The organism is Ruegeria sp. BHSA162, assembly GCF_059613385.1.
Window position 1 is genome coordinate 1 of record NZ_JBXWSK010000016.1, and the last position, 53,817, is coordinate 53,817.

The 53,817-nt window shown below is 63.3% G+C and carries 47 protein-coding genes and 1 tRNA gene; 15 read left to right on the forward strand and 33 right to left on the reverse strand.

Annotation, left to right across the window (positions count from 1 at the left end):
• On the reverse strand, positions 1–1,102 hold a 1,102-nt coding region (locus AC2FM5_RS07145; protein ID WP_496734707.1), incomplete at its 3' end, for a peroxidase family protein.
• A 304-nt stretch (positions 1,103–1,406) separates the two neighbouring features.
• Between AC2FM5_RS07145 and AC2FM5_RS07150 the strand changes: the two genes are divergently transcribed.
• Positions 1,407–3,026, forward strand: coding sequence for a GMC family oxidoreductase (locus AC2FM5_RS07150; RefSeq protein ID WP_496734709.1), 1,620 nt, complete (start codon positions 1,407–1,409; stop codon positions 3,024–3,026).
• Here AC2FM5_RS07150 and AC2FM5_RS07155 read toward each other — a convergent pair whose 3' ends face one another.
• On the reverse strand, positions 3,027–3,887 hold the full coding sequence (locus AC2FM5_RS07155) for an SDR family oxidoreductase (RefSeq protein WP_170364247.1): 861 nt from the start codon (positions 3,885–3,887) through the stop codon (positions 3,027–3,029).
• Positions 3,888–3,974: 87 nt separating this feature from the next.
• Between AC2FM5_RS07155 and AC2FM5_RS07160 the strand changes: the two genes are divergently transcribed.
• A complete protein-coding gene (locus tag AC2FM5_RS07160) occupies positions 3,975–4,610 on the forward strand; it encodes a class I SAM-dependent DNA methyltransferase (RefSeq protein ID WP_496734712.1) in 636 nt (211 codons plus the stop codon).
• A 6-nt stretch (positions 4,611–4,616) separates the two neighbouring features.
• Here the strand turns inward: AC2FM5_RS07160 and AC2FM5_RS07165 are convergent, their stop codons facing one another.
• The 3 genes from AC2FM5_RS07165 to AC2FM5_RS07175 are packed head-to-tail and all read right to left on the reverse strand — an operon-like array spanning position 4,617 to position 8,619.
• Positions 4,617–5,396, reverse strand: a complete 780-nt coding sequence (locus AC2FM5_RS07165) for a carnitinyl-CoA dehydratase (protein ID WP_496734714.1) — start codon at positions 5,394–5,396, stop codon at positions 4,617–4,619.
• Positions 5,397–5,398: 2 nt separating this feature from the next.
• Positions 5,399–7,456, reverse strand: coding sequence for an acetate--CoA ligase family protein (locus AC2FM5_RS07170; protein ID WP_496734716.1), 2,058 nt, complete (start codon positions 7,454–7,456; stop codon positions 5,399–5,401).
• 2 nt (positions 7,457–7,458) lie between these two features.
• Complete coding sequence (locus AC2FM5_RS07175; RefSeq protein ID WP_170360981.1) at positions 7,459–8,619, reverse strand: acyl-CoA dehydrogenase family protein; 1,161 nt, start codon at positions 8,617–8,619, stop codon at positions 7,459–7,461.
• A gap of 78 nt (positions 8,620–8,697) precedes the next feature.
• On the opposite strand from AC2FM5_RS07175, the gene AC2FM5_RS07180 reads away from it, so the two are divergent.
• Positions 8,698–9,645 carry a GlxA family transcriptional regulator gene (locus AC2FM5_RS07180; RefSeq protein WP_480633881.1) on the forward strand — a complete coding sequence of 316 codons (948 nt, stop codon included), beginning with the start codon at positions 8,698–8,700 and terminating at the stop codon, positions 9,643–9,645.
• Here AC2FM5_RS07180 and AC2FM5_RS07185 read toward each other — a convergent pair.
• Together AC2FM5_RS07185 and AC2FM5_RS07190 are read right to left on the reverse strand one after the other, a co-directional pair.
• A complete protein-coding gene (locus AC2FM5_RS07185) occupies positions 9,642–10,631 on the reverse strand; it encodes a sterol desaturase family protein (RefSeq protein ID WP_496734720.1) in 990 nt (329 codons plus the stop codon). The genes AC2FM5_RS07180 and AC2FM5_RS07185 overlap by 4 nt on opposite strands.
• A gap of 11 nt (positions 10,632–10,642) precedes the next feature.
• Positions 10,643–11,398 carry a class II aldolase and adducin N-terminal domain-containing protein gene (locus tag AC2FM5_RS07190; protein WP_496734722.1) on the reverse strand — a complete coding sequence of 252 codons (756 nt, stop codon included), beginning with the start codon at positions 11,396–11,398 and terminating at the stop codon, positions 10,643–10,645.
• 114 nt (positions 11,399–11,512) lie between these two features.
• Here AC2FM5_RS07190 and AC2FM5_RS07195 point away from each other — a divergent pair, with 114 nt between their 5' ends.
• The gene (locus tag AC2FM5_RS07195) at positions 11,513–12,397 is read left to right on the forward strand and encodes a LysR substrate-binding domain-containing protein (protein WP_170342477.1); all 885 of its coding nucleotides are present in this window, start codon (positions 11,513–11,515) and stop codon (positions 12,395–12,397) included.
• 3 nt (positions 12,398–12,400) lie between these two features.
• Here AC2FM5_RS07195 and AC2FM5_RS07200 read toward each other — a convergent pair whose 3' ends face one another.
• A complete protein-coding gene (locus AC2FM5_RS07200; RefSeq protein WP_496734726.1) occupies positions 12,401–12,826 on the reverse strand; it encodes a VOC family protein in 426 nt (141 codons plus the stop codon).
• Between the two features lie 127 nt (positions 12,827–12,953).
• Here AC2FM5_RS07200 and ade point away from each other — a divergent pair, with 127 nt between their 5' ends.
• The 3 genes from ade to AC2FM5_RS07215 all read left to right on the forward strand — a co-directional run bounded on the left by ade (position 12,954) and on the right by AC2FM5_RS07215 (position 16,634).
• Positions 12,954–14,756, forward strand: coding sequence for an adenine deaminase (ade, locus tag AC2FM5_RS07205; protein WP_496734729.1), 1,803 nt, complete (start codon positions 12,954–12,956; stop codon positions 14,754–14,756).
• On the forward strand, positions 14,753–16,216 hold the full coding sequence (locus tag AC2FM5_RS07210) for an AMP nucleosidase (protein WP_496734733.1): 1,464 nt from the start codon (positions 14,753–14,755) through the stop codon (positions 16,214–16,216). Before ade ends, AC2FM5_RS07210 begins: the two co-directional genes overlap by 4 nt.
• 130 nt (positions 16,217–16,346) lie before the next feature.
• A complete protein-coding gene (locus AC2FM5_RS07215; RefSeq protein ID WP_170340577.1) occupies positions 16,347–16,634 on the forward strand; it encodes an HU family DNA-binding protein in 288 nt (95 codons plus the stop codon).
• A gap of 86 nt (positions 16,635–16,720) precedes the next feature.
• Here the strand turns inward: AC2FM5_RS07215 and AC2FM5_RS07220 are convergent, their stop codons facing one another.
• Positions 16,721–17,917: a BCCT family transporter gene (locus tag AC2FM5_RS07220; protein ID WP_496734777.1), complete on the reverse strand. Its 1,197-nt coding sequence runs from the start codon at positions 17,915–17,917 to the stop codon at positions 16,721–16,723.
• Positions 17,918–18,101: 184 nt separating this feature from the next.
• Here AC2FM5_RS07220 and AC2FM5_RS07225 point away from each other — a divergent pair, with 184 nt between their 5' ends.
• On the forward strand, positions 18,102–18,989 hold the full coding sequence (locus AC2FM5_RS07225) for a DMT family transporter (RefSeq protein ID WP_496734742.1): 888 nt from the start codon (positions 18,102–18,104) through the stop codon (positions 18,987–18,989).
• Here AC2FM5_RS07225 and AC2FM5_RS07230 read toward each other — a convergent pair.
• Positions 18,965–19,486 (reverse strand): glutathione peroxidase, encoded by a 522-nt coding sequence (locus AC2FM5_RS07230; RefSeq protein WP_170363901.1) that lies wholly within the window; start codon positions 19,484–19,486, stop codon positions 18,965–18,967. The genes AC2FM5_RS07225 and AC2FM5_RS07230 overlap by 25 nt on opposite strands.
• 145 nt (positions 19,487–19,631) lie before the next feature.
• Between AC2FM5_RS07230 and msrB the strand changes: the two genes are divergently transcribed.
• Both msrB and msrA read left to right on the forward strand, forming a co-directional pair.
• Entirely contained in the window at positions 19,632–20,081 is a 450-nt protein-coding gene (gene msrB / locus AC2FM5_RS07235) for a peptide-methionine (R)-S-oxide reductase MsrB (RefSeq protein WP_170360999.1), read from the forward strand.
• The gene (gene msrA / locus AC2FM5_RS07240; protein ID WP_170391424.1) at positions 20,078–20,590 is read left to right on the forward strand and encodes a peptide-methionine (S)-S-oxide reductase MsrA; all 513 of its coding nucleotides are present in this window, start codon (positions 20,078–20,080) and stop codon (positions 20,588–20,590) included. Before msrB ends, msrA begins: the two co-directional genes overlap by 4 nt.
• Positions 20,591–20,593: 3 nt before the next feature.
• Here the strand turns inward: msrA and AC2FM5_RS07245 are convergent, their stop codons facing one another.
• The 8 genes from AC2FM5_RS07245 to AC2FM5_RS07280 form a co-directional block, all read right to left on the reverse strand.
• Positions 20,594–22,597, reverse strand: a complete 2,004-nt coding sequence (locus tag AC2FM5_RS07245; RefSeq protein ID WP_496734779.1) for a hydantoinase/oxoprolinase N-terminal domain-containing protein — start codon at positions 22,595–22,597, stop codon at positions 20,594–20,596.
• A 71-nt stretch (positions 22,598–22,668) separates the two neighbouring features.
• On the reverse strand, positions 22,669–23,706 hold the full coding sequence (queG, locus tag AC2FM5_RS07250; protein ID WP_496734745.1) for a tRNA epoxyqueuosine(34) reductase QueG: 1,038 nt from the start codon (positions 23,704–23,706) through the stop codon (positions 22,669–22,671).
• Between the two features lie 75 nt (positions 23,707–23,781).
• The gene (gene fzlA / locus AC2FM5_RS07255) at positions 23,782–24,447 is read right to left on the reverse strand and encodes an FtsZ-binding protein FzlA (RefSeq protein ID WP_170364267.1); all 666 of its coding nucleotides are present in this window, start codon (positions 24,445–24,447) and stop codon (positions 23,782–23,784) included.
• 59 nt (positions 24,448–24,506) lie between these two features.
• Positions 24,507–25,247 carry a monofunctional biosynthetic peptidoglycan transglycosylase gene (gene mtgA / locus AC2FM5_RS07260; protein ID WP_496734747.1) on the reverse strand — a complete coding sequence of 247 codons (741 nt, stop codon included), beginning with the start codon at positions 25,245–25,247 and terminating at the stop codon, positions 24,507–24,509.
• 40 nt (positions 25,248–25,287) lie between these two features.
• A complete protein-coding gene (locus AC2FM5_RS07265) occupies positions 25,288–26,205 on the reverse strand; it encodes a Hint domain-containing protein (RefSeq protein ID WP_496734749.1) in 918 nt (305 codons plus the stop codon).
• 176 nt (positions 26,206–26,381) lie between these two features.
• Positions 26,382–30,914, reverse strand: a complete 4,533-nt coding sequence (gltB, locus tag AC2FM5_RS07270) for a glutamate synthase large subunit (protein WP_496734751.1) — start codon at positions 30,912–30,914, stop codon at positions 26,382–26,384.
• On the reverse strand, positions 30,911–31,348 hold the full coding sequence (locus AC2FM5_RS07275) for a GFA family protein (protein ID WP_496734753.1): 438 nt from the start codon (positions 31,346–31,348) through the stop codon (positions 30,911–30,913). The genes gltB and AC2FM5_RS07275 overlap by 4 nt, the downstream gene beginning before the upstream one ends.
• Positions 31,349–31,376: 28 nt before the next feature.
• Positions 31,377–32,810 carry an NAD(P)-dependent oxidoreductase gene (locus AC2FM5_RS07280; RefSeq protein WP_496734755.1) on the reverse strand — a complete coding sequence of 478 codons (1,434 nt, stop codon included), beginning with the start codon at positions 32,808–32,810 and terminating at the stop codon, positions 31,377–31,379.
• A gap of 228 nt (positions 32,811–33,038) precedes the next feature.
• Between AC2FM5_RS07280 and AC2FM5_RS07285 the strand changes: the two genes are divergently transcribed.
• Positions 33,039–33,842, forward strand: coding sequence for an undecaprenyl-diphosphate phosphatase (locus AC2FM5_RS07285; RefSeq protein ID WP_496734757.1), 804 nt, complete (start codon positions 33,039–33,041; stop codon positions 33,840–33,842).
• On the opposite strand, the gene AC2FM5_RS07290 is transcribed toward AC2FM5_RS07285, so the two are convergent.
• Complete coding sequence (locus AC2FM5_RS07290) at positions 33,843–34,826, reverse strand: complex I NDUFA9 subunit family protein (protein ID WP_496734759.1); 984 nt, start codon at positions 34,824–34,826, stop codon at positions 33,843–33,845.
• Positions 34,827–35,037: 211 nt separating this feature from the next.
• Between AC2FM5_RS07290 and AC2FM5_RS07295 the strand changes: the two genes are divergently transcribed.
• Positions 35,038–35,124, forward strand: a tRNA-Leu gene (locus AC2FM5_RS07295).
• A 56-nt stretch (positions 35,125–35,180) separates the two neighbouring features.
• Here the strand turns inward: AC2FM5_RS07295 and AC2FM5_RS07300 are convergent.
• From AC2FM5_RS07300 to AC2FM5_RS07355, 12 genes are all read right to left on the reverse strand, one after another.
• Positions 35,181–36,179 (reverse strand): hypothetical protein, encoded by a 999-nt coding sequence (locus tag AC2FM5_RS07300; protein ID WP_496734761.1) that lies wholly within the window; start codon positions 36,177–36,179, stop codon positions 35,181–35,183.
• 73 nt (positions 36,180–36,252) lie between these two features.
• Complete coding sequence (locus AC2FM5_RS07305) at positions 36,253–36,705, reverse strand: SRPBCC family protein (protein WP_496734763.1); 453 nt, start codon at positions 36,703–36,705, stop codon at positions 36,253–36,255.
• Positions 36,706–36,811: 106 nt separating this feature from the next.
• Entirely contained in the window at positions 36,812–37,624 is an 813-nt protein-coding gene (locus tag AC2FM5_RS07310; protein WP_496734765.1) for an XdhC family protein, read from the reverse strand.
• 12 nt (positions 37,625–37,636) lie between these two features.
• A complete protein-coding gene (locus tag AC2FM5_RS07315; RefSeq protein WP_170365945.1) occupies positions 37,637–38,827 on the reverse strand; it encodes a vWA domain-containing protein in 1,191 nt (396 codons plus the stop codon).
• On the reverse strand, positions 38,827–39,627 hold the full coding sequence (locus tag AC2FM5_RS07320; protein ID WP_254434022.1) for an AAA family ATPase: 801 nt from the start codon (positions 39,625–39,627) through the stop codon (positions 38,827–38,829). The genes AC2FM5_RS07315 and AC2FM5_RS07320 overlap by 1 nt, the downstream gene beginning before the upstream one ends.
• 168 nt (positions 39,628–39,795) lie before the next feature.
• Positions 39,796–42,213: an aerobic carbon-monoxide dehydrogenase large subunit gene (locus AC2FM5_RS07325; protein ID WP_170438855.1), complete on the reverse strand. Its 2,418-nt coding sequence runs from the start codon at positions 42,211–42,213 to the stop codon at positions 39,796–39,798.
• A complete protein-coding gene (locus tag AC2FM5_RS07330) occupies positions 42,210–42,704 on the reverse strand; it encodes a (2Fe-2S)-binding protein (protein ID WP_170361029.1) in 495 nt (164 codons plus the stop codon). The genes AC2FM5_RS07325 and AC2FM5_RS07330 overlap by 4 nt, the downstream gene beginning before the upstream one ends.
• Positions 42,705–42,718: 14 nt before the next feature.
• Entirely contained in the window at positions 42,719–43,552 is an 834-nt protein-coding gene (locus AC2FM5_RS07335) for an FAD binding domain-containing protein (protein ID WP_496734767.1), read from the reverse strand.
• Positions 43,553–43,685: 133 nt separating this feature from the next.
• Positions 43,686–44,762, reverse strand: a complete 1,077-nt coding sequence (locus AC2FM5_RS07340) for an MHYT domain-containing protein (protein ID WP_496734782.1) — start codon at positions 44,760–44,762, stop codon at positions 43,686–43,688.
• Between the two features lie 141 nt (positions 44,763–44,903).
• A complete protein-coding gene (locus tag AC2FM5_RS07345; RefSeq protein WP_170361033.1) occupies positions 44,904–46,442 on the reverse strand; it encodes a tripartite tricarboxylate transporter permease in 1,539 nt (512 codons plus the stop codon).
• A 9-nt stretch (positions 46,443–46,451) separates the two neighbouring features.
• A complete protein-coding gene (locus AC2FM5_RS07350; RefSeq protein ID WP_170340610.1) occupies positions 46,452–46,883 on the reverse strand; it encodes a tripartite tricarboxylate transporter TctB family protein in 432 nt (143 codons plus the stop codon).
• A 78-nt stretch (positions 46,884–46,961) separates the two neighbouring features.
• Positions 46,962–47,930: a Bug family tripartite tricarboxylate transporter substrate binding protein gene (locus AC2FM5_RS07355; protein WP_496734769.1), complete on the reverse strand. Its 969-nt coding sequence runs from the start codon at positions 47,928–47,930 to the stop codon at positions 46,962–46,964.
• A 157-nt stretch (positions 47,931–48,087) separates the two neighbouring features.
• On the opposite strand from AC2FM5_RS07355, the gene AC2FM5_RS07360 reads away from it, so the two are divergent.
• The 3 genes from AC2FM5_RS07360 to AC2FM5_RS07370 are packed head-to-tail and all read left to right on the forward strand — an operon-like array spanning position 48,088 to position 51,186.
• The gene (locus AC2FM5_RS07360) at positions 48,088–48,759 is read left to right on the forward strand and encodes a response regulator transcription factor (RefSeq protein WP_170340612.1); all 672 of its coding nucleotides are present in this window, start codon (positions 48,088–48,090) and stop codon (positions 48,757–48,759) included.
• Entirely contained in the window at positions 48,752–50,149 is a 1,398-nt protein-coding gene (locus AC2FM5_RS07365) for a sensor histidine kinase (protein ID WP_496734770.1), read from the forward strand. The genes AC2FM5_RS07360 and AC2FM5_RS07365 overlap by 8 nt, the downstream gene beginning before the upstream one ends.
• The gene (locus tag AC2FM5_RS07370; RefSeq protein ID WP_170405501.1) at positions 50,146–51,186 is read left to right on the forward strand and encodes an ABC transporter substrate-binding protein; all 1,041 of its coding nucleotides are present in this window, start codon (positions 50,146–50,148) and stop codon (positions 51,184–51,186) included. The genes AC2FM5_RS07365 and AC2FM5_RS07370 overlap by 4 nt, the downstream gene beginning before the upstream one ends.
• On the opposite strand, the gene AC2FM5_RS07375 is transcribed toward AC2FM5_RS07370, so the two are convergent.
• Positions 51,183–52,691 (reverse strand): heme biosynthesis protein HemY, encoded by a 1,509-nt coding sequence (locus AC2FM5_RS07375; RefSeq protein WP_496734773.1) that lies wholly within the window; start codon positions 52,689–52,691, stop codon positions 51,183–51,185. The genes AC2FM5_RS07370 and AC2FM5_RS07375 overlap by 4 nt on opposite strands.
• 10 nt (positions 52,692–52,701) lie before the next feature.
• A partial coding sequence (locus AC2FM5_RS07380) for a COG4223 family protein (RefSeq protein ID WP_496734775.1) occupies positions 52,702–53,817 on the reverse strand: 1,116 nt, incomplete at its 5' end.

The window sequence follows — 53,817 nt, forward strand, 5'->3', positions numbered from 1 at the left end:
CCTTTTTCGACGGATCATGCGCAGCTGGTGCCATGTCCTCTTCCTTGACGCCGACCGGCTCCCAGATCCACGCTCCGGCGGGGCTTTTGGTCAGGTTCCAGTCATAACCGAACAGAAGGTCGAAATAGCCATTGTCCCACTTGATCGGGTTCGCGGTCCAGGCGCCCTCGATTCCGCTGGTCGTGGTGTCGTCACCCTTGCCTGTGCCGAATTTGTTGATCCAGCCAAAGCCCATCTCTTCGATCGGCGCGGCCTCGGGTTCGGGGCCGACCAGCGCCGGGTCCCCGGCACCATGCGCCTTGCCGAATGTGTGGCCACCGGCAACCAGTGCGACGGTCTCTTCATCGTTCATTGCCATCCGGGCAAAGGTGTCGCGAATGTCACGGCCCGAGGCCAGCACGTCCGGCACTCCGTCCGGGCCTTCGGGGTTCACATAGATCAGGCCCATCTGCACGGCGGCCAGCGGATCTTCCAGATCGCGCTCGCCCGAGTAGCGGCTGTGCGGGTTTTCGGTCGGGGCCAGCCATTCGGTCTCGGCACCCCAATAGATGTCCTCCTCGGGCGCCCAGATATCTTCCCGGCCGCCGGCAAAGCCGAAGGTCTTGCCGCCCATCGATTCAATGGCGCAGTTGCCGGCCAGAATCATCAGGTCGGCCCACGAAATCTGGTTGCCGTATTTCTGCTTGATCGGCCACAGCAGACGACGGGCCTTGTCGAGGTTGCCGTTGTCCGGCCAGCTGTTGAGCGGCGCGAACCGCTGGTTCCCGGTCGAGGCGCCGCCCCGCCCGTCAGCCGTCCGGTAGGTGCCGGCGCTGTGCCAGGCCATGCGGATGAACAGACCGCCATAATGGCCGTAATCCGCCGGCCACCAATCCTGCGAATCCGTCATCAGGTCATACAAGTCCTGTTTCAACGCGTCATAGTCGATCTTCTTGAACGCGTCGGCATAGTTGAAATCGGCCCCCAGCGGATTCCCGGCCGGCTGATGCTGGTGCAGGATCGCCAGGTTCAGCTGGTTGGGCCACCAGTCCCGGTTCGATCGGGTTCCGGCGCCGTGCATGATGGGGCATTTGCCCGTGTTGGGGTTGTCGCTTCCGTCCATCTCAATCTCCGATCCTGGCTGGTGTCTGTCTGTTTGCGAGGCAACCGTGCGTATGGCACGTGAAAAAGGGGCGGACCGCAGTCCGCTTGAATACACCGAGTCATAGCAAATCACAGTCATGAGAAAAAATTTTGTTTTCGGATTGATTTGATAGCTATTGATTATGGCTCTGCCATGATCTTTCAAACCGATCCCCATTCACATGACGCGGCGTTCCCCTCCGCCCCGATTGCGTTTTGCCGCCGGTGCTTCAAACTGCGGGCCGTGACGCGCGACACCGCGCGGGCCACAGGGGAGGATCGCCATGCAATTCGACTACGTCATCGTCGGCGGAGGGTCCGCGGGATGCGTGCTGGCCAACCGTCTGAGCGCCAATCCGGGCACGCGGGTCTGCCTGCTCGAGGCGGGCGGGGGCGGGAACAGCATTCTGGTGCGGATGCCTGCCGCTGTGGTTGCCATGCTGCCGGGGCGACCCAAGATCAACAACTGGGCCTTTGAAACGGTGCCGCAACCGGGGTTGAACGGGCGAACGGGCTATCAGCCGCGTGGCCGGGCCTTGGGCGGGTCCAGCGCGATCAACGCAATGCTCTATGTACGCGGGCAGCGGCAGGATTATGACGGCTGGGCCGATCTGGGCTGCGAGGGCTGGGACTGGGACAGCGTTCTGCCCTATTTCAAACGGTCCGAGAACAACGAACGCGACGCGGATGACCTGCATGGCGCCGACGGCCCGCTTCAGGTGTCAGACCAGAAAGAAGAACGCCCGATCACGCGCGCTTTCGTCGAGGCCGCCGCCCAGTTGCAGCACAAGGTGACCGACGATTTCAATCGCGGCGACAACGAAGGCGCGGGGCTGTACCAGGTCACCCAGTTCCACGACCCCGCCAAAAACGGCGAGCGGTGCTCGGCCGCCGCGGCCTATCTGTTTCCAGTCATGGACCGGCCCAACCTGACGGTCATCACCGGGGCGCAGGCGAGCGAGATCACCTTTGACGGCCACCGCGCCACGGGCGTGATCTATCGCCAGGGCGGCAAGGGCGCCGATCTCACCGTCACCGCCGCGCGCGAGGTTCTGGTCTGCTCGGGCGCGCTGAAATCGCCGCAACTGCTGCAACTTTCGGGCATCGGCGACCCCGAGGACCTGAGCCCGCATGGCATCGCCGTCCGCCACGCGCTGCCGGGCGTGGGCAAGAACCTGCAGGATCACCTGGATTTCATCCTGGCCTACAAGACAAAGGACACAGACAATTTCGGCATCGGCGCCGCCGGTACGGTGGGGCTGGTCAAACACCTTTTGCGGTGGCGCAAGACCGGTGTGTCGATGGCGGCCACCCCCTTTGCGGAAGGCGCGGCCTTTCTGAAGACCTCTCCCGATCTGGACCGCCCCGACATCCAACTGCATTTCACCATCGCGCTGGTAGATGACCACGCGCGCAAACTGCACCTGGGCTACGGGTTCAGCTGCCATATCTGCAAACTGCGCCCCGAAAGCCGCGGCACCGTTTCGCTGCACAGCGCCGACCCCTTTGCCGCCCCGGCGATCGACCCGGCCTTTCTGTCCGACCCGCGCGATCTGGACACGATGATCAAGGGCGCGCGGATGACGCGCGAAATCCTCGAGGCACCGGCCCTCGCCAAATACCGCCACAAGGAAATGTTCGGCACCGACACCGCCCGGACCGACCCGGATTGGGAAGGCCATATCCGCGCGCGGGCCGATACGATCTATCACCCCGTGGGCACCTGCAAGATGGGGGTGGACGATTTGGCAGTGGTCGATCCGCAGCTGCGCGTGCGTGGGCTGCAGGGGCTGCGGGTGGTCGATGCCTCGGTCATGCCGACGCTGGTCTCGGGCAACACCAACGCCCCCACGATCATGATCGCGGAAAAGGCCGCCGACATGATCCTGGCGGATGTGGTCTGATCAGTCGCCGTTCAACGTCTGATCCGCGTGCAGCGCCTCAAGGCCCACGCGGTAGTTGGGATATTTCAACGTCACGCCCAGATCGGTCTTGATCCGGTCGTTCCGAACGCGCTTGTTCTCGTTGTAGAAACTGCGGGCCATCGGCGTCAGGTCGGCCGTGTCGAAATCCACCGCAGGCGGCAGCGGCAGGCCCTGAAGTTGCGCGGCATAGCCGATCACGTCCTGTGGCGGCACCGGTTCGTCATCGCATACATTGTAGATCGCGCCCGGATCAGGACGTCGCATCGACGCCTCGAGCACCTGCGCAATGTCTTCGACATGAATACGAGAAAACACCTGCCCCGGCTTGATGATCCGCCGCAGACCGCCTTTTTTCAGCTTGGAAAACGGCCCCCGGCCCGGCCCGTAGATGCCCGCAAGGCGAAAAATGTGCAGCGGCAGGCCGGGGATCGCGGCCCAGTCCTGCTCGGCCCGCAACCGCCAGCGCCCGCGCTCGGCCGTGGGTGTCGCCGGCGTGGTTTCATCGACCCAGTCCCCCTGGTGGTCGCCATAGACGGCGGTGGTCGACAGGTACCCGACCCAGTCGAACTGACCGGCGCGCGCGGCAATCTCATCCCGCAGGGCGGCCAGAACCGGATCTCCCTTGGCCGTGGGCGCGGTCGAGATCAGCAGATGCGTGACCCCGTCCAGGTCGGGGGCCTCGCCCGGCCAGACCAGCGGTTCGGCCCCGGCGGCGCGGATGGCGTCCTTCTCGGCGGCATCGCGGGTGGTTCCGACGATGCGCCAACCCTTGGGGGCCAGCCGGCGCGACAGGGCGCGGGCGGTATAGCCGTGCCCGAATGAAAAAAGCGTTCCAGTCATGGTCCCTTGATGATCGCGCCGCGGGCGGGATGCAAGCGCCGGATGGCCGCACTTGATTCGAATCCCCGCCTGCGCCTTCATGGTGTCATGAGTGATGACAAACCCAGCCTGCACGCGGCCTATGCGCTGAAAACTCCGGCAGACAACAAACGGCTCTATGCCGAATGGGCCGGAGATTACGATCGCGGATTCGCCGCGCGCGAGGATTACCAGCTGCATATTCACACCGCCCGCGCTTTTGTCGGCGCAGGGGGACAGGGTCCGGTGCTGGATGTGGGCGCGGGAACCGGCCTGTGCGGCGCGGTTCTGGCCGATCTGGGCGTGGGGCCGATCGATGCCACCGACATCAGCGCCGAGATGCTGGACAAGGCGATGCGCAAGGACATCTACCGCGACGCGATCGAGGCCGACCTGAACGAGGGCATCCCGGTTCCGCGCGAAAGCTATTCGGGCATCGTGTCGTCGGGTACCTTCACCCACGGCCATCTGGGCCCCGAGGTTCTGCCGGCCCTGCTGCGGGTGGCCCGGCCCGGGGCACAATTCGCCCTTTCGATCAACGCCAAACACTTCGAGGCGCTGGGATTTGCAACCGCCTTCGACAAGCTGCAGGCCGAGGGCTGGATGGAACATCTGGCTCTGACCACGGTCCGCATCTACGGCGATCTGGCCGCCGGCCCCAACAAGGACGACACGGCGCTGATCGCCCTGTTCGAGAAAACCTGAACCGCCTCAGCGGCCTTTCCAGACCGGGTCACGCTTTTCGGCGAAGGCGCGGGCGCCTTCCAGATTGTCCTCGGAGCCATAGAGCACATCGACCGTCCGCAGTTGCCGCTTGGTAATACGGTTCATGATGTCCTGGAACTTGGAATCTTCGGCCTCGCGCACGATCTCCTTGATCGCGGCATAGACCAGCGGCGGGCCGCTTGCCAGCAGGCGCGCCAGCTCCCATGCCCGGTCCATCAACTGGTCAGCCGGGACGATCTCGTTGACTAGCCCCCAGCGATGCGCCTCTTCGGCGTCGAACCAGCGGCCGGTCAGCAGCAGTTCCATCGCAATGTGATAGGGGATGCGCTTGGGAAGCTTGACGCTGGCCGCGTCCGCCACCGTGCCCGAGCGGATTTCCGGCAGGGCAAAAGTGGCGTGATCGGCGGCCAGAATCATGTCGGCGCTCAGGGCCAGCTCCAGCCCGCCGCCGCAGGCAATCCCGTTCACGGCGGCAATCACCGGCTTTTTCATGTCGCGCAACTCCTGCAGGCCGCCGAAACCGCCAACACCGTAATCGCCGTCCACCGCATCGCCTTCGGCTGCGGCCTTCAGGTCCCAGCCTGGGCAGAAGAACTTCTCGCCGCCCCCCGTCAGGATCGCCACCCGCAGGTCGGGGTCATCGCGAAAGTCGCGGAAGACCTCGCCCATCACCCGGCTGGTCGCCAAGTCGATCGCGTTCGCCTTGGGCCGGTCCAACGTGACCTGAAGGATTGCACCATCGCGGTAGGTTTTGATCGGGTTCATGGTCATGCCTTTCGGATCAGGGCATCAACGGCGACCACACTGTCGGCCGCGCAGATGAGAGGGTTGATTTCAACTTCGTCCACGACCGCCGCGTTGGCAATGACGTAGTTCTGCACCGCCATGGCCACCCGCACGACCGCATCGATATCCACGCCGGGCTTGCCCCGATATCCGCTCAACACGGGCGCACAGGCCAGCTTGCCCAGCGCGTCGCGGACCGCAGACGGCGTGGACGGGATCAGGATCGAGGTCGAGTCGCGCAGGATCTCGGTCAGAACCCCACCCGCCCCAAGGGTCAGCACATAGCCATGCGCCGGGTCGCGGGTGACGCCGATCAATAGCTCGACAATCCCGGCCGGGGCCATTTCCTCGATCAGAACCTCATCGGTGCCGATTGATCTCGCGACCTCGGGCAGATCTTGTCCAGAAACGCCCAGCCGCACCGCGCCATGTTCGGATTTGTGCGCCAGGCCAACGCCTTTCACCGCAAAGGGTCCGCTCAGACCGTCCACCGCCATTTCCGCCCGATCCGTCCGCGCGACGACCGAGCGGGGAACCGGCACGCCGCAAGCGGCCAGTTCGGCCTTGGCCTGGGCCTCGGTCAGAGCGGTTGTGGCCGCATTGGCGACGGGCAGCAAAACCGGCTCCTGCGGTTGGGGATGCGGGCGGGCCGCAGCGCGTGTCGCCGCCAGCGCCTCACGCAGCCCGGCAAAAGGCACAACACCGCCCGCCATCAACCGCTCGGCTACGTCCTCGGGCATCAGTTCCGGCAAGGTCGCGGCCACGGCAAAGGGGCGACCGGTTTCGCTTGCGCAGGTCAACGCCGCACGGGTGGCGCAGTCCCAATCGGCGGCATCGGTGTGAGGGTAGTCAACGATCGAGATCGTCATCGCCACATGCGGCCCCGTCATCGCCGACCACGCCCGTGCCATCGCGTCAGCGTCGCGCCAGATATAGGTGTGGTAGTCCAGTGGATTGGCCAGCGCCACCATCGGCCCCAGCGCCGCGCGCAGGCCCGAAACCTGATCTACGGTGAGCGGCGGAAAGTGCAGGCCGGTTCCTTCGGCCATGTCGGCGGCCAAGCTGGCCTCGCCACCGGAACAGCTGATCGTCGCCACTCCTGTCCCGTCCAGCGGCCCGGTGACATGCAACAGTTTCAGTGTTTCCAGAAACTCGGGCACGTCCCCCAGCCGCGCGATTCCCAGCCGGTCCAGAAACGCCTGCGCCCCGGCATCACCCCCCGCCAGCGACGCAGTGTGCGAAATGGTCGCCGCCTGCGCCTGTGCTGACCGCCCCACCTTGAGGGCCACGATCGGTACGCCCCGGTCACGCGCCTTGGCCGCCAGCGCTTCCCATTTGCGTAGGTCGCCGAAGCCCTCGACATGCAGGCCGATGGCGGTGATCCGGTCATCCTCCAGCAGCGCCATGGCGATTTCGGCCTGATGGGTTTGCGCTTGATTCCCGCAGGTCAGCATGAAGGCCAGCGGCAGCGCCCGGCGCTGCATGGTCATGTTGATGGCGATGTTCGAGCTTTGCGTCAGGATCGCGACGCCCCGGTCCACCGGGCGCATCCCGTGCTGGTCGGGCCAGATCGCCACCCGGTCCAGACCGTTGACGAAGCCGTAACAGTTGGGTCCGAGGATCGGCATGTCCCCCGCTGCAGTTACAAGCTGCACCTGCAAGTCGGCCCCATCGGCGTCCTCGGCCTGCGCCTCGGTAAAGCCCGAGGCGAAACACACCGCCCCGCCCGCGCCGATGCGGGACAGAACCTCGACCGCCTCGATGGTGGCGCGGCGATTGATGCCGACAAAGGCCGCGTCGGGCGCTTGGGGCAGGTCCTCGATCGTGGCAAAGACGCGCTCGCACGCCACCTCGTCGGCCTTGGGATGCACCGGCCAGACCGGGCCGGTGAAACCCAGTTTCCGCACCTGCCGGATGACCTCGGCGCACCATGCGCCTCCGCCAATCACCGCCAGCGAGCGGAACCCTAGCATCCGCCTCAGCGCGGCGAGCTTTCCCGGCGCGAGCGCACCCGCCGCGCCGCTCAGGCCCGGCGTCATGTTCACGCCCCCAACGCGCGCAGAAGATCGCGGCTGATGATGTGGCGCTGGATCTCGCTGGTGCCGTCCCAGATCCGCTCGACCCGGGCATCGCGCCAGAAGCGTTCCAGCGGATAGTCGTCCATCAGGCCCATCCCGCCATGCACCTGGATCGCCGCATCGGTCACCCGCGCCAGCATTTCCGAGGCATAGAGCTTGGCCGAGGCGATCTCGCGGTTGGCGGGCAGGCCCTTGTCCAGCCGGTCGGCGGCGGCCAGGGTCAGCAGGTCGGCGGCGTCGATCTCGGTGATCATGTCGGCGATCTGAAAGCTGACGCCCTGAAACTTGCCGATCTTCTGGCCAAACTGTTCGCGGGTGGCGGCATAGTCCAGCGCATAGTCGAAGGCCCGGCGGGCGCGGCCCACGCACATGGCCGCCACGGTGATGCGAGTGGCATACAGCCAGGTGTTCATCACCTCGAACCCGCCATCGACCTCGCCCAGCACCTGCGCGTCGGGCAGGCGGCAGTCGTCGAAATCCAGCACCATGTTCTTGTAACCGCGATGACTGACCGATTTGTAGCCGTCGCGGATGGTGAAGCCCGGCGTGCCGCGATCGACCAGAAAGGCGGTGATGCGCTTCTTGGGACCTTTCGGCGTCTGATCCTCGCCCGTGGCGATGAAGACGATGATGAAATCGGCATGTTCCGCGCCCGAGATGAAATGCTTGGTGCCGTTCACGACCCAATCGCCACCGTCACGCACGGCCGAGCATTTCATGCCCCGCACATCCGAACCCGCGCCCGGTTCGGTCATCGCCAGCGCGTCCATTTTCTCGCCGCGCACGGTGGGCATCAGATAGCGCTCGACCTGATCGCCCTGACAGGCCATCAGGATGTTCTGCGGCCGCCCGAAGAAATGGTTCAACGCCATCGACCCGCGCCCCAACTCGCGCTCGACCAGCGCGAATTCCAAGTGGTTCAGCCCGGCACAGCCCACGCTTTCGGGAAAGTTGCAGGCATAGAAGCCCAGCTCGATCGTCTTGCGCTTGATCTCGTCGGCGATCTCTTTCGGCACATCGCCGGAGCGCTCGACCAGCTCTTCGTGGGGATAGATCTCATTCTCCACAAAGCTGCGGACGGTCGAGACGATCATCTCCTGCTCGTCGGTCAGGCCATATTGCATCGCGGGTCTCCGGTTCCTGGGCGTGCGACAATCCTGACGCGGCTTGAGGTCTCAATAATGCAGAACTAGACTTCAATCATGCAGAGATGGACCAAATCACCCGCCGCACTGCAGCGATTCGGGGTACTTCTGTTCGACGGGTTCTCGAACCATTGCCTGGCCAATGCGGTCGAGCCGCTGCGCGCGGCCAACACGCTGTCGGGGCAGCGACTGTATGACTGGCAATTCCTGTCACTGGATCCAAGGCCGGTCACGTCGTCCTCAGGGTTGCAGGTGGCACCCCATGCGGCGCTTACGGATGCGGATGGGGATATGCTGCTGGTGATGCCCTCCTACGGGTTTCAAGCACATGGTGGTTGGCGCACCCAGGCGGGGTTGCGTGCGGCGACGCGGCGCTTTCGCACCCTCGCCGGGCTGGACACCGGCAGTTGGTTGCTGGCCCAGGCCGGATTGCTGAACGGCCACCGCGCCACGATCCATTGGGAGGAACTGACCGCGTTCACCGAGCGATTCCCCGAAGTCGAGACCTGCCGCGAGCGCTATGTCATCGACGGTGACCGCATCACCTGCTCGGGCGCCATGGCCGCCTTTGATCTGGTGATGCACCTGATCGGGCAGGATCACGGTCAGGCGCTGGCACTGGAAGTCGCGCAGCTGTTCATGACGCGCGACTCCGCCCGGTCACATTCCGGCGGCGCAGGCTCGGCCAGTTCGCATGTCAACAAGGCGCTGGCACTGATGCAGGAAAATCTCGAGACCCCTCTGCCGATCCCCGAGATCGCCCGGCGCGTGGGACGGTCGCAAAAAGCACTGGAATCCCGGATGCGGGCGGACTTGGGGGCCGGGCCGGCCAAGGTCTATCGTCGGATGCGTCTGAACCTTGCGCGCAAGCTGGCCGCGGAAACCGACCTGAGTATCGCCGAAATCGCTCTGCGCGCGGGCTATGAAGACCCCAGCGCGCTGACCCGCGCCTTTCGGGCCGAGTTCGGTCTCAGTCCACGAGCCCTGCGCAGCCGGTCCGGCTAGGTATACATCTGTTTCTTGTAGGCCCGCGTCCGCGTCGTCGCCTCGGCCGACCCGTCGTGGTAGGTGCCGAACCACTTGTCGAACGGGATCTCGGACGTGCCGTAGTTGCACTCGAAATACCGGTGGTGCAGCTGGTGAAAGAAATCGCCTGCCCGCGCGGCATCCGTGTCCCCTGCTTTCAGCTTTTCGAACCCCGAATGGGACAGGACCGGGCTGATCTGCTGGAAATAGACATGAAACAGCAGATGCAACGGGTTTGAGGGCACGATCAGGTGGATGAAATAGGTCGTGAAATACAGCAGATTCTCGTACCAGTGGTTCGAGATGCCCGACCACGGCCCAACATTGACGTTGCGGTGATGAACGGCGTGCACATGCTTGTACAGTTTCGGGTGATGCTCCAGCCGGTGCACCCAATAGAAATGCAGACCCGACCACATCGGAATGAACAGCATCCAGACCACGCACCAGACCGGCGCGCTGGCCCAAGTGACCGTTGGCGCATACCCGTTGGCCATCGCCCAGTAGATACCCCATTGATAGACGGTCGCCACCGTCATGGCGCTGCCCAGGGTCCACCAGATGTTGTCCCAGACCTGATTGCGGAAGGTGAAGGTTCCGTTGTCGCGGGTCAGGTCGCGGCGATCGAACTTTTTGTACATACCCTGCCCCTGGCGCATATAGAGCCACCAATGCAGCCCACCCGCAACAAGGATCTGAGGCACCATGTTCAGCAGCCAGACGCGGAACATCCAGCCGGGCGCAAAACTTTGCATCGCCTCGAGCGGCGGCAGGAACAGCACATAAGCAATCACGGCCAGCCCCATGCACAGGGTCAGCGCTGTGATCGGCAGCCACGCCCCGGAATACCATTTCAAAACGGCGATCGGGCGCGGTGGCCAACTGAACAAAGGGTTCAACGCAACAGGGTCAGACGGCCGATAGTGCCAGCGGGCGGCTTCGGGATCATGCGGGGCATCGGTCATGACAAAACCCTCTAGGTGGCGTAGTCCGAGCCTTCCGCATCCAGAACGGCCTTTATTTCACGCAGATGCGCCTCGGCCTGCCCCGGGTAGTCATCCAGCTCCTGCGCGGTCTTTTCGGCGATCTCGTCCGAAAGCACCCGCAACGGCCGGCCCGTCTGGAGGGCGCGTACATAGGTCTCGGCGGCGCGCTCGAAATAATAGAGTCTGTTAAAGGCATCCGCTGCATTGTTGCCAATCACCAGCACACCGTGGTTGCCCATGATCATGACCTTCTTTTTCGGGTCTTGCAGCATTGTCGCGCAACGCTCACCCTCGCTTTCAAAAGCCAAACCGCCGAATTCGTCATCAATGACATAGCGGTTGAAAAAGGTTGCAGTGTTCTGGTCGATCGGCGGCAGGTTGCTGTCGGCCAAGGAGGCCAGGACGGTGGCAAAAATCGAATGCACATGCATCACGCAACGCGCATGCGGGCATTTCCGGTGAATCGAACCATGCAGCCCCCATGCGGTGGGGTCCGGTGCGCCCGGCTTGTTCATCGTGTCGGGATCGTTGGCGTCCAGCAGCAGCAGGTCCGAGGCGCGGATGCGCGCGAAATGCATCTGGTTCGGGTTCATCAGGAACTGCGTGCCATCCTCGTTCACGGCAAGGCTGAAGTGATTGGCGACCGCTTCGTGCATGTTCGACCGCTCGGTCCAGCGGAAGGCGGCGGCCATGTCCACGCGCTCCTGCCAATGGTCGATATTCGGCTTCAGATTGGTGACGCTCATCCGGGGGCTCCATTCGGCTTGGACAGGTGGCTGGTGAAAACCGTGCCGGGCCGGGGCGCAATTGACCAACGAAAAAATTGGCGTTTTGGCATTAGCTGAACTTATGATTGGATTATGAAACCCCGGACTCCCCTTCCCCCGCTTGGCTGGCTGCGCACCTTCGAGGCCGCCGCCCGCCACCTGTCGTTCACCGGCGCGGCGCGCGATCTGAACATGACGCAAAGCGCCGTCAGCCAGCAGATCAAATCGCTGGAGGGATATTTAGGCCAACCTCTGTTTCACCGCCGTCCCCGCGCATTGGAACTGACCGAGGCCGGCATCACCTATCTGCCCGTGGTGCGCGAGGCGTTCCGAACGTTGGTGCGCGGCACCCAGGCCGTAACCGGGCAGCAGGAAAATACCGTACAGGTGCAGTGCAACATCACCTTTTCGGTGAACTGGCTGGCCCCCCGCCTGCCCGCGTTCCGTGCGCTGCACCCCGATGTCCACCTGAACATCTTCACCGAGTTGTGGGAGCCGCGCGAGATGGCCGAAGGCGCGGCGGTCGAGATCCGCTATTCCCTGCGCCCGGCCGACACGGTCCGCACCGAGCTTTTGCGCAGCGATCACTACTACCCCGTCTGTGCCCCCGACTATCCGGTCACGCTGGAAAACCTTCAGCAGCAACCGCTGTATGATTGCTCAAACCTGCTGTCGAACTGGGCCAGCTGGGCCGAAGATCAGGGTCTAAACTGGGAAAATTCGCCGATTACCTATGCCACGACCTATATGGTCGGCCTGTCCGTCGCGATGGCCGGCGGCGGGCTGTGCCTGGCCCATGACACCATCGCAAAGCGCCTGCTGGACGAAGGCCGCCTGATCGCACCCTTTGAACATCGCGCGCCGATGCCCGAAGCCTATTACCTGCTGCTGTCGCCCCAGGCCGAGGAGACGCCGGGTGCCGTGGCCTTTGCCGAGTGGATCAGGGCGGAAATCGCGGCCGAGCAACACCGCGCCTGACTTTCAGCCGTCTTTGGGGCGGCTGGCAACCCAGGCATAGCCGTTCTCGCACAAAATATAGGTCTCGCGCAGGCCATGGGGCTTGTCGGTCGGCTCCTGCAGCACGACCGCGCCCGTGGACCTGGCGCGCTCCGCCGCCTCGTCCGGGTCAGTGTCGTACAGGTGAATCTCGATCCCGCCACCGCGTGGGGGCGTTTCGGGAACCAGCCCCAGCAGCGGGTTGGAATGATAGGTGCCGTCCGAATGCAGCTGAAACACCTGATCGCCATAGGTGACGATGGCAAAATCCGCCGTCACCTGATGGGATTTCAGGCCAAAAACAGTCTCCAAAAAAGCGCATTCCGCCCGCACGTCGCGCACCAGCAGGTTCAGCCCGATCCCGCGCAGGCTGCGGCCGAAACTGTCCGCATCTATGGTTTCGTAATCCATGTCGCTACCAGACCCCGCATCGCAGCGCCGATCAAGCATTTGCTGCCCCGCGCCCGGTCGGATGACGGTTTCATGAAGGTGGCACGGCAGGGGTTGCACCTTCCGATGCATTCGGGAAAGTTGTGCCATGGAATACGCACCCTTCCCCTCTTGGCCCGACGTCGCCCCCCGCCTGATCGCCGTTGCCGCTGGCCGCGAAGCCGCCGACATGGTCATTCGCGGCGGGATCTGGATCAACGTGCACAGCCGCGAGGCGCTGCCCGATCACTCCATCGCCATCGCCGCCGGACGCGTGGCCTATGTCGGCCCCGACGCCAGCCACTGCATCGGGCCCGACACACAGATCATCGAGGCCAAGGGCCGCTACATGATCCCCGGCCTGTGCGACGCGCATATGCACATCGAATCCGGCATGCTGACCCCGGCCGAATTCGCCCGCGCGGTGATCCCGCATGGCACCACGTCGATGTTCACCGACCCGCATGAGATCGCCAACGTACTGGGGCTGGACGGCGTGCGGATGATGCATGACGAGGCGCTTATGCAGCCAGTCAACATCTTCACCCAGATGCCGTCCTGCGCGCCCTCGGCGCCGGGGCTGGAAACCACCGGCTATGAGATCACCGCCGAAGACGTGGCCGAGGCGATGACCTGGCCCGGCATCATCGGGCTGGGCGAGATGATGAACTTTCCCGGTGTGATCAACGCCGACCCCAAGATGCTGGCTGAGATCGCCGCCACCCAGCGCGCGGGCAAGACGGTGGGCGGACACTATGCATCCCCTTATTTAGGGCCTGATTTTGCAGCCTATGTCGCCGGCGGCCCGGCGGATGACCACGAAGGCACCTGCGAGGCCGACGCCATTGCCCGCGTGCGGCAGGGGATGCGGTCGATGATGCGGCTGGGCTCGGCCTGGTATGACGTGGAAAGCCAGATCACCGCGGTCACCGAAAAGGGGCTGGACCCGCGCAACTTCATCCTGTGTACCGATGACTGCCACTCGGGCACGCTGGTGAACGAGGGCCACATGAACCGCGTCGTGCGCCATGCCATCGCCTGTGGGTGCGACCCGCTGATCGCCCTGCAGATGGCCACGATCAACACCGCCACCCATTTCGGGCTGGAACGCGAGATCGGCTCGATCACGCCGGGCCGCCGGGCGGACGTGATCCTCAGTTCGAACCTGACTGAACTGCCGATCGAGATGGCCATCGCCCGTGGGCGGGTGGTGGCCGAGAACGGCGCGATCACGGTGGAGTGCCCGCATTACGAATGGCCCGACCGGGCACGCAACACGGTGCATCTGGGCCATGCCCTGACCGCCGCCGATTTCGAGATCTCCGCGCCCGAAGGCGCCAATCGCGTGCGTGCAAACGTGATCGGCGTGGTCGAGAACCAGGCCCCCACCCAGGCGCTGAAGGCCGAGTTGCCCATTATCGGCGGGCTGGTCGAGGGCGAAGGCGATGTCTGCCAGATTGCGCTGGTCGAGCGGCACCGCGCCACGGGCGGCGTGACCAACGCCTTCGTTTCGGGCTTTGGCTATCAGGGCCGGATGGCCATGGCCTCGACTGTGGCGCATGACAGCCACCACATGATCGTGGTCGGCACCAACCGCGATCAGATGGCGCTGGCCGCCAATCGCCTGGCCGAAGTAGGCGGCGGCATCACCATCTTCCGTGATGGCGAAGAGCTGGCGCTGGTCGAACTGCCCATTGCGGGCCTGATGTCCGACAGCCCGGCCGCGAACGTCGCGGCCAAGGCGCAGAAGATGGTCGAGGCGATGCAGGCCTGCGGCTGCCAGTTGAACAACGCCTATATGCAGCACTCGCTGCTGGCCCTTGTCGTCATCCCCGAACTGCGGATATCCGATCTGGGACTGGTGGATGTCCGCACATTCGAAAAAATTGACCTTCTGGAACCCCTCGCATGACAAAAATAACAACGCCCGACCCACGGGACCCCGAGATTTTCACCGATGCCGCCGCGGCCGTTGCCCGGCTGGAAGAGCTGTACAACGAGGCCACCGCCTTTCTGTGCGACAGCTTTGCCGAGGCCATGGAAAGCGGCACGCCCAAGGTCCGTTACAGAGCCTATTACCCGGAAATTCGTATCCGTACGGCGTCCTACGCGCATGTGGACAGCCGCCTGAGCTTTGGTCACGTGTCCGAGCCGGGGGTTCATGCCACCACGGTGACCCGGCCGGATCTGTTCCGGTCCTACCTCACGCAGCAGATCGCGCTGCTGATCAAGAACCACAATCAGCCGGTGACCATCGGCCCCTCGACCACGCCGATGCCGGTGCATTTCGCCGTGGCCGGCAACCCCGATCTGGTGGTGCCGCATCAGGGAGCGGCCGGGTTCACCCTGCGCGACGTGTTCGACGTGCCCGACCTGACCACCACCAATGACGACATCGTCAACGGTGTGCACGAACCGCAGGATGGCGTCGGCCCACTGGCCTTGTTCACCGCCCAGCGCATCGACTATTCACTGGCCCGGCTGGCCCACTACACCGCCACCGACCCGGACCATTTCCAGAACCACGTTCTGTTCACCAACTACCAGTTCTATGTCTCGGAATTCGAGAACTACGCCCGCGCGCAACTGGCCGACCCGAACAGCGGCTACACCAGTTTCGTCTCGACCGGGAATGTCGAGATCACCGACCCCGACGCGCCGCTGGAACAGCCGCTGAAACTGCCGCAGATGCCGACCTATCACCTGAAACGCGCCGACGGGTCGGGAATCACGCTGGTCAATATCGGCGTCGGCCCATCCAACGCCAAGACCGCCACCGATCACATCGCGGTCCTGCGCCCGCATGCCTGGCTGATGGTCGGCCACTGTGCGGGGCTGCGCAACACGCAGGCTCTGGGGGACTTCGTGCTGGCCCATGCCTATCTGCGCGAAGACAAGGTGCTGGACGACGATCTGCCCGTCTGGGTGCCGATCCCGCCGCTGGCCGAAGTTCAGGTCGCGCTGGAACGCGCCGTGGCCGAAGTGACCGAGCTGGAAGGCTATGAGCTGAAGCGGATCATGCGCACCGGCACGGTGGCTTCGGTCGACAACCGTAACTGGGAACTGCGCGACCAATCCGGCCCGGTGCAACGGTTGAGCCAGTCGCGCGCGATCGCGCTGGACATGGAAAGCGCCACGATCGCCGCAAACGGCTATCGCTTCCGCGTGCCCTACGGCACTTTGCTGTGCGTGTCCGACAAGCCCCTGCATGGAGAATTGAAGTTGCCCGGCATGGCGTCCGAGTTCTATACAACCCAGGTCAGCCGCCATCTGGCGATCGGAATCCGCGCGATGGAACACCTGCGAGGCATGCCGCTGGAACGTTTGCACAGCCGGAAATTGCGCTCGTTCGACGAAACGGCCTTCCTCTGACGCAAAAAAGCAACGAAATCCCCATATTTTTTGGGGTTTCGGTGCTACTATTCGTTGTGTTCGCCCACAATATCCCGTTACAGTTACGCGGTGAGGCCCAATAGATCGGGCACGTTAAGGAGACCAAGAAATGGCAAAGCCTATGACGAAGACTCAGCTGGTTGCTGCTCTCGCTGAGGAAATGGGAACCGACAAGAAATCCGCGAACGCGGCGCTGGAGGCGATCACTGGCCTGATCACCCGCGAAGTTTCGGCCGGAGGCGCTGTGACCCTGCCGGGCGTCGGCAAGATCTACTGCCGCGAGCGCCCCGAGCGTCAGGTTCGCAACCCGGCCACTGGTGAGACCTTCACCAAAGAAGCCGACAAGGTTGTGAAGATGACCATCGCCAAGGCCCTGAAGGACAGCGTCAACAGCTGATCCGCGCCTTAGGGAAAACGATCAAGGGCCGCGATTTCGCGGCCCTTTTTCTTTGGTATTTGTTTACCGGGTCCGGCGGGCCGAGGTCAGTGAACAGTCTCGACCTTGTGGAAATCCAGATCCCGATCTTCGGGCATCGAGTCGATGCTCATCACCTCTGTGCGCTTGACGACCAGGATATAGACCACGCAGGCGAGGTAGAGGCCAACCACCACGGCGCCGATCCACTGAATCTGCAGCCACTGGCTCTGGAACAGAAGCGTCAGCACAAACAGAAGCACCACATTGCCGGCAACATAGGCCGTCTTACCGAAGCGTTCGACCGTCATGTTCAGGTTGTCGGTATAGAGCCTGATCAGCGAGTCCAGTGAGTTAATCACGAAGGTCACGCCGACGATCACCATCGCGATGTTGGTGATGCCTGCGGTGCTGATGCCGTTCAGGTGATAGTAGTAAAGCACGCTGAACCAGATCGCCAAGGGGATCGACGGAAAGATCAGCAGCGCCGCCAGCAATTGCCAGGTGGTCAGCCCTCCGACAAAGCGCGAGGTGAACTGACCGATCATGATCGACCAGGCAAACCACCAGAACAGGTAGAAGGCGTGATAGTCGGTCAGAGGCAGTATGAACTTGTGGATATTGGCGAAATACGCCCCGATATTGCTGCTGGTTTCCACGAAACCCGCAACGCCCATACCGGCCGCGGCCCACATGCCAAGGATCAGCGCCAGAAACAGAAACGTCGAGCCGACAGAAAGAATCCGCACGTATTTCAGGTCAGTCGAGGAATAGGCCGCGGCCAGAATGACGACAAATACGATGATGTAAAACGTGGTCACCACGGACTCGCCATCACCAACTTCGGGCAGGTATCCGGGCAGGTAGATCAGGAACAGGCTGGCGGTGAAAGCGCAGGTCCCGATGATCACCACATTGTTGATCAGCTTGACCACCGGGATCTCAAAGAACTGCACTCGGGGCTCGATGACGCAGAAATAGAAGGCCGTCAGGAAATAGAAGGCCCAGATCAGGAAACCCCAGAACCCGAACTCGACCGCCAGCGGGTTTGCGAACGCATAGGCCGGATCTTCGGCATAGCCTCCGAATTCGGTGAGCGGGAACATGATCAGCCCGACATCCAGGCCGGATGTGAACAGGATCGCGATGAAAGTGAACAGATGTACAGGTGTCACGCCCACGCACCGCAGGTTCCACCATTTCACGACGAAGAACGCTACTAGCCCAAGAGCAAGCAGGACCCCGAATGACAGGATGTATTCCAATAGCACCGACAAACCTCCCTTTAGATGTCAGATCACCGAGCGGATATCTTTAATTGGCCAGTCAATCAATAAAACCGGCACCCAGGGAAAACTTGCCCGCACCATGTGTCTTTTTTGACGCTCGGGCGCTTGTGGCCTGAGGGAAAATCGGAAACAGTCGCCGCATATTCAAACAGGAGCGGTCATGGATCTGCGCGCCATCGCCATGGGGCTGGCCTTTGCCTTCATCTGGTCGTCGGCCTTTACCTCGGCGCGGATCATCGTCGCGGATGCTTCGCCGCTGTTTTCACTGGCGGTTCGCTTCCTGATTTCCGGCATCCTGGGTGTGGCAATCGCCCGGGCCATGGGCCAGAGCTGGCACCTGACGCGGTCGCAATGGTACGCGACCATCCTGTTCGGAATCTGCCAGAATGCCCTGTATTTGGGTCTGAATTTCTATGCAATGCAAACGGTCGAGGCCTCGGTCGCGGCGATCATCGCCTCGACCATGCCATTGCTGGTGGCGCTGGCCGGCTGGCTGCTGTTCGGGGAACGGTTGCGCCCGCTGGGTGTTTTGGGTCTCCTGGCCGGGTTCGCCGGCGTGGCCTTGATCATGAGCAGCCGGATCAGCGCCGGGATCGACCTGTTTGGCGTTGCCCTTTGCGGGTTGGGCGCGCTGGCGCTGACCTTCGCCACGCTGGCCGTGCGCGGGGCGACCTCGGGCGGGAATTTCATGATGGTCGTCGGTTTGCAGATGTTTGTCGGCTCGGCGGTTCTGTTCGTCGCCGCCCCGTTGTTCGAGACGATCTATGTCCGCCCGACCTGGCCGCTGGCGCTGGCCTTCACCTACACGACCCTGTTCCCCGGCCTGCTGGCCACGTTGATCTGGTTCCTGCTGCTCAACCGGATCGGGCCGATCCGCGCGGCGACCTTCCATTTCCTCAACCCGGTGTTCGGGGTCACGATCGCCGCGATTCTGCTGGGTGAACGGTTGGGCGCAATGGATGCCGTTGGTGTTGCGGTCACCACGCTGGGCATTCTGGCCGTGCAGTTGTCACGCCAGCCAGTTCAGCGCAGCAGCGCCTCGACCTGACTGCGCAGCTTGCGAGAGTCCGGCCGGGTCGTCGACCCAAAGGTCGCCACGACCTCGCCATCGGGGCTCAGCAGGATCTTGTTGAAATTCCAGCCCGGCACAAACCCGGTTTCGGCCGCGACAGCCTTGTAGAACGGGTGGGCCTGCGGGCCGGTCACGGGGGTGATGTCGGTCATGGGCAGGGTCAGGTCATAGTTCAACTCACAGAACTCCTTGACCTCACTGGCGGTTTCCAATTCCTGATTGAAGGAATCCGACGGGACCGCCAGAACCACCAAACCTTCGGGTCCATAGGTGTCCTGCAGCTTTTGCAGCCCGGAATACTGCCCGGTAAACCCGCATTGCGAGGCCGTGTTGACCACCAGAACCGGCTGGCCGCGCCAGTCCGACAGCGACAGCGTGCCGCCGTCGATAGATGGGAATTCTCCGGACACGGGCGCGGCCTGCACCGTTCGACCGATCAACAACAAGGCAGACAACAGCAACATTCTGAACATGGCGTGACCTCCTCTTTGGTAATGATACGCTCGAAGCACGGCGGCAGATCACCCGCACGATCGCGCGAGCCGGGTGAAACAGGGCTTTGCTTTTGTCGCGGCGCACCCCAAATATCTCGGCAACGTATGCAATGCCGGAGGACCCATGCCCAAATATACCAAAGATCCATCGGTTGTCGCGGCCCTGTCGCCCGAGGAATTCCACGTCACCCAGCGCAACGGGACCGAACGCCCCGGCACCGGAAAACACCTGAACAACAAAGAACCCGGCATTTACGTGGATATCGTATCGGGCGAGCCGCTGTTCGCCTCGACCCACAAATACGAGTCGGGCTGCGGCTGGCCCAGTTTCACCAAACCCATCGTGCATGACCACGTCACCGAGCTGGAGGACCGCTCGCTGGGCATGATCCGGACCGAGGTCCGCTCGAAACACGGCGACAGCCACCTGGGCCATGTGTTTCCCGATGGTCCGCTGGATCAGGGTGGGCTACGTTACTGCATCAACTCCGCCGCGCTGCGGTTCGTCCATCGTGACGACATGGAGGCCGAGGGCTATGGCGAATACCTCGATCAAGTGGAGGACCCGAAATGACCGAACAACGCGCCGTTCTGGCCGGAGGCTGCTTCTGGGGCATGCAGGACCTGATCCGCAAGCTGCCCGGCGTTCTGCGCACCCGCGTCGGATATACCGGCGGCGACGTGCCCAACGCGACCTATCGCAACCACGGCACCCATGCCGAAGGGATCGAGATCTGGTTCGACCCCGCGCAGATCACCTATCGCGATCTGCTCGAGTTCTTCTTCCAGATCCACGACCCGACCACCGTGAACCGCCAGGGCAATGACATTGGGATGAGCTATCGCTCGGCCATCTACTACTGCGACGAAACGCAGAAACAGATCGCGCTGGACACGATCGCCGATGTGGATGCCAGCGGGCTGTGGCCCGGCAAGGTCGTGACCGAGGTCGAACCCGTGGGCGATTTCTGGGAGGCCGAGCCCGAGCATCAGGACTACCTTCAGCGTATCCCCAACGGCTATACCTGCCACTTCCCGCGCCCGGACTGGGTTCTGCCCAAACGCAGCAGCGCCGCCGAATAAAGGTCAGCCGACGGCCACCCGCGGGCGGCCGCTGGCTTCGACGGTCAGCATCGCCTCGACGAAGACATCCTTGCCTTCGATCCGGGCGGTGCGGATGTCACGGTTGACGATCACGCGGATATCCTCGGCCCCGGCTTCGCGCACGGCGCTTTCGGTCTCGCGCCGCAGTTCGGCCTCCAGCAGGTCCAACGCGGGTTCGGGTTCGGGGAAATCCTGCGGCCCGTCGTTCAGATGCACGCGGTACCGGCCTTCGGACGGGGCGGTCACCGTGCCCGCCCGCCGCATGGTCAGCCGCCCCACGACAGCCCCGATCGCGTTGGCCACCCCGGCATGGTCGGGCAGCACCATGGTGCAGCGCAGCCGCTCGCCGACCGCCGGGTAATAGCTCGGCGCCGAGGCTCCCAGCCCGACCACATCCACGTCCAGCCTCGTGTCCAACGCCAGCAGACCGCGATGCCCGCGCAAGCCCCGCCGCGTCAGCACATGGCGCGCCAGATCCTCGGGCGGCAGGCCGAACGCCTCGGCCTCTTCCGCAAAAGCAGTCTCTAACAAGGTTAAAACGGTCTGCTCGGTCAACTGATCCACGATCATCCCGGCCAGCTCATCGGCCGAGCCCGCCAGCCGGTCGCCCGACCCCACACGACGGCGAGCAATCAACTCCAGCGCCTTGCGCGCGGCATCGGCATCCCAATCGAACAGGCGCCCCAGAACGTGGCTGGCATCCGACGGCGTCACCCCCGAAACCTGAACGATCCCGCGATCCACCAGCCGGGTCAGAGCACCGTTTTCCATCCGCGTGCGCAACAGGGCGCTCAGGGACATAACCTTGTCCCCCAGCCGCTCCAGCAGCCCCGCCTCGCGCGGGCCCAGACCCTCGGCGTGGATGCCGGGCACGCGGCGGGCGAAACGGGTGTCGTGCTCGCCCACCGTGGTCGCGCGCAACTGCTCGTCCAGCGCGGCATGGACCACCCCGGGCGCCTGGGCCGCGATCAGCGACACCGGCAGCACCCGGCGCGGACCCAGGAACACACCGCCGCGCAGGCCCTCCGTCACCACATGCACCTGGCTGTCACCGCCCAGACCATGCGTGCGCATCGCCACCGCCTCGACCATGGTGCGGAACCCGCCGACCCGGGCGCCCGCCGGGTCGATCGCCGGTTTTCCATCACGGATCAGCGCCACATCGGTCGTCGTCCCTCCGATATCCGACACCAGCGCGTCCTGAACTCCGGTCAGCCAGCGCGCGCCCACGATCGAGGCCGCCGGACCGCTAAGAATGGTTTCGATCGGCCGCTTCCGCGCCTGCTCGGCGCTCATCAAGGCGCCATCCCCACGCACCACCATCATCGGCGCGTCGATGCCCAGCTCGAGCAACACATCCTGCGCCCGGCCGATCAGGCGGTCGATCATTCCGATCAGACGTGCGTTCAGCACTGCCGTCACCGCACGTTTCGGCCCGTTCAGCTTGGCCGACAACTGATGCGAGCAGGTCACCGGCGCACCGGTCCTTTCGGCGATGATCCGCGCGACCTCAAGCTCGTGCGCGGGGTTGCGCGTGGCGAACTGGGCTGCGACCGCGAACCCGGAAATCCCGGACTGCTGGTCCAGAAATTCGGTCAACGCCCCTGTATCCAACGGCGCGGCCTCGGCCCCGGCATGGCTGTGCCCGCCCGCGATCACCAGCGCCGGGTCACCCTTCAGCGCATCGCGCAGCCCATGCCTGTCCAGATCGCCGTCCCGAAACCCGACATAGATCAGCGCAACGCGCCCGCCCTGCCCCTCGACCAGCGCGTTCGTGGCCAGCGTCGTCGACAGCGACGCCATCGAGATCTGAACGGGCGCGACCTGCGCCTGGTCCAGCACCGCCCGGATCGCCCGCCCGACGCCGATCGCCAGATCCTCGCGTGTGGTCAGGGACTTGGCCGAGGCGATCACCTCTTCCTCGTCCCGGATCAGCACCGCATCGGTGTAGGTTCCACCGGTATCCACGCCCAAAGCCAACGCCATCGGGATCTCCATCCTGTTCGCAGTCACGGGTGTAGCGGTTTGAACCGACGCGTCCAGCCTGTTTGCGGCATTCACGACAGTTGTTCGACCGCCCAGCGCGCCGCGTCGGCCACCGTGGGGTCGGCATCCTCGATCAACGCCTGCGCGACCGGAATCAACTCCGACGACCCGGAATTGCCGATGGCATACAGAACGTTTCGCACGAACCGGTCGCGCCCGATCCGCTTGATCGGAGAACCCGAGAATCTGGCCCGGAACGCCGCATCGTCCAACCCGGCCAGTTCCGCCAACGGCGGCGCCATCAGGTCTTGGCGCGCGGCATATCGGATGTCACTGGCCGCCACCGCGAACTTGTTCCAAGGACAGGCGGCCAGGCAATCATCACAGCCATAGATCCGGTTGCCCAGCTTGCCGCGCAACTCCTGATCCACCGGCCCCTTGTGCTCGATGGTCAGATAGGAAATGCAGCGCCGCGCATCCAGTTGATAGGGCGCCGGAAAGGCATCCGTCGGACAGGCATCCAGACAGGCCCGACACGACCCGCAATGATCCACTTCCGGCGGGTCCGTCGGCAGGTCCAGAGTGGTGAAAACAGACCCTAAAAAGGCCCAATTGCCCCACTCCCGGCTGACCAGATTGGTGTGTTTGCCCTGCCAGCCCAACCCGGCCGCATGGCCCAGTGCTTTCTCGGGCACCGGCGCGGTGTCGACGAACACCTTCACCTCGCCCCCGGCTTCGGCAATCAGCCACCGGGCCAGCCGCTTCAGCCGCTTTTTGACCAGATCATGGTAGTCTTTGTTCTGAGCATAGACCGAGATCGCCCCGCGATCGGGTCGGCCCAGAACCTCGGTCGGATCATGATCCGGCGTGTAACTCTCGGCCAGCATGATGACCGAGCGCGTTTCAGGCCACAGCTCCGCCGGATCCCCCCGCCAATGGGCCCGCTCGGCCATCCAGCCCATCTGCCCGTGATAACCGGCCGCCAGAAAGGCGGCCAACCGCGCAGGCACTTCCGGCACGTCCCAGGGTCGGCAGATCCGGCACGACACGAACCCCTCGGCCCGGGCCTGCGACACCAACCTGTCCTTCAATGCCGTCGCGCTGTTCATCTGGCCCAAAATATCCTCGGGGGTGAATTGGCCCAATGGGCCAAGAGGGGGCAGACCGCCCCCTGCCCCAACCTATCAGAAATCCAGGTCGGCGTAATGGGCGGGCGGGCGGAAGCCCGGCACCTGATCCGCCAGAATCGACCGGAAGGCCGGGCGAGACTTGATCTTGGCGTACCAGTCCTTGACCACATGGCTGCGATTCCAGTCCACGTCCGAAATATAGTCCAACGCCGACAGATGCGCGGCAGCCGCAAAATCGGCCAATGTCATCTGATCCCCCGCCAGCCAGCGCCGCTGATCCAGCAGCCAGGCCATGTAATCCAAGTGGAACTTGATTGCCCGCGCGCCTTCCTTGACGTTCTTGCTGTCGGGATAGCCCTGACCGGTCACTTTTTTGTTCACCCGCTCGTACAGCAGCTTGGATGTCACCTCATGGTGAAATTTGTCATCAAACCAACTGACCAGACGGCGCACCTCGAACCGTGCTTCCGGAGTTTTTGGCATCAATGCGGGTTCCGGCCGCGTCTCTTCGATGTATTCGCAGATCGCCGCGCTTTCTGACATCACCCGGCCATCCAGCCGCAGAACCGGGACCTTGGCCGCAGGGTTTCTGCGCAAGAAGTCCGGGGATTTTTCCCAGTACTTTTCCTCGACCAATTCGACTTCGATCTTCTTTTCCGCCAGGGACAGGCGGACTTTTCGACAAAAGGGGGACAGGGGAACGTGAAACAAACGCGCCATGTGGATCCATTCGAACCAATTGAGTACCGCTCAGCAATAGCCGCTGACGGGCAGAAGTTTCAATCCTCGAAGCAATCTGCGCGACCATCTGCGCGGATGGTGGCCGCTCCATCGCGGATCGCGGCGGCTCGTCTGCGGGTGTAAACCGACGGGTCCGTGACCGAACGGTTTCGCGGTGACGGAAGGATTGCCGCCAGCCGCGCCGCCTGCACCGGGCTGAGTTGGGCGGAACTGACTCCAAAATTCTTGCGGGCGGCCGCCTCGATCCCGAACAGTCCCTCACCGGTCTCCGCCACGTTCAGATACACCTCGAGTATGCGCTTCTTGCTCCAGAGGATTTCGACGACCGGGGTCATGGAGGTCTCAAGCGCCTTGCGCACCCAACTGCGCCCCTGCCACAGAAAGACATTCTTGACCACCTGCTGAGAAATGGTCGACGCCCCGCGGTTGCCACCATCTTCAAGCGCATCGCGGATCGCGTTTACGTCAAAGCCCCAATGCAGGCAGAAATTCGCATCCTCGGCCGCAACGACCGACCGGGCCATGACCGAAGACATATCCTCGATCGCGACCCATTCCCGGTCCACCTTGCCCAGGCGGCGCCACTCGGACCAGATCGTATGGGTGATCGGCGGGTTGACCACGGTGTAAAGCAAAACAAGCGCCACGAACGCCGCGGCCAGGGCACCGACGACACGCAGTGCCCACCGCCGAATCCGAACGATGAGCGTTTCCGTTTTCCGAGACCGGGTTGCCTTTTTGAACTTACCGCGGGATTTGCGCGCTGCTTTCTTCGCCATGTTCCTGCTATACGCCGCAGCACCGGTATTTGGAACGGAATTATGACGCGATCAGCCGCCCTTCGCGCGGGCGCACCACCGGACGGGCGGTTTTCGGACCACCATCTTCCACCGCTGCCAACTGCGGGAACAGTCGCAACAGCTCGGCCTGGGTTTCCCGGTCAGACCGCGTAACGGCGTGGCCGGGATAGTAGCTTTCGCTTTTGGCGCCGTTGGCGATGACGATCTCGTGTTGGTCGAACAACAGGTGGAAATACTCGATCTCTCCACCTTCGACCCGGGTCACCGTCGTGCCGTTGACCAGGGAATGTGCGGCAATCAAAACCTCGGGGTGGCCGTAGAAATAAGCCGCGCGCCAATCGTCGATCAGCATCCGGTGCTGGGGCGAGAACAGAGTGTCACGGTCCAGTCCCAAAACCCCTTCGGCAAAGCGGATCGGTGCGGCGTTGCCCTCGGCCGCGACGGTGGTTCTGCCGACCCAGATCAGGGCCCGCGCACCATTGTCGACCGTCGTGACCAGGTCACCGGCCTGCAGATCCTCGACGCGGTGCAATCCATCGGGTGTCTTTATCATTGTTCCGGCAGTAAAACACGGCGGCCCAAGCTCACCCGGAACCACCAAGGGACCTTCGGTATTGACGAAAGTCGTCGAGACTAGCGTCCCCTCTTGCAGCACCTGACCGTCCGTCGGGGTGAACACGCGGCTGCCATCAGCCAGATAGAAGGTGATTCCCGTGTAGGTGACGTTCCCCACACCGGACACGTTGATCGTCACCGTGTCGCCCGGCCAGGATCGGGTGACATCAATGCCGTTGACCGAGTCATTGTCGGAACTGTCGATGTCGCCATCGTCGTTCTGGTCGACCAGATTGTACTTCTCAACCGTCAGAAGGGTCCCCGTTGCCGGCGGGCTGGCCGGATCCATGGCAAAGAACTGGTCAAGATAGGTCGTGGGCATGCGACGACTCCCTGGCGAAATTGGCGGCAAGCGGAAGCATTGGCGAAATTTCCAAACTTTCCGTGTACAGGCCTAGCGGCACGCAATGTTTTTTCAAGAAATCCGGAAACGGGAGGGCAGAAAACGAAAACCCCGCGTGTCTTTTCAAACACGCGGGGCAGGCTTCACAGGCGGTCTTACTCGGCCGGAACCGCCGCTGCCTCGTGGCTCAGCGGGTGGCTGAGTTTGTTCAGCATTTCCTTCGGGCAGACCTGCAGGAAGTTCGACAGCTCGACATCCCAGTGCTGCAGGATATCGGCGGCCTTGCGGCTGCCGGTCTCCGCGGCGTGGCGCTCGATCAGCGACTTCAGCTGCATCTCCCAATGCTCGACCGTTACGGGGCAGGTCACCAGGGTTTCCATGTTCATCAGCAGCTGCGCCTTGCCTTCGGGGTCGTACAGATAGGCCATGCCACCCGTCATCCCCGCGCCAAAGTTCGCACCGATGTCACCGAGGATCACCGCAACGCCGCCGGTCATGTACTCACACCCGTTCGAGCCGCAGCCCTCGACCACCACGGTGGCACCCGAGTTGCGCACGGCAAAGCGTTCACCAGCACGGCCAGCCGCGAACAGGTACCCGTCGGTCGCGCCGTACAGGACCGTGTTGCCGATGATCGTATTCCGGTCGGCCTGTAACGGGCTGACCTGCGGCGGGCGCACGACGATGGTACCGCCCGACAGGCCCTTGCCCACATAGTCGTTGGCGTCGCCCGACACTTCCAGCTTGAGCCCCGGCGCGGCGAAGGCGCCCAGCGACTGGCCGGCCGAGCCTTGCAGTTTCACATGCAGGTGGTCCGGCTGGAACGTGTTGCGCATGCCAAAGTTCTGCACGATGTGGCTGGACACGCGGGTGCCCACCGTCCGGTGCGTGTTCTGCACGGCATAAGACAGCTGCATCTTCTCGCCATCCTTCAGGAACCGCGCAGCGTCGCGCACGATTTCAGAGTCCAGCGTATCAGGCACCGCGTTGCGGGGCTTGTCACGGTCATAGACGATGTTTTGCGCGCCATCGACGGTGATCAGCAGCGGATTCAGGTCCAGATCGTCCAGATGCGCCGACCCGCGGCTGACCTGCGCCAGCAGATCGGCCCGGCCGATGATTTCGTCGACCGACCGTGCGCCGAGGCTGGCCAGGATCTCGCGCACTTCCTGTGCGTAGAAGGTGATCAGGTTCACCACCTTGTCGGCATTGCCGGTGAACTTGGCGCGCAGGCTCTCGTCCTGCGTACATACGCCCACCGGGCAGGTGTTCGACTGGCACTGGCGCACCATGATGCAGCCCATCGCGATCAGGGCGGCGGTGCCGATGCCGTATTCCTCGGCCCCCATCATCGCCGCCATGACGATGTCACGCCCGGTGCGCAGGCCACCATCGGTACGCAGGGTCACCCGGTCGCGCAGGTTGTTCATCGCCAGAACCTGATGCGCCTCGGTCAGGCCCATTTCCCACGGCAGGCCGGCATATTTAATGCTGGTCGCGGGGGATGCCCCGGTGCCGCCATTGTGGCCCGAGATCAGGATGATGTCGGCCTTGGCCTTGGCCACCCCGGCGGCGATCGTGCCCACGCCCGAGGACGCCACCAGCTTGACCGTCACCTTGGCGCGCGGGTTGATCTGCTTGAGGTCATAGATCAGCTGCGCCAGATCCTCGATCGAATAGATGTCGTGGTGCGGCGGGGGCGAGATCAGGGTCACGCCCTTGGTCGAGTGGCGCAGGCGCGCGATCAGATCGGTAACCTTCATGCCAGGCAGCTGGCCGCCCTCGCCGGGCTTTGCACCCTGGGCCACCTTGATTTCCAGCTCTTCGCACTGATTGAGGTATTCGGCGGTCACACCGAACCGGCCAGATGCCACCTGCTTGATCTTGGCCGAGGGGTTGTCGCCATTCGGCTCGGGCACGAAGTGTGCGGGATCTTCCCCACCTTCACCCGAGTCGGATTTCGCGCCGATCCGGTTCATCGCCACGTTCAGCGTCTTGTGCGCCTCGGGGCTGAGCGCGCCCAGCGACATGCCCGGGGTGACAAAGCGCTTGCGGATCGAGGTGATCGACTCGACCTCCTCGATCGGGATCGGCTTGCCCAACGGTTTGAAATCCATCAGGTCGCGCAGGTGGATCGGCGGGTTCGCCTGCATCTTGGCCGAATACTGTTTCCACAGCTCGTACGACGCGCGGTTGCAGGCCATCTGCATCATGTGCATCGAGGTCGCTTCCCACGCATGGGTCTCACCCGATTTGCGGGCCTTGTAGAAGCCACCGATAGGCAGAACATCCAGGCCACTCTCCCAGCCTTTGGCGTGGATTCCTTCAGCCTTGGACTGAATGCCGGTGACGCCGATGCCGGAAATCCGGCTGGTCATGCCGGGGAAATATTCGGCCACCATGGCGCGGCTCAGGCCCACGGCTTCGAAATTCAGGCCGCCGCGATAGGACGAGATCACCGAGATGCCCATCTTGGCCATGATCTTCAGCAGGCCCTGGTCGATCGCCTCGCGGTAACGCGCGACGTTTTCAGTCAGGCTGCCTTCCAGCAACCCGCGTTCGATCCGGTCGGCCAACGAATCCTCGGCCAGATAGGCGTTCACCACGGTCGCGCCACAGCCGATCAGCACCGCGAAATAATGCGGGTCGATGCATTCCGCCGAGCGCACGTTGAGCGAGCAGAAGGTCCGCAGGCCCTGACGGATCAAGTGCGAATGCACCGCGCTGGTGGCCAGGATCATCGGCATCGCCACTTTGCCGGGGCCGGAATACTGGTCGGTCAGCACCAGGTGACCCGCGCCCGAACGCACGGCCTCCTCCGCCTCGGCGCGGATGCGGGCCAACGCGGCGCTCAGCGCGCCGTTGCCGGGTTCGAAGGTGCAGTCGATCTCGGCCAGCGGCGCATCGAAATTCGCCACCAGTTCTTCCCACTGGGCGTTGCCGACAAAGGGGCTTTCCAGCACCACGATCTCGGTCTGGCTGCTGTCTTCATCCAGCACGTTCTTGAGGTTGCCGAACCGCGTCTTCAGCGACATCACGCGGTATTCGCGCAGGCTGTCGATCGGCGGGTTGGTCACCTGGCTGAAGTTCTGGCGGAAGAAATGGCTGAGCGGCCGGTACTGTTTGGACAGAACCGCCGAGGGCGTGTCGTCGCCCATCGAGGCGATCGCCTCTTTGCCATCCTCGGCCATCGGTGCGAGGATCTGCTCCAGTTCCTCGACCGTGTAGCCCGCCGCGATCTGGCGCTTGCGCAGTTCCTCACCGGTGAACAGCGGCTTTTCGGCGACCTTCGCCAGCTTTTCGTCCAGATCGTTGATCTTGCTGACCCATTCGCCGAACGGCAGGGCCGCGGCCAGCTTGTCCTTGATCTGCTTGTCGCGGTACAGCTTGCCCTTCTTCATGTCGACGGCCAGCATCTGGCCCGGACCCAGCGCACCTTTTTCCTTAACGCTGGCCTCGTTGATCGGGACCATACCCGCCTCGGACCCGGCGATCACCAGACCGTCGCCGGTGACGACATAGCGCATCGGGCGCAGGCCGTTGCGATCCAGCCCGGCGCAGACCCAGCGGCCATCGGTCATGGCCAGCGCGGCGGGGCCGTCCCACGGCTCCATCACCGAGTTGCAGTAGGAATACATGTCGCGCCAGGACTGCGGCAGTTCCACCGCCTGTTTCGACCAGCTTTCCGGCACCAGCATCGTCTTGGCCATCGGGGCCGAGCGGCCCGCGCGCACCAGAACCTCGAACACCGAATCCAGCGCCGCCGAATCCGACGATCCGCCCGCAATGATCGGCTTGATGTCTTCGGCATAGTCGCCAAAGGTCGCCGAGGCCATGCGGATCTCGTGGCTTTTCATCCAGTTGATGTTGCCCTTCAGCGTGTTGATCTCGCCATTGTGGGCCAGCATGCGGAACGGCTGCGCCAGCCACCATTGCGGGAAGGTGTTGGTGGAATAGCGCTGGTGATAGATCGCAAAGGCGGATTCGAAACGCTCGTCCATCAGGTCGGGGTAGAACACAGCGACCTGCTCGGCCAGCATCATGCCCTTGTAGATGATCGACCGGCAGCTGAGCGAGGCCAGGTACAGACCCGAAATCCCCGCGGCGGCGGCGGCTTTCTCGATCCGGCGGCGGATGACGTACAGCTCGCGCTCGAACGTGTCCTCGTCAACGCCCTTGGAATTCGAGATCAGGATCTGCTCGATCTCGGGCCGGGTCGCGTTGGCCTTTTCACCCAAGCAGGTGACATCCACCGGCACGTGTCGCCAGCCATAGATGTAGTAACCCATCCGCAGAACTTCGGTTTCCACGATGGTCCGGCAGCGCTCTTGCGCGCCGAAATCGGTGCGCGGCAGGAACACCTGCCCCACGGCGATCAGCTCGTCCATCTTGGGCTCGTGCCCGGTGCGGCGGATCTGGTCATAGAAAAAGGGGGCCGGGATCTGCACATGGATGCCCGCGCCGTCGCCGGTCTTGCCGTCGGCATCCACCGCGCCGCGGTGCCAGATCGCCTTGAGCGCATTGATCCCGGCCTCGACCACCTTGCGGCTTTTCTTGCCGTCAACCGAAACCACCAGACCGACCCCGCACGAGGAATGCTCTTCCTGCTCGGAATACAGGCCATTTTCGGCCATCCACTTGCGCTTGGCTTCCTCGGCCCGGACCCAATCGGCATCATATTTCGTCATTGGCTGTCTCCTTCTTCCGACGGGGCGTACATGGCCATGACCTCGGCTTCGGTCATCTGGCGGCGTTCACCTGCGAACGCGTAACCCTCGGGCTTCTTGTCGATGTAGAGTTCAAGTTTCAGCGTGTTGCCGGCCGCGTTGTCGAACAGGCCGGCCGCGATCTGTGTCTGGCCGTGCATCTCGCCCGGCAGGGTGATCCGGTACCACAGGGCCGATCCGCATTCTTCGCAGAAGGCGCGTTCGGCCCAGTCCGACGATGTGAAGGTCTTGACCGGCCCCAGCGCCGCATAGCCCGGCTGCGCCGGAAAGGAGACCAGCGCGCTGCTGGTCCAGCGGCGGCACATGTCGCAATGGCAGGCGCCCAGCGCGTCGCGGGCGGGGGTCGCGGTCACGGTGACCGCGCCGCACATGCATTGGCCTTGCAATTCGGGCATCCTGTCCCTCCTGTCGCTGGGCAGTAGGTTATTCTGCGGCAAGCGCAGCCTTGCCGTTGAACCGGTCGATGATGGCTTGCGCGCAGTCGCGGCCGTCGCGGATCGCCCAGACCACCAGCGAGGCACCGCGCACGATGTCACCGATGGCATAGACGCCGTCCATCTCGGTCTCGCCAGTTTCGAACGCGGCCTTGATGGTGCCCCAGCGGGTCACGGGCAGGTCGGGCTGGCCGAACAGGGTGGGCAGGTCCTCGGGCTCGAAGCCCAGCGCTTTGATGACCAGATCGGCCTCTTCGACGTAATCTGCGCCTTCAATCACTTCGGGGGCCTGGCGGCCGGTGGCATCGGGCTGGCCCAGGCGCATCTTCTGCACCATCACGCCGGTGACCCGCTCATCGCCGACAAACCCCTTGGGCGCGCTGAGCCATTCAAAGATCACGCCCTCTTCCTCGGCGTTCTGTGTTTCGCGCTGCGAGCCAGGCATGTTCGCCCGGTCGCGGCGATACAGGCATTTGACCGAGGTCGCGCCCTGGCGGATCGAGGTGCGGACGCAATCCATCGCCGTATCACCGCCACCGATCACGACCACCTTCTTGCCCTTGGCGTTCAGGCGGCCATCGTCAAACTCGGGAACCGCGTCACCAAAGCTTTTGCGGTTCGAGGCAGTCAGGAAATCGATCGCCTTTTCGATACCGGGCAGGCCACTGCCGGGCATGGACAGATCCCGCGACTTGTAGACGCCCGTCGCAATGATCACGGCGTCATGTTTGGCGCGGATATCGGCGAACTTGGCAGCGTCGACGTCACAGTTCAGTTCAAAAGTGACGCCGCCCTCGGCCAGCAGGTCGTTGCGGCGTTGAACCACGTCCTTTTCCAGCTTGAAGCCCGGAATGCCGTACATCAGCAGGCCGCCCGCGCGGTCATAGCGGTCATAGACCGTGACCTGGATCCCGGCCCGGCGCAGCATGTCCGCCGCCGCCAGACCACCGGGTCCGCCCCCGATGATGCCGACGCTTTCGGGGCGTTCGGCGGTTGGAGCGACAGGTTTGACCCAGCCTTCCTCCCACGCGGTGTCGGTGATGTATTTCTCGACCGCACCGATGGTGACAGTGCCATGGCCCGATTGCTCGATCACGCAGTTGCCTTCGCACAGTCGGTCCTGCGGGCATATACGTCCGCAGATCTCGGGGAAGGTATTGGTGGCCTGGCTGGTCTGATAGGCTTCTTCAAGCCGTCCGGTGGCGGTCAGGCGCAGCCAGTCCGGGATGTTGTTGTGCAGCGGGCAGTGCGACTGACAATACGGCACACCGCATTGGCTGCAACGGCTGGCCTGCTCGGCGGCTTTTTCGGCGGCGTATTCGGCATAGATTTCATGAAAGTCCGCTCTGCGATCGGTTGCGGCGCGCTTTTCAGGCATGTCACGATCGATCTGCACAAATTTCAGCATCGGTTGCTTGGCCACGGTCAGACTCCATGAATTGGCTTGGTCGGATTTCTTTATGCGAAGCCAATTCGGATGAAAAGTCAATTGTGCTGACCTAAATTGGAAAAAATCGGAAAGATCGATCTCTTTGGGCGACTTTCTGTTCATTTTTAGGACCACTTCGGACCTAAATCCTGACTTTCCTTTTGCTGATCGCGCTTATACGCCTTGAATGCAAAGAACACGGGCGCAAACACGGGCGGGCAGATGAGTCTTTTTCAGCTGATTCTGGTGGCGATCATCCAGGGGATCACCGAGTTTCTGCCGATTTCGTCATCAGGCCACCTGATCCTGCTGCCAAGCCTCACCGGAATGGAAGACCAGGGCCTGGCCATCGACGTCGCGGTGCATGTGGGCACATTGGGCGCGGTGGTTCTGTATTTCTGGAGCGACGTGAAACTGGCCCTTGCGGGCCTGCCACGTGCTTTGCGCGGGCGCATCGACACCCCACAGTCCCGACTGGCCCTGGCGTTGATCGTAGCCACCATCCCGACCGTTATCGTTGGTGCCATCCTGCACCTGACCGGCCTCAGCAGTGCGATGCGGTCCGTGGCGGTGATCGGGTGGACGATGTTGGGCTTCGGACTGCTGCTGTATTGGATGGACCAAAAAGGCCCCCAGACCAAAGAGGCCGGCGACTGGGGGCTGCGTGACGCGGTTATTTTGGGTCTGTGGCAGGTCCTGGCGCTGATTCCCGGCACCTCGCGGTCGGGGATCTGCATCACCGGCGCGCGACACTTGGGGTATACCCGCGAGGACGGCGCGCGCATCGCGATGCTGATGTCAATCCCTACAATCATCGCCTCGGGCGCGCTGCTGTCGTTGGACGTGATCGGGCAGGCCAACGCTCAGCTGGCCAAGGAAAGCGCCATTGCAGCCGTGTTCGCCTTTGTTTCGGCCCTGTTGGCGCTGAACCTGATGATGCGTCTGCTGCGTAGCGTCAGCTTCACGCCATATGTGATCTATCGCGTGATCCTGGGTACGATCCTGCTGATTGTCGCTTACAGCTGATCAGATGCGCAGGTTCCGGGCCGAGTTCTGGATGTCGTCGTACTGACCCGACGGGCGGAATTTCCACAGGTATTCCGGCAGAACCGATTCCAGCGAAGCAGGCTCGATCCCCAGATCGGCAAAACCCTTCGCTCCTTCGGACACCACATTGTCACGGCGCAGGTTCTTCAACTGGTCGCGGGTCAGAATGTTGTTCGGAAACAGCTGGAAGCTGATGAATTTCAGCATGTCCAGAACCCCGGCCATGATCCGCCCAACCCAGAACGGCAGACCGATGATGATGCGGCGGCGGTGGATCACCCCGAGCATCTGCTGCATCAGCTCACGGAAGGTCTTGGCCTCAGGCCCACCCAATTCGTAGACGCCCGGTGCGGCCTGACCCAACACGCCCTTGACTGCGGCCTGCGCCACATCATCCACAAACACCGGCTGGAACCGGGTGTCGGCACCAAAGATCGGAAGGAAGGGCGAGATGCGGGTCATGCCGGCGAAACGGTTGAAGAACTGATCTTCGGTCCCGAAGATCACCGAGGGCCTCAGGATCACGGCACCGGGCATATGGGTCAGCACAGCAGCCTCACCTGCGGCCTTGGTGCGGGCGTATTCGCTGTCGGAATTCGCGTCAGCACCGATGGCCGAAATGTGGACCATGCGGGAAATGCCTTGCTCGGCCGCCAGACGGGCGATGCGGCCCGCGCCTTCGGCTTGCACGGCGCCAAATCCATTCTTGCCCAGTTCGTTCAGAACGCCCACGCAGTTGACGACCGCATCGGCGCCATGCATCGCACTGGCCACCGAGGCATCGTCGCGGATATTGCACAGAATGGGCTCGACCTGGCCCACGACGCCATAGGTCTTGACGAAGATTGCCTCGTTCGGACGGCGGACCGCCACCCGTACACGCCACCCTTCGTTCGCCATGCGTCGCGCGATATAGCGGCCGACGAATCCCGATCCACCGTAAATCGTGACCAGTTTGGACATGGTTGGGCTCCTGCTGTGTAGGTCTTGTTCCGATCTACCGCTCCAAAGCCCGGCAAACAAGGCGCAATAACGCCGCGCATAAGGCAAAAAACACTGCCGGAACCGACGGGATCGCGCCGCGAGAAGGTGACCGAAAAAAAACTTTCGATAATCCGTTCGAATCCTGTTGACGCCCTCGGCGAGTAGGCTTAAACGCCCCTCCACGACACCTGCCCAGGTGGCGGAATTGGTAGACGCGCTAGCTTCAGGTGCTAGTGTCCGTATGGACGTGGAGGTTCGAGTCCTCTCCTGGGCACCATATCCCCGAAAAGATTTGACGACCGCGCAAACCACCCTCGAACGGGTGGTCGGCTCTCATTCCGTCTTCTGCAATTCCTCCATCTCGCAGCGACGGATCTTTGCCTGAGACCGCACCCGCTTGATGAATTGCTGGGGAAGGTCCGGTCCGCGCAGCGCCGCGTAGGCCTCGCTGGTCGGGTCGCCGATCAGGTCGGCGTATTTGACCCATGTGCAGAAGGCGAAGACATCGCGCAGGCTCACATGCTCACGGGTGTTGCTGTCCCGGGCCTGTGCCGGAAGCTTGATCGACCTGAAATAGGCCTTTTCGATAGCGGGCCATTGCGGATCGGGAACGAACTCGGGCGCGTCATCGGTTTCCGGAAATTTGAATGCTGGATACTTCTGCCCGTATTCCGAACATCCGTGCGAGATCTTGCTGCTGATTCCTTCAATGCCATGCTTGGCCTGAAGATCGCGGAACGCCTGCAGGCAGGCGCGCACGTCATCAACGGTGTCGCAATAGATATAGGCCTTGTACGGAAATTTGATCCCGTCGCGCAGCTCGATCATGCATTTGCGGGCGTTGTCATTGGGTAGATCCAGCTTAAGCAACAGGGCATAGGTCTGGAACATCGCACGCAGGTCATGCGGCAAAATCTGTACCTTGTAGCAGTCATTGCAAAGAGCCGGGATAGCGCCGGTCTCTTTGAAGAAGTCCAGAAAAACGCCGCAATAGGCGTTCTGCCCGCGTACCTTGAGGACGCGCCCAGAAAAGACCTGCCCGATCGGCACCGCTTGCGCAACTCCGCGGCTTCGCAATGCAGCCAACCATGCGCGGTACTGTTTGACCATGTGCTCGGGCTCAAATAGTTCCGCCTGCCAATCGGCGCCCAGCGAGGTAACGATGTCCGCTTGTGCCGCAGAGAAACGCCCAGCCGAACCCGGAGCCTTGGGCGCATGTTCCAGCCGTGTGACCAGCTGACGAATCGACTTGAGGTCAGCGGGCTTCATCACCAGCCAATTCTCAAGTTCGGCAATTTTCGAGGTGGGGGGCACCACTGTCTCCTGCTGCATCATCGCCAAACGCTATGCAGGTGCATACCCCCCTCACGCAATTCGTCAACCGGAACGGCGCCGGGCGCCTGCGTCAGGCAGCGGTTTGCGCGGCAACGACCTCGCCGAACCGGGTGAAGAACTTGCCCGAGAGCTTCTTGGCCGTTCCGGCAATCAGACGACTGCCCAACTGGGCAATCTTGCCCCCGACATCAACTTTGGCGGTATAGGTCAGAACGGTCTCATCACCATCCTCGGTCAGCGCCACGTCCGCACCACCCTTGGCAAAGCCCGCGGCTCCGCCCTTGCCCTCGCCCACCAGCGAAAATCCGTCGGGGGCGTTGGTCTGGTCCAGTGTCACCTCGCCAGCGAAACGCGCCTTCACCGGACCGATTTTCAGAACCACCTTGGCCTCAAGCTCGTTGGGGGCGGTCTGGGTCAGCTCTTCGCAGCCGGGGATGCATTCACGCAGAACCTCGGGATCGTTCAGCGCGCGATAAACCGCGTCCCGGGGGGCCGCAATGCGAATTTCGTCAGTCAGTTCCATTGAGTATTCCTCTGCTCAGCAACATCTGGGAAAGACGCGCAGCGCCTGTTCCGTGGCATCCTCGGGGGTTTGGGCGGGTCGGGGCGGCCATAGCCGCGCCACCCAGCTACGCAAGTTTTTCATCATGAGTTGTCTCCTCGGCGGTGTTCGCATTTCGCCAGCGCACGATCTCGGCCAGGATGGACAACGCGATTTCATGCGGATCAATGGCCCCGATATCCAGTCCGGCAGGCGACTTCAGGCGCGCAACCTTCTCGGTGTCCATGCCCTGCGATACCAACCTGTCCGCCAGAACCTTTGCCTTGCGCTGGCTGGCCACCATCGACACCCGCCTTGCCGGCGTACCCAGCGCCGAGGCCAACGCCGCCCGGTCGTTCTGGCCTTGCGAGGCGACGACCACAAAATCGCGGGGCTCAACCCCCAACGCATCCACGTCGTCTGGGTCGAAACACGATTGCGCAGCCTCCTCGCTGGCCTCAAACGAAACGAATACGCGCAACCCGGCCAATGCCGCATGAGCCGCCAACGCTTGGGCAATCGGGGTGTCGCCAAATATCACCAGGCGGGGCGCGTGTTGATAGGGTTCGACCAGCAGATCGACCGTACCGCCGGATGGGCAGCCACTCTTGAAGGTCTGAACGCCATCCGGATCGGTCATTGCCACCACCTTGTCCGAGGGTTTCACGCGGATCATTCGCGACGCACCGCTGGCCAGCGCTTCCTGTGCCGAGGCGCGCACCGCCCGCTGGACACAGGCTCCGCCCAGATGGCCGAGGATCCGCCCGTCCCGGGTGATCGCCGCCTTGGCGCCCGCCTTGGCCGAGGTCGCATCTGCCGTCCGCACCACCGTTGCGACGCAGAACGCCTCACCGCTGCTGCGCAACTGGTCAATCGTGTCGAAAATGTCGAAACCAGGCATGATCGGTTCCTCTCACAACTTTTGAAACTCGGGCTCCAACGCGGCCAGCGCGTCGAGCGTGTTTGCCGGAAGGTGCGCATCAAGATGGGGCAAGGCGGCCTGCATGGCGGCGGCAACGGGCTGATAATTCTCCCAACCTTTCAGGGGGTTCAGCCAGACGATCCGGCGCGCCTTGCGCCGGATCCTCGCCAAAGCCGCGCCCAGCGCCTGCGGGTCAGAACTGCAATAGCCATCCGAAAGGATCAGCACGATGGTGCGCCCATTCAGCGCGCGCGCACCGTATCCGTCCAAAAACCTTTCGAGACTGCCGGAGATGTCCGTGCCGCCGCCAAAACCTTCGGCCATCAGTGACAACCGACCAGCGGCGCGCAAGCTGTCGTGGTCCCGCAATGCATCGGTGACCCGCATCAACCGCGTGTGAAACAGATAGGCATCCGCATCCGTGCCGCTGGCCACAAGGCCCTTGAGAAAGGCCAGAAATACACGCGAATAGACAGTCATGGACCCGCTGACATCGCACAGCGCGACGATCCGCATCGGGCGTGGCGGTCGGGCACGGCGAAACAACTCCAAAGGCTCGCCCCCGCGCGCAAGGCTCGCCCGCTGGATGCGACGCATGTCCAGCGCCGGACCCCGCCGCGCCTGTTTGCGCCTGCGCGAACGTCGATCCCGGATCGCCCGCGCCAGGGCAAGCGCCGCGGCTTCGGCCCGGCGCAGGGATTGCTCATCCATCAACTCGCGCAGATCCCGGCGTGACAGGTTGTCGGTCCGGGTTGCGATCAGCTTCCCGTCCGTTCCTTCGGCCTGTCCATCTCCGGAATCCGGGGTACTGGCATCCTGCGCATCGGGGGAATCGTCAGCGGAATCTCCGCGATCTTCGGTCTGCCAGATCATCGGCTTGGCCGACTGGACCTTGACATGGGTGTTCTGTGCGACACCGTTCCGCTGCTTGCCCGCGTTGAACCAATAGGCATCGAACAAATCGTCAAAGCGCCGCCAATCCTCGGCATCCCCGGACATCAGGGCACACAAGGCATCCCGCGCCTGTCCGACATCGGTGGCCTCGACCGAGGCCAGTGCGGCCAGCGCATCTCCGGTCTCACGCGGTCCGACCCGCAAACCGTTCCCGCGCAGATGCGCCACGAATCCCGCCATACGGTCGGCCAATCCGTGCGCTCGCGATGGAAACCGTGTTACCTGCATCACGCGACCTTTCCGATCAGGCGATCCATCACCTCGGGTGGAACGGCATCATAGTCCGCAGCGGTCTTCAGCAGACAGACCAGAGTGGCCTGTACGGCCTCGGGTGATTGGGACAGATCGTTGACGCCAAGACCCGAGAGGGCCGCGGCCCAGTCGAGCATTTCGGCAATGCCGGGTGTCTTTTCCAGATCTTCCTTGCGCAGGTTCTGAACCACTCCGATGATCTGGCGCGCCAACAGCCCTTCGACTTCGGGCATCCGTGCCCGCAGGATGGCCATTTCGGTCTCGCCGGACGGATAGTTCAAAAAGCTGTACAGACACCGCCGCCGCAGCGCATCCGAAAGATCGCGCGTGCCGTTTGCGGTCAGAATGACGATGGGTCGCGTTTTGGCGGAAATCGTCCCCAGTTCCGGGATCGTGATCTGAAAGTCCGACAGGATTTCAAGCAGATAGGCCTCAAATTCTTCATCGGCCCGGTCAATCTCATCGATCAGCAAAACGGGCGGATCATCGGCGCTGATCGCCTCCAACAACGGCCGCTTCAGCAGATAGTCGTCGGAAAACAGTTGGGCCTCGCTGGTTCCGCCGCGCGCCTCGGAGGCTCGGATGGCCAGCAGCTGCCGCTGGTAGTTCCACTCATAGATCGCGTGACTGGCGTCCAACCCTTCGTAACACTGCAAGCGGATCAAACGGGCGTCGCGCCACGCCGCCAGCGCCTTGGCCACTTCGGTCTTGCCGACACCGGCCGGACCCTCCAGCAGCAGCGGTCGTCCCAGGGTCTGGGCCAAATGCAACGCCATCGCCAACCGGTCGTCGGCAACATAGCCCTGCTGGGCCAAACCGTTCTGAACGTCACTCAGTGTCACACCAGGGTCCAATCTTCGTTTGACCAAAATATCCCAAGGGGGTCGGAGGGGGTCAGCACCCCCTCCGTTCGGTCGGACCGGGCCTCGCCGGTCCGAAACCGACTACCCGTGCATCCCCAAGCCGTTGGCGATCTTCCAGATCCGCCAATGGTCATGCGGCATGTGGCTCTGAACCAGGCCAAAGGGCCGGAACGCATCATGCACCGCATTCGAGAACGCCGGCACACCACCCACATTCGGGCTTTCGCCGACACCCTTCGCGCCGATCGGATGATGCGGCGAGGGGGTCACCGTGTGATCGGTCGTGTAGTTGGGCGTTTCCCACGCGGTTGGCAGGAAGAAGTCCATCAGCGTGCCGGTCTTGACGTTGCCCATCTCATCATAGGCAATCTCTTGACCCATCGCGATGGCCAGCGCCTCGGTCACACCGCCATGCACCTGACCTTCGATGATCATCGGGTTGATCCGGGTTCCGCAATCGTCCAGCGCATAGAACTGCCGGACTTCCCATTCGCCGGTATCGACATCGATCTCCATGACACAGATATAGGCACCGAACGGATAGGTCATGTTGGGCGGGTCATAGTAGCTGACGGCCTCCAGACCCGGCTCCAACCCCGGGATGGCCTGGTTGTAAGCGGCAAAGGCGATCTCTTTCATCGTCTTGAACCGCTCGGGCGCGCCTTTGACCGCGAACCGGTCCACGTCCCATTCGACATCGTCGTCGTGAACCTCAAGCAGGTAGGCCGCGATCATCTGCGCCTTGGCGCGGATCTTGCGTGCAGCCATGGCCGTTGCAGCCCCCGCAACCGGCGTGGACCGAGAACCATAGGTGCCCAAGCCATAGGGCGCAGTGTCGGTGTCTCCTTCCTCCAGCGTGATGTCGTCGGCTGGAAGACCGATCTCGCTGGCGATGATCTGGGCAAAGGTCGTGGCGTGACCCTGGCCCTGTGAGATCGTCCCCAGCCGCGCGATGGCTGACCCGGTCGGGTGGATGCGGATTTCGCAGCTGTCGAACATCCCCAAGCCCAGAATATCGCAGTTCTTCACAGGCCCTGCCCCGACGATTTCGGTAAAATGCGTCAGACCAATCCCCAGAAGCTTGCGCGTCTTGCCGGCCTTGAAGTCCTCGACCCGCTGTGCCTGTTCGGCACGCAGATCCTCGTATCCAACCGCAGCCAGCGCCTTGTCCCAGGCGGTGTGGTAATCGCCCGAGTCATATTCCCATCCCAGCGCGGACTGATAGGGGAACTGGTCGGCCTTGATGAAATTGATCCGGCGCAGCTCGGCCGCGTCCATGTTCAACTTGATGGCCAGAACCTCGATCATCCGCTCGATGAAATAGGCGGCCTCGGTCACGCGGAAGGAACAGCGATAGGCCACACCCCCCGGAGCCTTGTTGGTGTAGACGCCGTCCACGGCCAGATAGGCGGTCGGGATGTCGTAGGACCCGGTGCAGATGTTCATGAACCCGGCCGGGAACTTGGTCGGGTCGGCGCAGGCGTCGAACCCACCGTGGTCCGCGGTTGTATGACACCACAGGCCCGTGATCTTGCCGTCTTTGGTGGCGGCGATCTTGCCCTGCATCCAGTAGTCGCGGGCAAAGGCGGTGGACATCAGGTTTTCCATCCGGTTCTCGACCCATTTCACCGGCTGACCGGTGACGATCGAGGCCACGACCGAACAGACATAACCAGCATAAGCGCCCACCTTGTTGCCGAAACCGCCGCCGATATCGGGGCTGATCACCCGGATATTGTGCTCGGCCAGGCCCGAAATCAGGGACACGACGGTGCGGATCGCATGCGGCGCCTGAAAGGTGCCGTACAGCGTCAGCTTGCCGGTCACCTTGTCCATGCTGGCCACGCAGCCGCAGGTCTCAAGCGGGCAGGGGTGTGTCCGGTGGTAATAGACCATCTCCTCGGCCACCACATCGGCTTCGGCCAGAACGGCTTCGGTCGCGTCCTTGTCGCCCTGTTCCCAGGTGAAGATGTGGTTGTGATGCTTGCGCGGCCCGTGGGCGCCTTCGGTCTGACCTTCCAGATCTTCACGCAGCACCACGTCAGATTTCAGCGCCTCGAACGGGTCGGTCAGAACCGGCAGTTCCTCGTATTCGACTTCGACCAGTTCGACGGCATCTGCGGCGACATAGCGGTCTTCTGCAACCACATAGGCCACCTCCTGGCCCTGGAACAGGACCTTGCCATCGGCCAGCACCATCTGCTTGTCGCCGGCAAGCGTGGGCATCCAGTGCAGACCCAGCGGCGCCAAGTCCTCGGCCGTCAGAACGGCCACGACACCGGGCACGGCCAGAGCGGCCTCTTTGTTGACACTGACAACGCGGGCATGGGCATAGGGTGAACGGACAAAGGCGCCGAACAGCATTCCGTCCAGCTTGATGTCATCGACGTAGTTGCCCTTGCCTTGGGTAAAGCGCACGTCCTCGACGCGTTTGCGAGAACTACCCATCCCCTTGAGGTTGGCGGCGCGTTCTTCGGGGGTCATGGTCTGGTCGTTCATTCCGCGGCCTCCTTCTGCGCGTTCAGCAGGTCAGCCGAGGCCGAGATCGCCTTGACTATGTTCTGGTACCCGGTGCAGCGGCAGAGATTGCCGGCCATGCCAAAGCGGATTTCTTCTTCGGTCGGGTTGGGGTTTTCCTGCAGCAGGCGATGCGCGCGGGTGATCATACCCGGCGTGCAGAAACCGCACTGCAGCCCGTGATGCTCGCGGAACATTTCCTGCAACACACCAAGGCTGCCGTCGTCATTGGTCAGCCCTTCGACGGTGGTGATATCGGCCCCGTTCACCTGCGCCACGAAGGTCGTGCAGGATTTGACGGATTTGCCATCAATATCCACGGTGCAGGCTCCGCAGTGGCTGGTTTCGCAACCGATATGCGGGCCGGTGATTTTCAGATCTTCCCGCAGGAAGTGGATCAACAACGTGCGCGGCTCGGCCAGGCCTTCGACCTGCTTGCCGTTCACGGTGAGTTTGACATGCATCTTCGACATCTGTGTTCCTCCCCTCAGCCCGCGCGGCTCTGCGCACGGTCGATGGCGCGGCGCAGCATCACGGCGGCCACGTGTTTCTTGAATTCGACGGGGCCGCGGTTGTCGGCCACCGGGTCGATCGCCTCGAGCATCGCGGCCACGCAGCCGTCGACATCGCCCGAAGCCAGTGCCGCGCTGGCCGCGTCAGACCAGACGGGCGTGTCGGACAGGTTGGTCATCGCCACCGATGCCTGACCGTTGCCAACCATCACTGCGGCAGCCGCGGTTGCGTAGTCGCCGATCTTGCGTTTCTGCTTTTCATAGGCCTGCCCGACACCGGGGCCGGGAACAGGGATGGAAATCCGTGCCAGGATCTCCTCGTCCTCGCGGGCGGTAAAATAAGCCGCCTCGTAGAAATCGCGGGCCGGGACGTTGCGGGTGCCGTCTGGGCCGGACAGTTCGAACGACGCGTTCAGGCACTGCATCAGACCCGGCATGTCATTGCCCGGATCCCCGTTGGCCACGTTCCCGCCGACCGTACCCATGTATCGCACCTGCGGATCCGCGATCTGCAGCGCCGCTTCGCGGATCAGCGGGATCGCGTCGGCCAGACCGTCGTGGGTGATCAACTCGTGCTGCGTGACCATCGCGCCCAGGGTCACAGTATCGGACCCGACCTCAATGCCTTTGAGTTCCTCGATGGCCTGCAGGTCGACCAGATGGCCCATCTCGGCCATGCGCAGCTTCATCATCGGGATCAGGCTGTGCCCGCCTGCGATCACGCGCGCTTCGTCCCCGTGTTCCTGCAGAATGCCGATGGCCGAGGCGATGTCGCCTGGCCGGTGATACTCGAAACCGGCTGGTATCATGTTTTCCTCCCTTGGCCCGTTCACGTCGGGGCCTTGGGATCAAGCAAAGTCCTGAGGGCGTGCGCAGGCTATCGCGCAGGAACGGGGGGCGCGGGTTGTTTCACGAAATGCGAATGGGCTGCACGAGTTGCGATCAGAGGCCCAGCGCCTCGCGGATGTCCGTCAGGCGGGATCGGCTGACCGGCACCTTGCTGAGCGCATCGACCTGGTCGAAATAACAGGTGCCGTTGTCCTTGTGCCGCTCAAACCGGGAAACGTGTCTGGGGTTCACAAGGTAACTTCGGTGGGCCCGCAAAAAGCCGTCTGGTTTCAGGCGGGTTTCGGCCTCGGTGATCGACCAAGGGCAGAACAGTTTCTCGGCGCCCATGTACAAAACGGTGTAGTGCCCCTCGGCCCGAATGGCGGCGACGCGCGCTGGTTCGGTGAAAAAGGTCTGGCCCTCGCGCTCGAACGGGACGCCGGCGCGCAGAGCCGGTTCCGGCTGCGGCGCTTCGACCGCCGGCTCGGGCCCGATAAAGGTGATCCCGGTCAGCAGAAATGCCCCGCAAATCAGGAACACCGCAACGGTCACCCCCATCGCAAGAACCTGATTGTTCAAAGCCGGGCCCGCGCCACCTGCGTTGTCACTGGCGGTAAAATCGGTCAGGCCCGTGGCGACGAAGTGCATGGTGAACACGGCCAGGCCGAAACAGACGGTGCCCAGCAGGATATTGCGCTGGGTGCGATTGTCGTAGGCAACCCAGATCGCCAGCACTGACAGCACCACCGAAGCCACGGTCGCGATCGCAACGTCCGATGCGGTGTAGACGGGGCGGCACAGCTCCATCCCGGCCATGCCGATATAGTGCATCACCACGATACCAAGACCCACGATCACACCCGCGCCGACAATCGTGCCCGGGCGACGCGCGCGAAAATGCAACAGCAGCAGCGCCAGCCCGACCATCAGAATGGCAACCAGGGCCGAGATCAGAGTGATCAACGCGTCATAGTAAAACAGGATCGGCAGTTGCAGGCCCAGCATGGCCACGAAATGCATCGACCAGATGCCGCCGCCCAGAATGACCGCAGCCAGGGCGACGACGAACTTCCGCCTCTGGTCATCCAGCTTTGAAGCACCATGCGTCAGATACAGGCCGGTGAAACCGGCCATGAGTGCGACGGCCAACGAGGCCGCTACGAGCCAAGCGTTATGCGAGTAATCCAGCATTTCGGTTTGCACGCCCTCCCCGACGCGAGAGTGACGTTAGCAAAGCGAAGTGTCTGGGACAATCGGCAGGCGGACCCTGCAGGTCACGGGCCGGCAAACGATCCGCCGCCCGACCATTTCGGCGGGCGGCGGACAGGCAGATCAATCGCTGATCGCGCCTTCTTCGTCACGACGCTGGTGCATCTTGGCCTTGACCCGGGCGCCCACGATCAGGGGCAGGACAAAGCCGATGATCGCGATCGCCCACAACCCGATGGACAGCGGGCTGTCGATCAGGGTCCACCAGTTGCCATTGTCGATGGTCACGGCGCGACGCAGGTTGTTCTCCATCGCGTTGCCCAGCAGGGTACCCAGAATGATCGGCACCAGCGGCACGTCCAGCTTGCGCAGGACCCAGCCCATCACGCCGAACCCGATCATCACCAGCAGGTCAAAGCTGGACCCGGAAATGCCGTAGATGCCGACAAAGCTGACCATGGCCACGATCGGCATCAGGATGCGCGACGGGATCATCAGCACGCGGGTGAACAGGCCCACCATTGGGATGTTCATGGCCAGCAGCATGAAGTTGGCGATGAACAGCGCCGCGATCAGGCCCCAAACCACATCCGGATTCTGGGTGAACAACAGCGGCCCGGGCGTGATGTTCAGCGCCAGCAACACCGCCAGCAGTACCGCCGTGGTACCCGACCCCGGAACGCCCAGCGCCAGCATCGGTACCAATGCGCCTCCGGCGGCGGCGTTGTTGCCAGCCTCGGGCGCGGCCACGCCGCGCGGATCACCGGTGCCAAAGGTGTTTTTCTTGTCCACCAGCCGCTTTTCCATCGAGTACGAAATGAACGACCCCAGTGATGCCCCGGCCCCGGGAAGAACCCCGGCGATGAAGCCCAGGAACGAGGTGCGCAGCATCGTCGGCGTGCAGCTCTTGATCATCGACATCGGAGGGTAGAGCTTGCCGATTTTCAGCTTGCTGCCCTCGGCGTCAGACCCGCCATGCCGGTGTTCGAGGAAAATGAACACCTCGGACAGGGCAAACAGGCCGACGATGGCCACCAGGAAATCGATCCCGTCGTACAGATGCACTTCGCCATAGGTAAAGCGCGGCACGCCCGTTTGGGTATCAACGCCGATGGTCGCCAGCCCAAGCCCCAGCGCGGCGGCAAAAGCCGATTTGGCCTGGTTGGTCGACGACACACCGCCCAGCGTCATGAACGCCAGCGCAAAAAGGGCAAAATATTCGGCCGGGCCGAACAGCAATGCCACTTTGACCAGCTGAGGCGCCAGCAGGATCAGACCCCAGGTCGCCAGGAACGCGCCGACAAACGAGGCGATACCCGACAGCGAAAGAGCCTCACCCGCCAGGCCTTTTTTGGCCATGGGATGCCCATCCAGACAGGTCATCATCGCAGGCTCGTCGCCTGGGATGTTCAGCAGGATCGACGAGATCCGCCCCCCGTACATCGCCCCGTAATAGACACTGGTCAGCAGGATCAGCGACGGTGTCGCGCCCAGCCCCAGCGTGAAGGCCAGTGGGATTAGGATGGCCACGCCGTTCGACGGGCCCAGGCCCGGCAGCGCGCCCATGACCGTGCCCAGAAAACAGCCCAGAAGGGCCAACATCAGGTTCTGCCAAGTCAGCGCGATGGCGAACCCATCGGCCAAGGATGCAAAAGTTTCCATGATCGCCCCCTAGAAACCCAGCGGCCCTTTGGCCAGCGACAGGCCCAGAACCAGGTGGAAAATGACGTAGATGCCAACCGAGGTGCCCACGCCGACCAGAACGCTTTCGATCGGACCCGACCCCAATCGCCAGGCCAGGTAGGCCGCGGCAAAAGCCGTGGCGATGACGAAGCCCAGTTCGGGCAACAATTCGGCATACAGGATCATGACCACCACCGCGGCGGCGATCTCGACCAGACGGCCAAGGGCCGGCCACTCCGGCTCGGCGTCCGGGCGCAGGGCGATCACCGCGCTGGACACGCCCAGAATGGCGGCGATGATCAAAGGAAAGGCCTTGGGCCCAACGGCATCGGACAGAAAGCTTTCTTCGATCGCCAGCGCGGATATCGCGAAACCAATGGCAAGAAGAAGTCCGACAACCCCGAAGATGCGGTCACTCATCGGTGTCTCCTGTTGTTCGGGTAGAAAAAGTGCGGGCGCCACGCTGTCGCGGCACCCGCCTGCACGTGAGTGGTGCGGTTACTTGATGATCCCGATCTCTTTCGAGATGGTCTGGATCTGACCGACGGACTCGGCAACGAAGTTCTGGAAGTTCTCGCCCTGCAGGTCCAGCGGAGCCAGACCGTTGGCGGCCATCACTTCTTTCCACTCGTCCGACGCATACAGGTCACCGATTTTTGCGACCCAGTCGTTGTAGGCCTCGTCCGACATGCCGCCCGGAGCGTAGAAACCGCGCCAGTTGGCGCCGATGGCATCCACACCCTGTTCCTTGGCGGTCGGGAAGTCAGCGAATTCACCGGGCAGACGCTCGGGCGCCAGAACCGCGATCACTTTGATGTCGCCGGAATCCACGAAACCCTTGGCTTCGGAAATGTCACCGGTGAAGGCCTGGACCGAGCCGGCCAGCAGCTGGGTCACCGCCTCGCCACCGCCGTCAAAGGCGATGTACTTGACCGAGCGGACATCGTCGATGCCATAGGCGTTGGCCGCGATCAGTACCTTCAGGTGGTCCCAGCCGCCCACGGCCGAACCGCCAGCAACCGAAACCGAAGCCGGGTCGGCTTTGATCTGGTCCAGCAGCTCGGGCAGGGTGTTGACGGGGCTATCGGCAGCCACGGCGATCACGCCATAGTCGGCGCCGATCGCGGCCAGCCAGCGGACCTGATCCATGGTGTTGCCCGGATAGGCGCCCTGGGCAAGACGGGTTGCGGTTGCGGCACTTGCGGCGACAATCAGGTTGTTGTCGTCATTGCGCTTGTTCACCACCTCGGCAAAGGCCACGCCACCGCCGCCACCGGCCAGGTTCACGACCTGCATGGTCTGGTCGATCAGGCCCAGATCCTGCAGCGACTTGCCCACCTGACGGCAGGTGAAATCCCAACCACCACCGGGGTTTGCCGGTGCAATACATTCCTGAGCGCTGGCGGCAAAGCCGGTCAGGGCGAATACGGCAGCGGCTACGACGCCGCCGGTTCCAAACAGTTTCATTTGGTTCTCCTCCTAGGGTCTTCTTGGCCTGCTGTTACGCAGACGAAACCGGTCCCTGCAGGGAGCCGGGCGCGCAGCCCTTCCTTGCAGGTTGATTTTCTTTAACGAATAATGCTGTCACGAACCTGTCATGTTGCGACGGGCGTTCGGGGGGACAATGCGCGTATTGATGATCGAGGATGCCGAGGATCTGGCCGAGGGCGTCGTGGCCCATCTGGGCCGGTCCGGTGTCGTCTGCGATCTGGCGACCTCGGTCGAGGCCGCGCGCGATTTCCGCGCGGTCCAGGGCTATGACGCGATCCTGCTGGACATCAACTTGCCCGACGGGTCGGGCCTGGGCTTTCTGGACGAAATCCGTGGCGGGGGTGACCGCATTCCGGTCTTGATGCTGACCGCGCTGACTGCGGTCGAGGACCGGGTAGCCGCGCTGGACAAAGGAGCCGACGATTATCTGGGCAAACCCTTCGACCAGCGCGAGCTCGAGGCGCGGCTGCGCGCGCTGGTGCGCCGAGATGCCGACCGCAAGAGCGAGCAGATCACGCTGGGCCCGCTGGTCTATGCCCCCAAGGACCGCAGCGCCACGCTGGGCGGCAAACGCCTGAACCTGACCGCGCGCGAGGCTGCCGTGCTGGACGCCCTGATCCGGCACGAAGGGCAGTTCCTGTCCAAGGCGCGGCTGTACGACTCGCTGTACGGGTTCGAAGATGCCGATGTGGGCGTGAACGCGATCGAGCTGTATATCGCCCGGCTGCGCAAGAAATTCTCGGGCAGCGGTGTGACCATCACAACCCAGCGCGGGGTCGGGTACCGGATCGGCCTGCATGGTTAGGCCGCCCCTGCCCCACAGCCTGACCGCCCGGGTGCTGAGCGCGGTGATGCTGATCCTTGTTCTGGGCGGCGTGCTGGTCGGCCTGTCGATCTGGGCCAACGGCCGGTTGGCGGCCCGTCAGGCCTATGACCGGCTGCTGCTGGGCGCAGCCAGCGACATCGCCGAATCCGTGCGCATCCAGGACGGCCAGCCCATCGTCGACCTGCCGGTTTCGGCCTTTGAGCTGCTGGCCCAGGCCCCGGATGACCGGATCTATTACGCGGTGCGCGGGCCCGACGGGCGCTTCATCACCGGGCTGGACCCGGACACGGTGATCGCGCCCCCGCAGCCCTTCAGCCAGTCGGCCCAATATTTCGCGGCAGACCTGAACGGGGAACCGGCCCGGTTCGTCCGACTGCCCCGCCTGTTCGCCGAGCGCGACTTCTCGGGCGAAGTTGAAATCGTTGTCGGGCAGACCTTGCTGGCACGACGCGCGATGACCGCCGGGCTGATGCTGGATGCCCTGCTGCCGATGGCGGCTGCCGGCGCGTTGCTGCTGATCATGTCCTGGTTCGTCACCCGTTCGGCGCTGCGCCCGCTCGAGGCGATGTCGGACGACCTGATCCGCCGCGACCCCTATGACCTGACGCCCGTGGCCAGCGACGGTCTGCCGCGCGAATTGCAGGTCATGATCGCAGCGATGAACCGGTTCATGGGGCGACTGGACCGGCAGGTTCTGTCGATGCGCAACCTGATCGCCGACACCGCCCATCAGTTGCGCACCCCGGTCGCGGCGATCCGGGTCCAGGCCGAAATCGCGCAGGCGGATCCGGATGCCCCAGCTCGCCACCGCGCGCTGGACCGGCTGCTGAATCGCACGCGGTCGCTCGGGACACTTCTGGATCAGCTGTTGTCGCGCGCGATGGTCATCCACCGCATCGACAGCGCCCCGCGCCTGCTGGTCGATCTGCGCGAAGTGGCGCTCGAGGCGCTGGAGCAGAGCGACCACGAGGTGATCGCCCCCGGCGTCGAGGTGCATCTGAAAATCGGGGAAAACCCGGTCTGGGTGCGGGGCGATGCGTTTTCGCTGGGCGAGGCCACCAAGAACCTGCTGGGCAACGCGCTGCGCCACGGCAAGGCCCCGGTCAGCATCGGCGCCAGCCTGGAGGGTGGCCGCGCCGTTCTGTGGGTGCGCGACAGCGGTCCGGGGCCGGAAACGTCGGTCTCTGCCCGGCTGGGCGACCGGTTCAACCGCAACGCAGGCTCGGGCGAGGACAGCAGCGGGCTGGGTCTGTCGATCGTCAAATCCACCGCCGAAGCCTTTGACGGCACCGTCGAGATGACCCGCACCGATGACGGGTTTCGCGTATCGCTGAACTTTCCGGCCGCCACCGAAGGAACAGGCGCATGATACGGTTTCTGATCCCGCTGGCCCTGTGCCTGCTGACGTTGGGTACCCGCACCGCGGCGCAGGAAGCAGTTACCGAATTCGGCACCGGGCCCACCCCCCTGCTTGTGCGCTCGACCACGGATATCGGCATTATCCGCCCGGTGATGGAACAGTTCGCGGCGCAGAACCCAGACCTGACCATCACCTATGAACAATGGGGCTCGAACGCGCTGTTCCAGCACAGCAAGACGGCCTGCAAGACCGGCCACAGCCCGGCCGATGCGGTGTTTTCCTCGGCCGTTCAGCAGATGGTCTGGTTGGTCAATGCCGCCTGCGCCCACCGCTACAGCTCGGCCCAGACGCAGGCGCTGCCCCCGGCCCGGCGCTGGCGGGACGAGCTGTGGGGGATCACCACCGAACCCGCGGTCATCGTCTACAACAAGGATCGTCTGGACGATCTGGAGGTGCCGCGCAGCCGCTTTGCCCTGCTGGACGCGATGCGCACCCGCCCCGACCTGCTGCGCGGCCGCGTGGCGACCTATGACATCGCAGCCTCGGGGCTGGGGTATCTGTTTGCCTATGGCGACAGTCTCGAGGCGACCACCTTCGGGTCACTGATCGAAGGTTTCGCGCGCATAGATGCCATCGCCACCTGTTGTTCCGCCGAGATCATTCGCGACGTTGCCGAGGGCCGGTTCCTGATCGCCTACAACGTGCTTGGCTCATATGTCGCGAATGCCCAGGACCCGGCAGTTGGGGTGATCCTGCCCGAGGACTACACCCTCGTTCTGTCCCGCGCCTTTCTGATCCCGAAGAATGCAGGCAACAGCGCTGCCGCAGCCCGATTGCTGGATTTCCTGCTCTCTGCACAGGCACAGGACTTGCTCGCAACCTCGGGGCTTGTGTCCCGGATGGACTCGGCCGAGACCGGACTGACGCCCAGCGCACGACGGTTCATCCCCCTGTCGCCCGCCCTTCTGGTGGCCAGCGACCCGAACCGCCGGGCAGAGTTGTTCAAACTGTGGAACGACGCGTTCGAGGTCGAAACCGCCCGCTAGGCCGGTTTCGGTCCGGCGTCTTCGGTCTCAGGCTCTTCGGGGGCCTGATCAGCCATGCTGGCGTCGACAATCTCGGGCTCGGGGATATCCTCGATCTCGGCGTCCTCGGCCATATCCGAGCGGTCTTCCAACGCCCCCACGATCAGAGGAAGCATATGAACACCCGTCGCCGTGGTGATCTCGGGGGTTTTGGGCGTCTGCCAGCTGAGCGTGTCAAAGCTGTGACAGTTGGGGCAGACCGGCGCCCATTCAGCCTGGATGTCATGGCAGTTGTCGCAGACCCATTGCGGCCCGCGAGGCGCATTCAACGCTTTGGCCAGCCAGCCCTGTACCACCGCGTCCGAGGCCCCTTCGCCGCGCTCGATGGCGGCCATCAGGGTATAGGCTCGAGCATCGGCACCTTTCTCGACCACATCGCCAAGCGCCCGGCGGGCCTCGGGAAAGTCTTCGGCGACGATGTTCAGCTCGGCCAGGATCAGGCGCGTTTCCAGATGCTCGGGATGGATGCGCGTCAATGCCGTAAAGCGCTTGACCCGCTCCTCGGCGGTTTCGTCGGGCACGATCTCGGCAAAGGCATGGGCCAGATCCGGATGCGGCTGCGCTTCCCATGCCTTTTTGAGAATCTTTGTCGCGGCGCGCGGCTTGCCCTTGGCGATGTAGGCCCGTGCGGCCATGGCTGCCGCCGGCACCAGGTCAGGTGAGAGGCGGTTCGCTTCGATCGCGCGCTCCTGCTGTTCGACACTGGCGGTTTCATCCAGAATTCCCTTGGCCTCGGACAGGGCCAAAACTGCGTCGCGTCGCTTGAACACATCACGCGGCAGCGCGCCGGACTTCAACTTGGCGGTCAGGGTCGACCGTGCGCCGGCCCAGTCCTGCGCCTTGGTCTGCAGTTTCAGAAGCACATCCTGCGTTTCCTGATGCCGCGGCTTCAGCGCCAGTGCTTTTTCGGCGAGTTTGCGCGCGGTTTCGTCGTCGCCCTCGGCCAACTTCTGTTTCATGATTCCGCGCACGCCGACGAAACGTGTGGCCTGATCCGTCACCAGTTTCTTGTAGGTTTCCGAGGCCTTCTTGGTGTCACCGACCATTTCTGCCGCCTGGGCCACCAGAAGGTTCGTCAGTTCCGGCTTGTTCAGCAGCCGTTCTGCCTTGTGCGCCATCGTCATGGCCGTCCGCCCCTCGCCCGAGGCCAGCGCCATCAACCCGTCAGCCAGCGCCTGATAGCCTCGTTTCTCGCGGCTGCGGTCGAAATAGCGCGAAAGGGCAGTTTCATCACCGTTGAGGAATTTCAGGGTCGCAATCAGCAGGTTGAGCAGCTTGAAGAACAGCCAAACCGCTAGAACCAGCAGGCCCAGCGCGATCACCGACTGCAGCGGGCTGAGCGTGACCTCGGTTCCCATCGCGGTGATCTGGATGCCACCGCTGGTTTCCATCAGAACGCCTGCCCCCATGGCCAGAAGGCCGACGATCGCGACAAAAACCAGGATCTTCAACAATGACCAGAGCATGGCAGGCCCCTCAGTTCGAGTTCACGCTTGTCACAAGCGCATTGGCGGCTTCGACCGCGGATTGGCGGGTTTTGGCAGCCGCGATCCATTCGGCCATGGCTGGCTGCGCCGATTCCGGAAGCGCGCCCAGCTCGGTCAAGGCCGTGCTTATGTCACCTTTGCCCAACGCGGCCTCCGCTCGTGACAGGATGGCGTCGGAATCATTGCCATCTTTTGGCGAAACGGACCGGGCGCCGGTTTGTCGCTGAAGAAAGGCGACAAGGCCCGTTCCCTTGTCAGCTTCACGCGCATCTGCCAGCGCAGTTCGGGCGGCAGGCGCAAAACTCTCGCGCAGATCCGTCAGTGTCGGCACACCTTCGCCGGCCGGAGTGGACAGGGCGTCCGGCACCTGCACGCCGCCGGTCTGCAACTGGGCCACCAGATCGGCATAGGGTGCGCCGGCATCCAATTGACCCTGAATCTTGGACAGCGCGGCCAGGTTCTCTGCCGCCTGTGCCCGGGCTTGGGCCTGCGCGTCCAGGGTTTGCGCTTCGGCGACCATCTTTTCGACTTCGGCACGCTGGGCGGCCAGCGACTCCTGCAGCTTCTTCAGCTCGGCCTCGACGGCCGCAACGGTTTCGGGCGAGGCGGCGTCGGTCAACGGACGTGCCTCAAGCTGTGCGACGCGTTGCGCCAAGGGGTCGAGCTTGCCGGACAGATCGTCGACATTGGATTTGAGCGCGCCAAGATCGCTTTCGATCGGTGTCAGCTTGGCGCTCAGCGCCGCGATATCTGCGGACGGGTCGGGAACTCCAGACAATTGCTTGCTCAGGTCAGCCAGTTGCTGAGCCTGGTCGGACACCTTGGTCTCAAGCGCTGCAATCGCCTCGGACGGATCGGACCCCGCCGGCCAAAGCAGATCGCTGCGTCCGGCGGCGAACCCCAGCGCCGCCGCGATGACGCCACCGATCAGCGCCGGCATGAACCCGCTTCGCTTGGCCTCAGGTTGCTGATCGGTTGCCGTAGCCCGTTCGGCTTCGGCTTCGGCTTCGGCTTCGGCTTCGGCTTCGGCTTCGGCTTCGGCTTCGGCTTCGGCTTCGGCTTCGGCTTCGGCTTCGGCTTCGGCTTCGGCTTCGGCTTCGGCTTC

Coding starts and splice junctions, on each gene's coding strand:
- msrB (WP_170360999.1), top strand. CDS start 19,632: ATGCCCAAATATACCAAAGATCCATCGGTTGTCGCGGCCCTGTCGCCC.
- AC2FM5_RS07375 (WP_496734773.1), bottom strand. CDS start 52,691: ATGCTCTGGTCATTGTTGAAGATCCTGGTTTTTGTCGCGATCGTCGGC.
- AC2FM5_RS07170 (WP_496734716.1), bottom strand. CDS start 7,456: ATGACGCCGGGCCTGAGCGGCGCGGCGGGTGCGCTCGCGCCGGGAAAG.
- AC2FM5_RS07355 (WP_496734769.1), bottom strand. CDS start 47,930: ATGAAACTGTTTGGAACCGGCGGCGTCGTAGCCGCTGCCGTATTCGCC.
- AC2FM5_RS07160 (WP_496734712.1), top strand. CDS start 3,975: ATGAGTGATGACAAACCCAGCCTGCACGCGGCCTATGCGCTGAAAACT.
- AC2FM5_RS07325 (WP_170438855.1), bottom strand. CDS start 42,213: ATGAACGACCAGACCATGACCCCCGAAGAACGCGCCGCCAACCTCAAG.
- AC2FM5_RS07285 (WP_496734757.1), top strand. CDS start 33,039: ATGAGTCTTTTTCAGCTGATTCTGGTGGCGATCATCCAGGGGATCACC.
- AC2FM5_RS07150 (WP_496734709.1), top strand. CDS start 1,407: ATGCAATTCGACTACGTCATCGTCGGCGGAGGGTCCGCGGGATGCGTG.
- AC2FM5_RS07300 (WP_496734761.1), bottom strand. CDS start 36,179: ATGCAGCAGGAGACAGTGGTGCCCCCCACCTCGAAAATTGCCGAACTT.
- AC2FM5_RS07225 (WP_496734742.1), top strand. CDS start 18,102: ATGGATCTGCGCGCCATCGCCATGGGGCTGGCCTTTGCCTTCATCTGG.
- msrA (WP_170391424.1), top strand. CDS start 20,078: ATGACCGAACAACGCGCCGTTCTGGCCGGAGGCTGCTTCTGGGGCATG.
- AC2FM5_RS07215 (WP_170340577.1), top strand. CDS start 16,347: ATGGCAAAGCCTATGACGAAGACTCAGCTGGTTGCTGCTCTCGCTGAG.
- AC2FM5_RS07275 (WP_496734753.1), bottom strand. CDS start 31,348: ATGCCCGAATTGCAAGGCCAATGCATGTGCGGCGCGGTCACCGTGACC.
- AC2FM5_RS07195 (WP_170342477.1), top strand. CDS start 11,513: ATGAAACCCCGGACTCCCCTTCCCCCGCTTGGCTGGCTGCGCACCTTC.
- AC2FM5_RS07185 (WP_496734720.1), bottom strand. CDS start 10,631: ATGACCGATGCCCCGCATGATCCCGAAGCCGCCCGCTGGCACTATCGG.
- AC2FM5_RS07345 (WP_170361033.1), bottom strand. CDS start 46,442: ATGGAAACTTTTGCATCCTTGGCCGATGGGTTCGCCATCGCGCTGACT.
- AC2FM5_RS07200 (WP_496734726.1), bottom strand. CDS start 12,826: ATGGATTACGAAACCATAGATGCGGACAGTTTCGGCCGCAGCCTGCGC.
- AC2FM5_RS07230 (WP_170363901.1), bottom strand. CDS start 19,486: ATGTTCAGAATGTTGCTGTTGTCTGCCTTGTTGTTGATCGGTCGAACG.
- gltB (WP_496734751.1), bottom strand. CDS start 30,914: ATGACGAAATATGATGCCGATTGGGTCCGGGCCGAGGAAGCCAAGCGC.
- AC2FM5_RS07305 (WP_496734763.1), bottom strand. CDS start 36,705: ATGGAACTGACTGACGAAATTCGCATTGCGGCCCCCCGGGACGCGGTT.
- ade (WP_496734729.1), top strand. CDS start 12,954: ATGGAATACGCACCCTTCCCCTCTTGGCCCGACGTCGCCCCCCGCCTG.
- AC2FM5_RS07350 (WP_170340610.1), bottom strand. CDS start 46,883: ATGAGTGACCGCATCTTCGGGGTTGTCGGACTTCTTCTTGCCATTGGT.
- AC2FM5_RS07340 (WP_496734782.1), bottom strand. CDS start 44,762: ATGCTGGATTACTCGCATAACGCTTGGCTCGTAGCGGCCTCGTTGGCC.
- AC2FM5_RS07310 (WP_496734765.1), bottom strand. CDS start 37,624: ATGCCTGGTTTCGACATTTTCGACACGATTGACCAGTTGCGCAGCAGC.
- AC2FM5_RS07320 (WP_254434022.1), bottom strand. CDS start 39,627: ATGGCGTTGCATTTGGCCCAGACCCTGGGACGACCGCTGCTGCTGGAG.
- AC2FM5_RS07175 (WP_170360981.1), bottom strand. CDS start 8,619: ATGCAATATGGCCTGACCGACGAGCAGGAGATGATCGTCTCGACCGTC.
- AC2FM5_RS07265 (WP_496734749.1), bottom strand. CDS start 26,205: ATGCCCACGACCTATCTTGACCAGTTCTTTGCCATGGATCCGGCCAGC.
- AC2FM5_RS07330 (WP_170361029.1), bottom strand. CDS start 42,704: ATGTCGAAGATGCATGTCAAACTCACCGTGAACGGCAAGCAGGTCGAA.
- queG (WP_496734745.1), bottom strand. CDS start 23,706: ATGAACAGCGCGACGGCATTGAAGGACAGGTTGGTGTCGCAGGCCCGG.
- AC2FM5_RS07165 (WP_496734714.1), bottom strand. CDS start 5,396: ATGAACCCGATCAAAACCTACCGCGATGGTGCAATCCTTCAGGTCACG.
- AC2FM5_RS07245 (WP_496734779.1), bottom strand. CDS start 22,597: ATGGCGTTGGCTTTGGGCGTGGATACCGGTGGAACCTACACCGATGCG.
- AC2FM5_RS07370 (WP_170405501.1), top strand. CDS start 50,146: ATGATACGGTTTCTGATCCCGCTGGCCCTGTGCCTGCTGACGTTGGGT.
- AC2FM5_RS07290 (WP_496734759.1), bottom strand. CDS start 34,826: ATGTCCAAACTGGTCACGATTTACGGTGGATCGGGATTCGTCGGCCGC.
- AC2FM5_RS07155 (WP_170364247.1), bottom strand. CDS start 3,887: ATGACTGGAACGCTTTTTTCATTCGGGCACGGCTATACCGCCCGCGCC.
- mtgA (WP_496734747.1), bottom strand. CDS start 25,247: ATGGCGAAGAAAGCAGCGCGCAAATCCCGCGGTAAGTTCAAAAAGGCA.
- AC2FM5_RS07365 (WP_496734770.1), top strand. CDS start 48,752: ATGGTTAGGCCGCCCCTGCCCCACAGCCTGACCGCCCGGGTGCTGAGC.
- AC2FM5_RS07180 (WP_480633881.1), top strand. CDS start 8,698: ATGCAGAGATGGACCAAATCACCCGCCGCACTGCAGCGATTCGGGGTA.
- AC2FM5_RS07190 (WP_496734722.1), bottom strand. CDS start 11,398: ATGAGCGTCACCAATCTGAAGCCGAATATCGACCATTGGCAGGAGCGC.
- fzlA (WP_170364267.1), bottom strand. CDS start 24,447: ATGGCGCGTTTGTTTCACGTTCCCCTGTCCCCCTTTTGTCGAAAAGTC.
- AC2FM5_RS07360 (WP_170340612.1), top strand. CDS start 48,088: ATGCGCGTATTGATGATCGAGGATGCCGAGGATCTGGCCGAGGGCGTC.
- AC2FM5_RS07315 (WP_170365945.1), bottom strand. CDS start 38,827: ATGCAGGTAACACGGTTTCCATCGCGAGCGCACGGATTGGCCGACCGT.
- AC2FM5_RS07210 (WP_496734733.1), top strand. CDS start 14,753: ATGACAAAAATAACAACGCCCGACCCACGGGACCCCGAGATTTTCACC.
- AC2FM5_RS07335 (WP_496734767.1), bottom strand. CDS start 43,552: ATGATACCAGCCGGTTTCGAGTATCACCGGCCAGGCGACATCGCCTCG.